Annotated in this window: 34 protein-coding genes, 1 tRNA gene and 2 pseudogenes; 8 read left to right on the top strand and 29 right to left on the bottom strand. The window is 64.4% G+C overall.

What is annotated here, in order from left to right:
- The 6 genes and pseudogenes from FJ960_RS28530 to FJ960_RS28555 form a co-directional block, all read right to left on the bottom strand.
- On the bottom strand, positions 1–954 hold a 954-nt coding region (locus FJ960_RS28530), incomplete at its 3' end, for an Ig-like domain-containing protein (protein ID WP_181174350.1).
- Positions 955–1376: 422 nt separating this feature from the next.
- Positions 1377–1943, bottom strand: a pseudogene (locus FJ960_RS28535) (nucleotide-binding domain containing protein); the annotation flags it as partial.
- Positions 1944–1995: 52 nt separating this feature from the next.
- The gene (locus FJ960_RS28540) at positions 1996–3258 is read right to left on the bottom strand and encodes a cysteine desulfurase-like protein (RefSeq protein ID WP_181174351.1); all 1263 of its coding nucleotides are present in this window, start codon (positions 3256–3258) and stop codon (positions 1996–1998) included.
- Between the two features lie 135 nt (positions 3259–3393).
- Complete coding sequence (locus tag FJ960_RS28545) at positions 3394–4068, bottom strand: amino acid ABC transporter permease (RefSeq protein ID WP_140718467.1); 675 nt, start codon at positions 4066–4068, stop codon at positions 3394–3396.
- Positions 4069–4232: 164 nt separating this feature from the next.
- The gene (locus FJ960_RS28550) at positions 4233–5030 is read right to left on the bottom strand and encodes an ABC transporter substrate-binding protein (protein WP_140510616.1); all 798 of its coding nucleotides are present in this window, start codon (positions 5028–5030) and stop codon (positions 4233–4235) included.
- A gap of 418 nt (positions 5031–5448) precedes the next feature.
- On the bottom strand, positions 5449–6225 hold the full coding sequence (locus FJ960_RS28555) for an HpcH/HpaI aldolase/citrate lyase family protein (RefSeq protein ID WP_140718468.1): 777 nt from the start codon (positions 6223–6225) through the stop codon (positions 5449–5451).
- A gap of 121 nt (positions 6226–6346) precedes the next feature.
- Between FJ960_RS28555 and FJ960_RS28560 the strand changes: the two genes are divergently transcribed.
- Positions 6347–7438, top strand: a complete 1092-nt coding sequence (locus tag FJ960_RS28560) for an LLM class flavin-dependent oxidoreductase (RefSeq protein WP_140718469.1) — start codon at positions 6347–6349, stop codon at positions 7436–7438.
- A gap of 23 nt (positions 7439–7461) precedes the next feature.
- Here the strand turns inward: FJ960_RS28560 and FJ960_RS28565 are convergent, their stop codons facing one another.
- The 13 genes and pseudogenes from FJ960_RS28565 to FJ960_RS28625 form a co-directional block, all read right to left on the bottom strand.
- Complete coding sequence (locus FJ960_RS28565) at positions 7462–7857, bottom strand: RidA family protein (RefSeq protein ID WP_027142129.1); 396 nt, start codon at positions 7855–7857, stop codon at positions 7462–7464.
- 72 nt (positions 7858–7929) lie between these two features.
- Positions 7930–9078 (bottom strand): acyl-CoA dehydrogenase family protein, encoded by a 1149-nt coding sequence (locus FJ960_RS28570; protein ID WP_140718470.1) that lies wholly within the window; start codon positions 9076–9078, stop codon positions 7930–7932.
- Positions 9079–9198: 120 nt separating this feature from the next.
- Positions 9199–10011, bottom strand: a complete 813-nt coding sequence (locus FJ960_RS28575) for an enoyl-CoA hydratase family protein (protein ID WP_140510608.1) — start codon at positions 10009–10011, stop codon at positions 9199–9201.
- Positions 10008–10478 carry a MarR family transcriptional regulator gene (locus FJ960_RS28580; RefSeq protein WP_027142126.1) on the bottom strand — a complete coding sequence of 157 codons (471 nt, stop codon included), beginning with the start codon at positions 10476–10478 and terminating at the stop codon, positions 10008–10010. The genes FJ960_RS28575 and FJ960_RS28580 overlap by 4 nt, the downstream gene beginning before the upstream one ends.
- Entirely contained in the window at positions 10472–11245 is a 774-nt protein-coding gene (locus FJ960_RS28585) for an SDR family NAD(P)-dependent oxidoreductase (RefSeq protein ID WP_140718471.1), read from the bottom strand. The genes FJ960_RS28580 and FJ960_RS28585 overlap by 7 nt, the downstream gene beginning before the upstream one ends.
- Positions 11242–13536, bottom strand: a complete 2295-nt coding sequence (locus tag FJ960_RS28590; protein WP_140718472.1) for a bifunctional salicylyl-CoA 5-hydroxylase/oxidoreductase — start codon at positions 13534–13536, stop codon at positions 11242–11244. Before FJ960_RS28590 ends, FJ960_RS28585 begins: the two co-directional genes overlap by 4 nt.
- Positions 13537–13678: 142 nt before the next feature.
- Positions 13679–14274: pseudogene (locus FJ960_RS28595) on the bottom strand (VOC family protein).
- An 80-nt stretch (positions 14275–14354) separates the two neighbouring features.
- Entirely contained in the window at positions 14355–15191 is an 837-nt protein-coding gene (locus FJ960_RS28600; protein ID WP_140718473.1) for an ATP-binding cassette domain-containing protein, read from the bottom strand.
- Positions 15184–16062: an ABC transporter ATP-binding protein gene (locus tag FJ960_RS28605; RefSeq protein ID WP_140718474.1), complete on the bottom strand. Its 879-nt coding sequence runs from the start codon at positions 16060–16062 to the stop codon at positions 15184–15186. The genes FJ960_RS28600 and FJ960_RS28605 overlap by 8 nt, the downstream gene beginning before the upstream one ends.
- Entirely contained in the window at positions 16059–16907 is an 849-nt protein-coding gene (locus tag FJ960_RS28610) for an ABC transporter permease (protein ID WP_140718475.1), read from the bottom strand. Before FJ960_RS28610 ends, FJ960_RS28605 begins: the two co-directional genes overlap by 4 nt.
- Positions 16900–17907: an ABC transporter permease gene (locus FJ960_RS28615; RefSeq protein ID WP_140718476.1), complete on the bottom strand. Its 1008-nt coding sequence runs from the start codon at positions 17905–17907 to the stop codon at positions 16900–16902. The genes FJ960_RS28610 and FJ960_RS28615 overlap by 8 nt, the downstream gene beginning before the upstream one ends.
- An 88-nt stretch (positions 17908–17995) precedes the next feature.
- On the bottom strand, positions 17996–19525 hold the full coding sequence (locus FJ960_RS28620; protein ID WP_140718477.1) for an ABC transporter substrate-binding protein: 1530 nt from the start codon (positions 19523–19525) through the stop codon (positions 17996–17998).
- Between the two features lie 109 nt (positions 19526–19634).
- The gene (locus FJ960_RS28625; protein WP_140718478.1) at positions 19635–21209 is read right to left on the bottom strand and encodes an NAD(P)/FAD-dependent oxidoreductase; all 1575 of its coding nucleotides are present in this window, start codon (positions 21207–21209) and stop codon (positions 19635–19637) included.
- Positions 21210–21327: 118 nt separating this feature from the next.
- Between FJ960_RS28625 and FJ960_RS28630 the strand changes: the two genes are divergently transcribed.
- The 6 genes from FJ960_RS28630 to FJ960_RS28655 all read left to right on the top strand — a co-directional run bounded on the left by FJ960_RS28630 (position 21328) and on the right by FJ960_RS28655 (position 31950).
- Positions 21328–22119 (top strand): cyclase family protein, encoded by a 792-nt coding sequence (locus FJ960_RS28630; protein WP_140718479.1) that lies wholly within the window; start codon positions 21328–21330, stop codon positions 22117–22119.
- A 206-nt stretch (positions 22120–22325) separates the two neighbouring features.
- Positions 22326–23897: an NAD(P)/FAD-dependent oxidoreductase gene (locus FJ960_RS28635; RefSeq protein ID WP_140718480.1), complete on the top strand. Its 1572-nt coding sequence runs from the start codon at positions 22326–22328 to the stop codon at positions 23895–23897.
- Positions 23897–24379 (top strand): MarR family transcriptional regulator, encoded by a 483-nt coding sequence (locus FJ960_RS28640; protein ID WP_140718481.1) that lies wholly within the window; start codon positions 23897–23899, stop codon positions 24377–24379. Before FJ960_RS28635 ends, FJ960_RS28640 begins: the two co-directional genes overlap by 1 nt.
- A 44-nt stretch (positions 24380–24423) precedes the next feature.
- A complete protein-coding gene (locus tag FJ960_RS28645; RefSeq protein ID WP_140718482.1) occupies positions 24424–26577 on the top strand; it encodes an indolepyruvate ferredoxin oxidoreductase subunit alpha in 2154 nt (717 codons plus the stop codon).
- Positions 26570–28150, top strand: a complete 1581-nt coding sequence (locus tag FJ960_RS28650; protein WP_140718483.1) for an indolepyruvate oxidoreductase subunit beta family protein — start codon at positions 26570–26572, stop codon at positions 28148–28150. The genes FJ960_RS28645 and FJ960_RS28650 overlap by 8 nt, the downstream gene beginning before the upstream one ends.
- A 392-nt stretch (positions 28151–28542) precedes the next feature.
- Positions 28543–31950 carry an acyl-[ACP]--phospholipid O-acyltransferase gene (locus FJ960_RS28655; RefSeq protein WP_140718484.1) on the top strand — a complete coding sequence of 1136 codons (3408 nt, stop codon included), beginning with the start codon at positions 28543–28545 and terminating at the stop codon, positions 31948–31950.
- A gap of 155 nt (positions 31951–32105) precedes the next feature.
- Here FJ960_RS28655 and FJ960_RS28660 read toward each other — a convergent pair whose 3' ends face one another.
- From FJ960_RS28660 to FJ960_RS28700, 9 genes are all read right to left on the bottom strand, one after another.
- Positions 32106–33344: a DUF1501 domain-containing protein gene (locus FJ960_RS28660; protein ID WP_140718485.1), complete on the bottom strand. Its 1239-nt coding sequence runs from the start codon at positions 33342–33344 to the stop codon at positions 32106–32108.
- Positions 33345–33390: 46 nt separating this feature from the next.
- Complete coding sequence (locus tag FJ960_RS28665) at positions 33391–34884, bottom strand: DUF1800 family protein (protein ID WP_140718486.1); 1494 nt, start codon at positions 34882–34884, stop codon at positions 33391–33393.
- 120 nt (positions 34885–35004) lie between these two features.
- Positions 35005–35286, bottom strand: coding sequence for a hypothetical protein (locus FJ960_RS28670; RefSeq protein WP_140718487.1), 282 nt, complete (start codon positions 35284–35286; stop codon positions 35005–35007).
- A gap of 110 nt (positions 35287–35396) precedes the next feature.
- Entirely contained in the window at positions 35397–35852 is a 456-nt protein-coding gene (locus FJ960_RS28675) for a periplasmic heavy metal sensor (protein ID WP_140718488.1), read from the bottom strand.
- On the bottom strand, positions 35849–36301 hold the full coding sequence (locus tag FJ960_RS28680) for a hypothetical protein (protein WP_140718489.1): 453 nt from the start codon (positions 36299–36301) through the stop codon (positions 35849–35851). Before FJ960_RS28680 ends, FJ960_RS28675 begins: the two co-directional genes overlap by 4 nt.
- A gap of 113 nt (positions 36302–36414) precedes the next feature.
- Positions 36415–36957, bottom strand: coding sequence for an RNA polymerase sigma factor (locus FJ960_RS28685; RefSeq protein ID WP_140718490.1), 543 nt, complete (start codon positions 36955–36957; stop codon positions 36415–36417).
- Positions 36958–37002: 45 nt separating this feature from the next.
- Positions 37003–37455: an acid-shock protein gene (locus FJ960_RS28690; RefSeq protein ID WP_140510567.1), complete on the bottom strand. Its 453-nt coding sequence runs from the start codon at positions 37453–37455 to the stop codon at positions 37003–37005.
- Between the two features lie 213 nt (positions 37456–37668).
- Entirely contained in the window at positions 37669–37857 is a 189-nt protein-coding gene (locus FJ960_RS28695) for a DUF2158 domain-containing protein (RefSeq protein WP_027142105.1), read from the bottom strand.
- A 141-nt stretch (positions 37858–37998) separates the two neighbouring features.
- Positions 37999–38074: transfer RNA gene (locus FJ960_RS28700), tRNA-Thr, on the bottom strand.
- A 288-nt stretch (positions 38075–38362) separates the two neighbouring features.
- Between FJ960_RS28700 and FJ960_RS28705 the strand changes: the two genes are divergently transcribed.
- On the top strand, positions 38363–39508 hold the full coding sequence (locus FJ960_RS28705; RefSeq protein ID WP_140718491.1) for a hypothetical protein: 1146 nt from the start codon (positions 38363–38365) through the stop codon (positions 39506–39508).
- A gap of 28 nt (positions 39509–39536) precedes the next feature.
- On the opposite strand, the gene FJ960_RS28710 is transcribed toward FJ960_RS28705, so the two are convergent.
- Complete coding sequence (locus FJ960_RS28710) at positions 39537–41138, bottom strand: cisplatin damage response ATP-dependent DNA ligase (RefSeq protein WP_140718492.1); 1602 nt, start codon at positions 41136–41138, stop codon at positions 39537–39539.
- Positions 41139–41292 lie beyond the last annotated feature (154 nt).

Genomic DNA, 41292 nt, shown 5'->3' on the forward strand with positions numbered 1-41292 from the left:
GGCAAAGCCGGTGCCGGTGTCGCGCTGCCACTGGTAGCTGATGGTGCCGAGCCCGTCTGCATCGGCCAGCGTGTTGGAAGCCGTCAGCACCTGGTCTTCCGTCGCCACGCCGGCGACCGACACCGCACCAGTCGGGGCGTGATTGCCCGCGCCGACGTTGATCGTGGCCGTTGCAAGTCCGGTGTCGGTCCCGCCATTGGCGGTCCCTCCGCCGTCCATCAGGGTGAATGTGACGGTGCGCGGGGACGCTGGGGGGCTGCCCAACGAGTTCGAATAGGAAATGTGCTCGAGAAGCACGGAGACTGAACTCGGCGTCGCGCCGCTGACCAGGCTGACGACGAGATCGGAACCGTTGCTGCCGCCGGAGACCGTTCCGACCTTGATGCCGGCGACGAACACAGAACCATTCGATATCGTCACCGACGCGTCTGTGGAGATAGTGATCTGGTCCGACACCGCCTTATTCTGGGTAATCGAGACCCGCAGCGAGCCGCCGCCGAACTTGGAGGAGTCAATGTCGGCAACCGTTGCAGAAGGGGCGATCCGCGCGGCCGAGCCGCCTGGCGAATAGGAAAGGGTTGTGGAAGTCCCACCAGCAGCGCCATTGAGATCTAAAACCGGTGCGTCATTTACCGCCGCTACGTTGATCGTGACAGACGCCGAACTTGAGGAAATACCGCCTTTGTTATCGACGACATTGTAGTTGAAAGAGGCAGCACCGTTGAAATTCAATCCGGGCAAAAAATAAAACGTCTTGCTCGCGTAAACCGTGTTGATGGCTGCGAGGGTCGTGTATGCGGCATCGAGGTAGAGTGTGCCGTTCGACGGCAATGAACTTACGGAATATCCCGTGACCGACCCGTCCGGGTCCGACCCGCTCAACACGATCGTGGAAAGGTGATCCTCCAAACCATTAACGGTGATTTTGTCGGCCTTCGGTAATTTGTTCGCCATAACACACCCCTGGTGATAGCCGTGGGGCTTACCCGGCGCTGCCGCTAGCTCGGAGTTTGCGTGTACGAAGGGAATTCATGGTTCAGGCCATGGCGATGCGTTCACGCAGTTGGGCGGCGCAAACCACCCAAGCATTCACGTCTCCGGAGCTACCGTGTTTGAGTAGCGTCCCCTGTTTTTTATTCATATTAGCAATATCTGATTTATCGCGTTGAGTCCAATATTCAGTTCAGAAATCTACCCCGAGCCGAAACGTTAATATTATCTTGTACTTGCTTGGGTGTTTACGGCGGAGTGCCCTTGCTCGAAAAACCGGACGTGAGTTCGCGCTTGGGAGGAGGAGGAGGAGGAGGCGATGATTGACTCCAGAACTGAGTACGGCACACATTCTATTCGCCGCACGAGAGCATCGATCGCCATGGTCAACTGTGAAGGCCGTCACGGATGGACGAGAAATAGCGGTCGGTTCCTACCTGCCCGCCCTTCAACGCGATCTCCAGTCCGTCGATCGCATCGATGCTGGAATGGGCTACGCAAAGCGGGGAACCGGGCGAGGCGGGCAGGGGCATCCTGACGGTCAGCGCGTCTACACCCATCTGTCCCAGCGCATGGCTTGATGTGTCACCGCCTGCGATGATCACGCGCCGCAAGCTCTGCTCCTCCGTCAATTGGCGCAGCAGCGCACCAAGGCCGCGGCCAAGCTTGTGGCGGGCACCATCCTCCCGGTCGATTTCGGCGCCCCTGTCGGCGGTGGGACCAAGTGCCGTATAGAGGATGACGCTGCGCCCGGCTTGCAGACTGGCGCGGCCCTTTGCCGCCGCACGCGCAATCGCCTGCACCGACCCCTGCGAAACCAATTCGACAGGGTCGACCTCAATGCCGTCGAAACCGTCGGACAGGGCATGCCGGATCTGTCGTTCGGTGGTCGGCGAGCAACTGCCCGACACGACGGCCACCCGGTCGACGGCACCCGGCGGCGCAAAGCGTGGCCCAGCGTTGGCGATGCCCCTCGACGTGGCGCGTTCCTTGACAGGGCGCCAATCACGACAGCTTGGCGATGATGCCTCGCAAAGCCTCGCCGAACTTGTGCACCTCCTCGACCGTATTGTAGTGCACCAGCGAGGCGCGGATGGCGCCGCTGTCCATGCTGAGGTTAAGCCGCTTCATCAGCCGTGGTGCGTACATGTGGCCATCGCGGATGCCGATCTGCATCTCGGCCATTTCCTCGACTATCCGCTGTGGCGACAGCTTGCCGATGTTGAAGCAGAAGGTCGGCACGCGCTCATGGATGCGGGCTTCGTCGGCGACGCCGTAGATGGTCGCGCCGCAACCCTTCAGCACGCCCATCATCTCGCTCGCCAGCACCAGCTCATAGTCGCGGATGGCGCCCATGCCGGCGACGATGTTCTCGCGCCGCGAGCGGTTGTTGGAGGGCGCGAGATTGCGGCCGATCAGTTCCAGATACTGTACGGCGGCATCCATGCCCGACACGTTCTCATAGATGAAGGTGCCGGCCTCAACCTTGTAGGGCGGCTCGTCCGGAATGAAATCCTCGCGGAAGGTCGGCAAGCGTTTCAGCGTTTCGAAGCGGCCCCACAGGAAGCCCATATGCGGCGAAAAGTTCTTGTAGCCGGAGCAGACGAGATAGTCGCAGTCCCAGGCTTGCACGTCGATCAGTCCGTGCGGTCCGTAATGCACGCAGTCGAGAAACACTTCGCCGCCGGCGGCATGCGCGACTTTCGCGACGGATGCGACGTCCACGATCGAACCGATCGAGTGTGCGGTGACCGTGCAGGCGACAAGACGGGTGCGGTCGGAGACCAGCGGACGCAAATCGTCGACATGCAGATTTCCGTCCTCGCGCATGCGCCACCACTTGAACTTGGCGCCCGCGGATTCCAGCGCCAGCCAGGTGGCGATGTTGGCATCATGGTCCATGTCGGTGATGACGATCTCATCGCGCTCTTGCAGCATCTGGCCGATGCCGAGGCTGACCAGACGGATGAAGGAGGTGGCGTTCATGCCGAAGCAGATTTCCGCCGGGCTGTAGGCATTGATCAGCAAGGCGACGCTTGTCCGAGCGTCGGCGACCGACTGGTCGACGGTGACGCTGCGGCCATAGCGGCCGCCGCGCTGGACATTGTGCGAGACCAGGTGGTTGGTCACCGCGTCGAGCACGCTCTGCGGGATCTGCGCGCCGGCGGCATTGTCCATGAAAATGAAATCGCCGGCCCGCTGCAGGGCAGGAAACATGGCGCGGATGGTGTCGACGGGGAAGCCGCCGGTGGCCTGGGGATTGCTCAAGAATATCTCCTGCGAAGTGCTTGTGGTGAGTGGCTAGAGCAATTCCAGGAAAAGTGCGTAGCGGTTTTCCGTCCGGAATTGCGTGAAAACAAAGAGTTGGAGCGGTTCGGGGATTCCAACAAACACTGAACCGCTCTAGCGGGCTTTCTCGTCCTTGAAGCGGACTTCAAGGAGGCTGACGAGACGAACCATCGGCCAAAGGAAGATGAGGTAGACAAGGGCCGCGCCGATCAGCGGCGAGGGATTGGCGTAGAGCGACTGTGCGTTGGTCGCTTCCTTCAGCAGTTCCGGCAGGGCCACCGTGGATGCCAGCGAAGTGTCCTTGAACATCGAGACGCAGTTGCTGGTCATCGGCGGGATGACGACGCGCACCGCCTGCGGCAGCACCACCTTGCGCAAGGTCAAAAGGAACGGCAGGCCAAGCGCCTGCGACGCCTCGAACTGACCGCGCGGAATGCTCTCTATGCCGGACCGGAACACTTCGGCCGAATAGGCCGACATGATGATGGCGAACGCGGTCACCGCCGACGCCCAGGACGACAGGCGAATGCCGAGGAAAGGCAGCGCATAGTAGATCAGGATCAGCACGACGAGAACCGGCAAGGCGCGAAAGACGTCGGTGTAGCCGACCGCCAGCCAGCGCAGCGGTTTCGGCGCATAGAGCCGCAAAAGGCTGATCACCAGGCCGATGGGAATGCCGATGCCGATGCTGAGCAGGCCGAGCAGCAGCGTGTTCAGGAAGCCGCGCAGCAGCGCCGGCAGGCTCGACGCGATGACGTCGGCGTTGAAGAAAGTGTCGATCAGCGACATCAGGGCATTCCCGAACGGTGTTGCGTCATCTGACGCCAGGGCCCGCCCCGGAATATCAAGATCGGCTTTGCCGAACGGATGCTGGTCCCGGGAAGGCTATGCGTGAAAACGGGACGTGCCGACCCCTTTGTAGCCGGCACGCCTTTCGTCCTGTCGGCCGGCGCTCAGGCCTTGGGCAGCGGCATTTCCTTGACGGTCGAGGAATCGGCGGGGGCGTCGCTGCCAAACCACTTCTTGTGGATCGCGGCCAGCGTGCCGTCCTTCTTCATCGCCGTCAGCGCGTCGTTGAGCTTGCCGAGCAACGGATGATCCTTGGTCATCATCAGGCCGTACTGCTCGCCGGTCTTGATGCGCTGCTTGACCTTCAGGTCCTTCATCTTGGTGAAGGAATATTCCATGCCGGGAATGTCGCTGACGGCGGCGTCGACACGGCCGGCGCTGAGGTCGAGCAGCAGGTTCTGCTGCGTGTCATAGCCCTTCACATCGCTGAAGCCGTCGGCTTCCTGATGCGCCTTGACCCAGGTCTCGCCGGTCGAGCCCGAGAGCACGCCGACGATCTTGCCCTTGAGGTCCGCCTCGGTGTTGACCGCGCTGTCGGTCTTGGTGGCGATACCCATGTCGGAATCATAGTAGGGCTGGGTGAACGACTGCGACTTCAGCCGCTCCGGCGTGATCGTGATCGAGGAGATGGCGACGTCGATGCGCTTGGAGGTGGTCGCGGCGAACAGCGCCTGGAAGCCGAGATCGGCGATGTCGGTGGTCATGCCGACGCGCTTGGCCGCCTCGTTGACGATGTCGACCTCAAAACCCTCGAACGTGCCGCTCTCGTTCTTGTATTCGAAGGGCGGGTTGGTCGGGTAGGCGCCGACATTGAGCACATCGGCGGCATAGGCGGTTGCCGGTCCGGCGGCGATGCCGATTGCCGCGGCGAAAAGGATGAGATTGCGACGGTTGAGCTTCATTGGTGGTCCCTCTGGGGTGTTCCCTCTGGTTGTTGATCGGGCGGGCTGCCCCGCACGGTTTGTTGCCGTCCCGCCTCCCAGCGGGGCGTCAATTCATGGTGGCGACCATGCGCTCGAGCGCGGACGCGATCTGGTCGCGATCGCATGCGTGTTCACGCGCGCGGCAAGGTTGGCGATGGTTTCGGTGTGCGGGTTCCTGGGCGCACGCATCGCAAGCGTAGCGCGCGCTGGACGATGACTGGGGCAGCACAAACGACAAGGACTGAAACCCTCCTACCCGGAGCAGAATGACGAATTGCCCGGAAACCCTCCAGCCCTACGGCCGCCATTGATCTTGAATGCTTATCCAAAGTGCCGCGCTTTTCAAGGCAAAAGTTTTAAGCTTAAAAAAGTTGCTCGGCTGCTGCTCGGCCAGGCGCTAGCGCGGGTCTTCCCGCGCCAGTTCGGCCCGGGCGGCGGCATGATTGGCCGCGGCGCCCGCACCGAGAAACATCGTGTCGCTGGCCAGCACGAAAAAGCTGGCGCCGACGGCTGCCCATTGGCCGACGGTCTGTGGGCTGGCGCAAAATATGCCGGAGGTCTTGTCATGCGCGATCGTCACGCCAATGATCCTGCGGATCGCATCCGCGAGCTTCTCGGCGCCCTTCGGTCCGATTGCATCGATCGACACGGAGAGATCGCCGGGTCCGACGAAGACCACGTCGACGCCCTCCACCGCGGCGATCGCGTCGATGTTGGCCAACCCTTCGACCGTTTCGACCTGGATCGCGACGACGGCCCGCTCATTGGCGCCAGCCAGGTATTCGGGAATGCGATAACCATAGCCGGCCGCGCGGCCGGGTCCGACACCGCGCTCGCCTCGTGGCGGATAGCGCGACGCTTTCACCGCCATTGCCGCCTGTGCCGGTGTCGAGACGCGTGGCACCAGCACACCTTGCGCGCCGCTGTCCAATGCCGCCTGGATGGCTTCGGGCGCATGGCCGGGAACGCGCACCATCGCCGGCACGCGATGCACATCGGCGGCACGCACCATGCTCTCGATCATGTCGCGCGAGATTTGGGCATGCTCCCAGTCAATGCAGAGGAAGTCGAGGCCGGACAACGCCATCACCTCGACTGCGACGGGGTGAGGAATGGCGGCGAAGGAGCCGACGAGACTGCTCTTGCCGATGCATTTCTGGCGGAACTCGCTCATGCCTATCCCTTTTCTCATCCCGCCAAATTCATATCGGCAAACCAGTGCCAGGCGAAGCTATTTCATGCTTGAAATATTTTCGCGGAGCCGTAGCGTGCGATCTTCGCCGGGAGGTCGCGACATGAACAAAGCACATCCGTTGCACGGCTCCAACAAACTGAAGCTTGGCGTCTTCTCGACCAACGCCGATGGCGGCCTTGCCATATCGGACGTGCCGGAACGCTGGACGGCTAGCTGGCAGGACAATCTGACCGCAGCACAGATCGCCGACCGCGCCGGGCTGGAGTTCCTGCTGCCGATCGCCCGCTGGCGCGGCTTTGGCGGCCGCAACAAGGTGCGCGAGCGGTCGTTCGAGACCTTCACCTGGGCGGCGGCGCTCAGCATGGCCACCGACCGCATCGGCCTGTTCATGACCGTGCATGTGCCGCTGGTGCACCCGCTCTATGCCGCCAAGGCGCTGGCGACGGTCGACCACATCAGCCAGGGCCGTGCCGGCCTCAACATCGTCTGCGGCTGGAACCCGAAGGAATTCGGCATGTTCGGCACGCCGCTGGTCGAGAAGGGTTACGACCAGGCGGCCGAATGGATCGAGATTCTGGAGAAGCTCTACGCATCGGCGGAGCCGCTCGATTATGAAGGGTCCTATTATCACCTCAAGGAGGCGGTCAGCCGGCCGGCCAGCCTGCAGGTTCCGCGCCCGGTGACCATGAACGCCGCTTTCGGCGGCCCGGGCCGCGATTTCGCCGCCGCCAGATGCGATTATCTGTTCACGACCTTTTCCGAGATGGGCGATGCCGGCAAGCATGTCGCCGACATCGGCGAACGGGCCGACAAGGTTGGCCGGGAGGTCGGCGTCTACACCGTGGCCCATGTCGTCTGCCGCCCGACCATGGAAGAGGCGCAGGCCTACTACACACGCTATGCAGTCGATCTGGCTGACCACGAGGCGGTCGATGCGCATATGGCCGGCAAGAAGGAATTCTCGCAATCGCACGACCCGCATGCCTATGAGCGCTATCGCCAGCGTTTCGCCGGCGGCGCCGGCACCTATCCGCTGGTTGGAACGCCGCAGACGATTGCCGCCGAGATGGCCGCCATTGCCGCGCACGGCTATCAGGGCATTGCGCTATCCTTCGTCAACTACACCAGGGAATTGCCCTATTTTTGCGACCACGTGCTGCCGTTGCTGAGGCAGGCTGGGCTTCGCGAATAAAATATTCCGGAGAGACGAATTCTTTATTCCGGAACGACGGCGGTCGCCTGGATCTCCACCTTGGCGCGGTCCTCCACCAGCGCCACCACCTGCATGGCGGCCATCGCCGGAAAATGCCGGCCGATCACCTCGCGATAAGCCTCGCCGATCCCCTTGAGGTTACCGAGATATTCGGCCTTGTCGGTGAAATACCAGGTCATCGAGGTGATGTGCCGTGGCTCCGCGCCGGCCTCGGCCAGCACCGCGACGATGTTCTGGAGCGTCTGCCGCACCTGGCCGGCGAAATCGTCGGTCTCGAACTGGCATTGCCCGTTCCAGCCGACCTGTCCGCCGACGAAGACGAGCCTGCCGCGCGCCGCCACGCCGTTGGCGTAGCCGACCGGTTTTGCCCAGCCTTCCGGCTGCAGGATCTCGTGCATGTCGTCTCTCCGCCTGTCCAATATCGGGTCCGCAATATCCGCGTCTCAAAACAATCCATCAACGCGACCTGTTCAGGCCGCGCCCATCACTTGCCGCGCGATCACCACCTTCTGCACGTCCGATGCGCCCTCATAGATGCGCAGCGCGCGGATTTCGCGGTACAGGCTCTCGACGATGTGGCCTTTGCGGACACCGTCGCCGCCATGCAGTTGCACCGCTTTGTCGATCACCTCCTGCGCCTTGTCGGTGGCGAACAGCTTGGCCATCGCCGCCTCGCGCGTCACCCGCGCCGCACCCATGTCCTTGGTCCAGGCGGCGCGATAGACCAGAAGGGCCGCCGCATCGACGTCGAGCGCCATGTCGGCGATATGGCCCTGCACCATCTGCAACTCGGCCATCGGTGCGCCAAACAATTTGCGCTCGGCCACGCGCTTGATGCTTTCATCGAGCGCGCGGCGGGCAAAGCCGAGCGCTGCCGCGCCGACCGTCGAGCGGAACACGTCGAGCACCGACATGGCGATGCGGAAGCCGTCGCCCGGCTTGCCGATCAGCGCCGAGGCAGGCAGCCGGACCTGGTCGAACGAAAGCCGCGCCAGCGGATGCGGCGCGATCACTTCCAGCCGTTCGGCAATACCGAGGCCCATGGCGTCGCCCGGCACCAGGAAGGCGGAAAGCCCCTTGGCACCCGGTGCCTCTCCGGTGCGGGCAAAGACGACATAGAGGTCGGCGATGCCGCCATTGGAGATCCAGGTCTTCTCGCCGGTGAGAACGTAGCTGTCGCCGTCGCGTGTCGCCGTCATTTCGGTGTTGGCGACATCCGAGCCGGAGCGCGGCTCCGACAGCGCGAAGGCGGAGATCGCCTTGCCGGCGCGGGTCTTCGAAAGCCATTGCTGCTGGTCCGGCGTCCCGAACAGGCTGAGTGCACCGGTGCCCAGCCCCTGCATGGCAAAGGCGAAGTCGGCCAACCCATCGTGGCGAGCCAGCGTCTCGCGCGTGATGCACAAGGTGCGTACGTCGAGCGGTCCAGGATTGTCGGTATCGAGCGCCGTCGGCTTCAGCCAGCCATCCTTGCCGAGCTTCGCCACCAGCTCGCGGCAGGCGGCGTCGACGTCATGATGATCGACGGGAAGGTTTTTGGCGCACCAGGCGTCGAGTTGTTCGGCCAGTTGGCGATGGCGGCCTTCGAAGAAGGGCCAGTTGAGGAAAGAGCGGTCAGGCATTTGTGCCTCCGCTGTTCTGCAAGCTAGGTGCTCTACGGTGCCCCCCTCTGTCCTGCCGGACTGTCCGGCAGGACAGAGGGGGGCGCTGTCCCGCCAACGTCTCCAACAATCCACCCATCCTCAATTCCCCTCGAACACCGGCTTTTCCTTGGCCACGAAAGCCAGGTACGCCCGTTCGAAATCGCGCGTCTGCATGCAGATCGCCTGCGCCTGCGCTTCCGCCTCGATCGCCTGGTCGAGGCCCATCGACCATTCCTGGTTGAGCTGCGTCTTGGTGATGCCGTGGGCGAAGGTCGGGCCGGAGACGATGCGGGCCGCCATCTCCAGCGCGTCGGCCTCCAGAGCCGCGGCATCGACCAGCCTGTTGTAGAACCCCCAGCGCTCGCCTTCCGTAGCCGTCATGGTTCGGCCGGTGTAAAGCAGTTCGGCGGCGCGGCCCTGGCCGATGATGCGCGGCAGGATCGCGCAGGCGCCCATGTCGCAGCCGGCAAGGCCGACACGTGTGAACAGGAAGGCGGTCTTGGCTTCCGGCGTGGCGATGCGGATGTCGGCGCTCATGGCGATGATGGCGCCGGCGCCGACCGCCACGCCGTCGACAGCCGCGATGATCGGCTTGCCGCAGTTGAGCATTGCCTTGACGAAATCGCCGGTCATGCGGGTAAAGGCCAAGAGCTGCTTCATGTCCATCTTGACCAGCGGACCGATGATGTCGTGGACATCGCCGCCGGAGCAGAAATTGCCGCCATTGGAGAGGAACACCACGGCGTCGACGTCCTCGGCATAGACGAGATCGCGGAACGTGTCGCGCAGCTCGGCATAGCTATCGAAGGTCAGCGGGTTCTTGCGCTCCGGCCGGTCGAGCCGGACCCTGGCGATCCGGCCCTCGACTTCCCACAGGAAATGCTTCGGCTTGAGGCCGGCCATTGCAGTCATTCGCGTCCCTCCCAGTTGCTGCGGAACGAGGTCAGCATGCCGGTCAGCCGGTGCGCATCCTCCTCGCTGACCTTGCCCAGCAATTCGCCGATCCAGCCCTCATGCGCCGCGGCGATGGTGGCAAAGGACTTTGTGCCTTCCTCGGTCAACCGCACCATCGAGGTACGGCGGTCGCCATTGCGGCGGGCCCGGGCGACAAGTCCTTCCGACACCAGCCGGTCGACAATGCCGGTGACATTGCCGTTGGACACCAGCAGGAAGCGCGACAGGTCGCTCATCAGCATGCCTTCCGGCGCCCGGTAAAGCGCTGCCATCACGTCGAAACGCGGCAGTGTCGTGTCGAATTCCTTCTTCAGGCGCTCGCGCAATTCGGCCTCAATCGTGCGCGAAGCCCGCAGCAGCCTTATCCAAAGACGCAACCGGTCCTTGCCGGGACCCGATGGCACGGGCAGGGGGCCGGCTACCATGTTTCACCTCCCGAGATCGAAATCGCCTGTCCGGTGATCGACGCCGCCGCGTCGCCGCACAACCACAGCACTGCTTCGGCAATCTCTTGCGGCTGGATGAAGCGGCCTTGCGGGTTGGTCGAGACGAGGCTGGCTCGCCCCTCGCCAGCCGAGCGGCCGGTCTTTTCGATGATGCGCTGGATGGACTCCTCCAACATGTCGGTCTCGACGAAGCCCGGACACACCGCATTGACGGCGACGCCGGATTTCGCCGTCTCGGCGGCCAGCGCCCGCATCAGCCCGACGACGCCATGTTTGGCCGCCACATAAGGCGCGACATAGGAGTAGCCTTTCAATCCAGCGGTCGAGGCGATGAAGACGATGCGACCTGTCTTGCGCGCGGCCATGCCGGCCAGCGCCGGCCTCACCGTCAGGAACGCCCCGGTCAGATTGACGTCGAGCGTTCGCTGCCAGTCGGCCAGGGCGATCTTGTGCGCCGGCGTGCTGCCGGCCATGCCGGCATTGGCAACGACGATGTCGAACGGTCCGCGCGCGGCCTCCGCCATCTCGTAAAGCGCCGCCATCGCCGCCTCACTGGTGACATCTGCGACGATGCCATGGATGCGGCCGTTTTCGCCGGCAACCTTGGTGAGCTCAGCTTCGCGGCGCCCACAAATGGTCACGTCGATACCAGCCGCGGCCAAAGTGAGCGCGATGGCTCGGCCGACGCCGGATCCGCCGCCGGTGACCAGCGCGTGCTTGCCGGGAATCGTTGTCGCGGCCGTCATACTTTCAGCCCCGCAGCGGCGTCACGCTCGGCCAGCCGGTAGAGCTGATCGCGCCCGGGCAGATAGGGATCCGGCCATTTGACGCCACGGTCGCCGAGCGTCACCGCCGCATGCAGCATCCAGTAGGGATCGGCGAGATGCGGCCGTGCCAGCGCCACCAGATCAGCGCGGCCGGCCATCAGGATCGAATTGACATGGTCGGGCTCGTAGATGTTGCCGACCGCCATCGTCGCCATGCCGACTTCGTTGCGGATACGGTCGGAAAACGGCGTCTGGAACATGCGTCCATAGACCGGCTTGGCGGCAACCGACGTCTGGCCGGCCGAGACGTCGCATATATCGACGCCGGCCTCATGCAGCATCCGCGCGATCTCGACGGCGTCTGCCGGCGTCACGCCTTCGATGCCGACCCAGTCATTGGCCGAAATGCGCATCGAGATCGGTTTTTCCGCCGGCCAGGCGGCGCGCACCGCGTGGAAGATTTCCAGGGGATAGCGCATGCGGTTCTCCAGTGAGCCGCCATAGGCGTCAGTGCGCTGGTTGGTGACCGGCGTAATGAACGACGACAGGAGATAGCCATGCGCGGCGTGGATCTCGAGCATGTCGAAGCCGCAGCGATCGGCCATTTCGGCCGAGGCCACGAATTGATCGCGCACCAAATCCATGTCGGCGCGGTCCATCGCCTTCGGCACCTGATTCTCAGGCGACCACGCAACGGCCGATGCCGCCATGATAGGCCAGTTGCCCGAGGCCAGCGGCACGTCGGTGCCTTCCCAGCCGACACGGGTCGAACCCTTGGCGCCGGAATGGCCGATCTGGGCGCATATTCTCGCTTCGGTTTCGGTATGGACGAAGTCGACCAGTCGCCTCCACGCCACCTCATGTTCGGGCGCATAGAAGCCAGGACAGCCGGGCGTGATGCGTCCTTCCGGGCTGACACAGGTCATCTCGATATAGACGAGTCCCGCACCGCCCTTGGCGCGTTCGGCATAGTGGGTGAAATGCCAGTCGGTCGGGCGGCCGTCGACGGCCTTGTACTGCGCCATCGGCGAGACGACGACGCGGTTGTTGAGGACCATGTCGCGCAGCTTGAAGGGCGCGAACATCGGCGCCCGGCGCAGCCTGTTGCCGCCGGCACCGGCCTGCCGCTGGAACCATTCTTCCGCGCCGCCTAGCCACTCGGCATCGCGCAACCGCAGATTCTCGTGGCTGATGCGTTGCGAACGGGTCAAAAGCGAATAGTTGAACTGCACCGGATCGAGGCCGAGATAGCGCTCGACCTCTTCGAACCATTCCAGAGAATTGCGCGCCGCCGACTGCAGCTTCAGCACTTCGGTGCGGCGGGCGTCCTCATATTTGCGGAAGGCGGCCTCGAGGTCCGGCTCGGTCTCGACATAGTCGGCCAGCGCCACCGCACTCTCCAAGGCGAGTTTGGTGCCGGAGCCGATCGAGAAATGCGCCGAGGCCGCGGCGTCGCCCATCAGCGCCAGATTCTTGTAGGACCAGCGCTCGCAAAGCACGCGCGGGAAATTGATCCAGGCCGAGCCCCTGATGTGGTTGGCGTTGGTCATCAGCGCGTGCCCGCCAAGATGTTTGGCAAAGATGCGCTCGCACACCGCGATGGACTCCTGCTGCGACATCGCGCCGAAGCCGAAGGCGGCCCAGGTCTGCTCGCTGCACTCGACGATGAAGGTCGCGGTATCGCTGTCGAACTGGTAGGCGTGCGCCCACACCCAGCCATGCTCGGTCTTCTCGAAGATGAAGGTGAAGGCGTCGTCGAATTTCTGGTTGGTGCCGAGCCAGACGAACTTGCATTTGCGCGTGTCGATGTCGGGCTTGAAGATATCGATGAAGCTGTTGCGCGCCCTGGAGTTCAACCCGTCGGCGGCGACGACCAGGTCATGCGTCTCCATATAGGGTTTTGGGTCGGCGATGTCGGTTTCGAACATCAGCTTGACGCCGAGTTCGCGGGCGCGGCGCTGCAGCAGGATCAACAGCCGCTTGCGGCCGATGCCGCAGAAGCCGTGGCCCGACGAGACCGTGCGCACGCCGTCATGAATGACGGCGATGTCATCCCAATAGGCAAAATGCTTCTTGATCCAGACGGCGCTGACAGGATCGTTCTTGGCAAGATTATCGAGCGTCTCGGCCGACAGCACGACGCCCCAGCCGAACGTGTCGTCGGCCCGATTGCGCTCGAAAACCGTCACGTCGTGCGCGGCGTCCCTCAGCTTCATCGAAATGGCAAAGTAGAGGCCGGCCGGTCCGCCGCCGAGAACCGCAACCTTCATACGTGCGATCTCCTCTTCGCTTGCTGTGCCTCAGTATCGCGCCGGAGGTAAGATATTTCAAGCTTAAAGTTTTTATGTCGAAATGATTATGCGGCCTGGGTGGCGCGCTTGCCGTGACGTCCTGCAAGCGCGCCGCGAGAGATCATTTCTCCGGATTCTTCGGACTCCACAGCACGGTCTCAGCCGTCTTCTCATAAGCCATGTCAGAGGATAAGTGACCGCTTCCAATTGCAGGCCCAAGGTGCCTGGAAATAGAGGATGGTCTGGCCAGCGGCGGGCCCTTCCTTGCCCGGCAGCGGCCCCATCCTTGTCTTGACGCCCTTGCCATCGAGATAGGCTTTGGCGGCGGCGACATCATCGACATAGAAAGCAATGTGGAAGCCGCCAATGTCGCTGTTCTTCGGTGTCAGGTCCTTCTGGTCGGGCGCGGTGTATTTGAACAGCTCGATGTTTGATCCATAGCCGCAGCGGACCATGTGACCTGCTCTATGACAGCTTTCGGATCAACGCCGAGCAGGTCTTGCATGAAGGTGCCCTTGTTGTCGGCGAACGGTCCGAACGACATCGCCTTCTTGCAGCCGACGACCTCGGTGAAGAAGTCGACCGCCTGCTTCATGTCGGGAACCGTGGCGCCGGTATGGTCGTGGCCGCGCATGCCAGGGATCGAATCGCCGAGACCATGCCGGCAGTGCCCGAGATAGCAGCAGCAAGCGTTGCAATTGCGATTGTGGTCTTCATGTCAGTCCTCCTCCATTTGGCGGGATTTGATCCTTTTCCAGTCGCACGTCCGAGGCCCGCTTCTCGGCATGCGTTCGCCTTCATGTCGGCGCCTTGCCTGTGGAAGGGATGTCCAGCCAGCCCGCATCGATTTCCGGCAGCGGAATGGCTGCGATGAGATCGCGCGTGTAGGCCTGCCGCGGCTTGTCGAACAAGGCGTCGGTGGCGCTCGCCTCGACGATGCTGCCCTCGCGCATGACGATCACCTGTTGGCAAAGCCGCCGGATTACCGACAGATCGTGGCTGATGAAGGCGACCGTCAGGCCCATCTCCGCGGCAAGCTTCTCCAGCAAGGTGAGGATCTGGGCCTGCGTCGAGACGTCGAGCCCGGAGACGATCTCGTCGGCGAGCACGAATTTCGGCGACAGCGCCAGCGCGCGCGCAATGCCGACGCGCTGGCGCTGGCCGCCTGACAGTTCGTGGCGATAGCGGCTGGCGAAGCTTTGCGGCAGGCCGACGCGTTGCAGTGCCTCCGCGACGCGCGCTTTCAGATTGTCGCCAAGCCCGTTCTGACGGAGCGGTGCGGCGATGATGCTGGCGATGGTGCGGCGCGGGTTGAGCGACGACATCGGATCCTGGAAGATCATCTGCAGGTCGCGGCGCAGTGGCCGCAGTGCCGCTTCCGGCAGATGGGTGATGTCACGGCCCTCGAAAAGGATGCTGCCGGCGCTCGGTTCCAGCAGCCGCACCAGCGCGCGGCCGAGCGTCGATTTGCCGGACCCGGATTCGCCGACTATGCCGGTCACCGAGCCGCTGGGCAGGTCGAAATCCAGGCCTTTCAGAATCTCGGCCAAAGGTGCGCGGCCGATCAGCGGCTTGCGCGTCATGTCGGGCAGCGCGACCTTCAGCCCGCGCACGGAAAACAGCGGCTCAGCCATGCGGGCGCCTCCAGGCCTGATCGGCGGAAGCGATTTCGGCGGCGAGACCGGCCAGCACCGTCTCGTCCACGGGTTTCAGTGAAGCGAAGGGATCGGTGTAGCGCGGCGTCGCGGCCATCAGCGCGCGCGTGTAGGGATGCCGAGGTGCCGCGAAGAGATCAGTGGTTTCGGCTTCCTCCACCACCTTGCCGCCATAAAGAACCGACACTTTCTGGCTGATCTTGGCGACGACGCCGAGATCATGGGTGACGAACAGGATCGCGGTGCCGTGCTCGCGCTGCAACGCGACGATCAGCCGAAGGATCTGCTTCTGCACGGTGACGTCGAGCGCCGTGGTCGGCTCGTCGGCGACGATCAGCCGTGGCTCGGCGGCGAAGGCGGCGGCAATCAGCACACGTTGACGCATGCCGCCGGAGAGTTCATGCGGATAAGTCTTCAGCACGCGGTCGGGGTCGCGGATCTGCACCTCGTCCAGCAATTGCCGGATACGCCGATCGGCCTTGTCGCCGCTCCAGCCGAGGATGCGCACCAGCCGGTCGGTCATCTGCGGGCCGATGCGGCGCGAGGGGTTGAGCGCGGTCAGCGGATCCTGCGGGATCAGCGCCGTGCGCGCGCCGATCAGCGTGCGCCGCGCCTTGGGCTGGAGTTTGCCGAGGTCATCGCCCTCGAGCCGCATATCGCCTTCGACGATGCGCACGCTCGATGGCAAGACGCCGAGCACCGCCTTGCCGATCATCGTTTTGCCGGCGCCGCTTTCGCCGACGAGCGCGCGCACCTCGCCGGGTTGCACGGAAAGCGAAACAGAACGCAGCACGCGCTGGCCGTTGGCCAGCACGGCGCTCAGATTGGCGATATCGAGACAGGCGCTCATCGCAGCACCGGATCGAAACGGGTCTTCAGAGCTTCGCCAAACTGGCTGAAGGACAACACGGTGAGGATCAGCGTGATCAGCGGGAAAACCAGCACCCACCATGCCTGATGGATCGAGAGACGGCCCTCGGCGATGATGCCGCCCCAGGTCGGATCGTCGGTCGAGATCGACAGATTGACGAAGGACAGGATCGCCTCGACGATGACGGCGATACCCATTTCAAGCGACAGCAGCGCCACGATCGACGGCACCACATTGGGCAACACCTCGCGCAGCATGATGCCGATGCGGCCGTAGCCGGCGATGCGGGCATTCTCGACATAGTCCATGCGCGACTGGCCCATGGCTTCGGCGCGGATCACGCGGCAGAAGCGCGTCCAGTCGATGATCGCGATGGCGAGAATGACGGAGCTTAAGCCGGTGCCGAGCACGGCAACCAGCAGAATGGCGAACAGCACCGGCGGGAAGGCCATCCAGACGTCGACGATGCGCGAGATGATACGATCCGCCCAGCCGCCGAAATAGCCAGCGATCAGCCCAAGCATTGAGCCGACGACGCAGGCGGCGATGGCTGCCGCGAAAGCAACGATGAAGGCGATGCGGCCACCAAAAATCAGGCGCGAGAGCAGGTCGCGGCCGAGGCTGTCGGTGCCGAGCCAATAGCCGGGCTCGGCACCATCGAGCCAGAACGGCGGCAACCGCTCCAGCATCAGGTCCTGCGCCAGCGGATCCTGCGGCGCGATCAGCGGGGCGAAGACCGCTGCCAGCAGCGCCAGCAGCAGCCAGCCTCCCGCCAGCCATAGCTTTACGCCTGCGCCATGTCGCGAGATGCGTGCCTCATCCATGGCGCAGCCTCGGATTGAGCAGCGCATACATCATGTCGACGGCAAGGTTGATCAGCACGAACAGCAGCGCGAAGACCAGCACGATGCCCTGGATCAGCGGCAGGTCGCGGTTGATGACGGCATCGATGGCCATGTTGCCGAGCCCCTCATAGGAGAACAGCCGTTCGACGATGATGGTGCCGCCGATGAGGAAGGTGAATTGCACACCGACCAGGGTCAGCGTCGGCAGGGCGGCGTTCTTCAGCGCCTCGCGCAGGATGACCTGCGTTTCCGAAAACCCTTTGACCCGCGCCAGCACCACATAGTCGAGGTCGAGCACTTCCTTCAGCGACTGTTTCAACAGCTGCGAGATGATTGCCGCCAGCGGCAGCGCCAGGGCAATCGCCGGCATCAGCATGTGCTTCAAGAGATCCCAGGTGAGGTCGAAGCGCAGCCGCAGCAGGCTCTCGAACAAATAGAACTGGGAGACGAAGGGCAGGTCGAGTTGCGGCGACACGCGGCCCGAAATGTCGAAGATCGGCACCAGCACGCCGAACAGCAAGATCAGCACCAGGCCCCAGAGGAAATCGGGAATGGAAAGCGCTGCACCGCTGGCGATGTCGATGCCGGCTTCGACCGCCCTACCGCGTTCGCGGGCGCCGAGTATCGCCGTCGTGCCGCCGATCGCCACCGCCATGACAAGCGCGACGATGGCAAGCTCAAGCGTCGCCGGCAGCCGGTTGAAGACGAGGCCGAGCACATCTTGCCGCAGCGAGATCGAGGTGCCGAAATCGCCCCTGGCGACACCGGACAGCCAGATGAAGAATTGTTGCACGATCGTCTTGTCGAGCCCGTACAGCGCCCGCAGCCGGGCGATGTCGTCATTGGTGGCGCCGGGCGGTAGCATCATGGCAATCGGATCGCCGGGTGCCACGCGGATGACCACGAATACGACGACGGCCACGCCGAACAGCGTGATCAGCATCGTCAGCAGACGGATCAGGAATCGTTGCAGGAGCATGTAAATCTTTGCAGGAGCCCGCGGGCTCATATGCCTGTAGAAATGCGCACCGCCGCTATGGACGGCGCGCGGTAAGCCCAGGCTGATATCAGGCCGGCGTCATCAGCGCCGGCAGCAGCGCGCCTGAAATATGCTGCACCACGTTGACGCCCTTGGCATGCACGATCGGCTGCGCGTACTGCATCAGCGGCAGCACATAAGCCTGCTCGGCGATGTATTTGTCGACCGCCTTCCACCCGGCGATGCGCTTGGCTTCGTCCTTCTCTCCCCACAGCGGGTTGATCATGTCGATCAGGTCCTGGCTGTCCCAGACCGAATGCGGGCTCGGTCCATACATGGCAAAGCCGGTCGAGGTGGTCGGATCGCCGATGGCGTTGCCCCAGTTGTAGAAGGCCGCGGGCGCGAGCTTGTCGGCGGCGCGCAGCTCGTAATGCTTGGCGATCTCGTAGACCTCGATCGTCGCCTCGATGCCGACTTTGCGCCACATGCCGACGATCGCCTGGATCATCTCATAATCCTTGGGCTTGAAGCCCTTGGTCGTCTGGATGGTGAACTTGACCGGCTTTTCCGGCGAATAGCCTGAGGCGGCCAGCAGTTCCTTGGCCTTTTCCGGATTGTGCTCCACCTTGATCGAGGCATCGAAGGCCGCGTATTCCGGCGTTTCCAGCGTAGCGATCGGCTGGCCATAGCCGCGCAGCAACCGCTTGACCAGAAGCTCCTTGTCCACCGCCATGACGGCTGCCTGGCGCACGTTCTTGTCGAGCATGGCTTCGATGTCGTTGAAGAAGATCATGCCGATATCGGAAACATTCTTGATCGAGCCGGCGAGCCCCTCCTTGGCGATCAGCCGGTCATACTCCTCGTAGGGGATTTCGAGCGTCACCTGCGAGGAGCCGGATTCAATCTCTGCCACGCGGCTCGCCGCATCGGTGACGAACTTGATCGTCACATTCTCGAAGGCCGGCTTGCCGCCCCAGTAGTTGGGATTGGCTTTCAACCGCAGGAAGGCGTTGCGCTCGAATTTTTCGACCATGTAGGGGCCGGTACCGATCGGCGCCTTCTCGAAACCTTCGGCGCCGACCTTCTCGAAATAGGCCTTCGGCATGATGTAGCCGGTCAGGAACGACATCCATTTGAAATAGACCGGGTCGAACTGGACGACGTCGCCTGATATCTTGTTGCCGTCGATCTTGAAATTGCTGACGTTCTTCCAGACGAACTGGATCGGGTTCCCGGTCTTCTCGTCGCCCGCCCGCTGCAGCGACCAGACCACGTCTTCCGGTGTGAACGGCGAGCCGTCATGCCATTTCACGCCTTCGCGCACTGTCATCATGATCTTGGTGCGGTCCTCGTTCCAGCCCCATTCCGTCAAAAGGCCAGGCGCGAAGGATAGGTCAGGCTTCTGCGGGATGAACTGGTCGAACACCGACTGGTAGAGGCCCTGGATGGTCGGGTTGACGGCCGACGGTCCGGTGGTCGGATCCCAGGACGGCAGGTTGACGTTGTAGGCGATGGTCAGTTCGCCGGCGGCAGCCCGGGCGATCTTCGGCAGGCCGACGGCGGCCACGCCAAGTGCCGCGGCACTGTATCCCAGCAATTCGCGTCTGTTGATTGTCATGGTCGTTCCCCTTGTTGGTTATTGTCGTTGCGCAGCTTCGTCCGGTCATTGGTTCGGCTTCGTCGGCAGCAGCGCCTTGCCTCTCGTCGCCTTCATGAAATCGTCTGGCCTACCTCCCGCCAAGCTGTTGCGCGAGCATGAAGCCCGAGGCGGCACCCGTGCCGGCACCGGGCCATGTCGCGGCGCCGGTGAGATGCAGATTGGTCACCGGCGTGTTCCAGCCGGCATGGCCGCGCGCCGGACGGAACAGGAAATTCTGCGCCAGATGGTGGCTGCCGCAGAGCTGGTCTCCACCGACGAGGTTCGGGTTCTCGCGCTCGAGATCGATGGGCGAAAACACCGCGCGATCGAGGATTTTTGCGCGCAGGCCGGGCGCGTAGGTTTCGATGATGTCGAGCACGCGGTCAGCGTAGGCCTCCTTGACCTCGTCCCAATGTGCCGGCGCGATCTTGGCCGAGGCGTCGCCCGCGATTTCGGCGGGCAGCATGCGCACCTGCACCCACAGAACATGTTTGCCTTCAGGTGCCCGGGAAGGGTCGACCGCCGTCGGCTGGCCGACGACCAGCACCGGTTCGTCAGGCAACATGCCTGCCACCGCCTGTTGATAGGTGCGCGACATCTGGTCGAGCGACGGCGCCAGATGCACATAGGCGAACTGGCGCAACTCTGCCCCGGCGCGCCAGTCCGGCAGATCGTCCAGCGCCAGGTGGATCATCATCGTGCCCGGCGCATGCCGAAACTTCTGCATCGCCATGTCGAAGCCGGTGTCGCCGGAACCGCCGGGCAGCAGCTTGCCGGACAGCGCCTTGGGCGCCACGCCTGCAATCACCGCCCTGGTGGCCGTATGCGTCTCGCCGGAAGCAAGCCGCACACCTGTCGCCTTGCCGCCGGAGACCGTGATCTCGGCCACCTCGGCGCTGGCAATGATCCTGCCGCCGGCGGATGTCACCATGCCGGCCAGCGCCCGGATGATCGTATCGGCGCCGCCCTTGCCCAGCACCATGCCAAAACTCTGGTTGGCCATCGATTCCAGATAGGGAAACACGGCACCGCCGGCGATGTCGGGCGCGAAGTCGAGATGCATGCCCCAGGTGGCGAGCGTCGCCCTGATGTGTGGAGACTCGAAATTTTCCTCCAGCCAGGCACGCGGCGAAGACAACAGCAGCCGGCCGGTGTCGAGCGCGCCCGAAACACCCTTCTTGCGCCACAGGTTCCATGCGGTGCCCGCAAGCGCCCGGGCGCTCATTGGCGATCCCAGCAGCTTGAACAAATGCTCGGCTTCGGCCGGGAAGGCGGCAACCAGCCTGCGCCATGTCGCGGCATCGGCGGCCGAAAAGGCAGCCATGCGGCCGGCGGTCTTTTCCAGATCGTTGCTGACGCCGAACCAGCGCCCATCCGGAAAGGTGCTGGCGAAACAGTCGGCGACCGGGGCGAATTCCAGCCCCTGCGCTTTCAATTCATTTGCATATTTCCGGTGGAACGCCGAGCCGGCGAACAGGCTCAGATTCATCGCGCCGAAATCGTGGCGGAAGCCTGGGAGGGTGAACTCGCGAGTCTGGACGGCGCCGCCGATTGTTGCGCCGCGTTCGAAAACCCCGGTTTTCCAGCCCTTGAGCGCCAGATGCGCGGCGCATGCCAGAGTGTTATGGCCCGCCCCGACAAAGATGGCGTCGAACTCGCTCACGCCCCGTTCCCATTTCCTTTATGCTTAAAGATAATTGCAGATGCATATGTTTTCGTCTAGTAGGATATTAAGGGCCGAGACGAGCCTTGATCATGTCAGCCAAGAGGGAACAGAGACCATGGACAGCCAAAAACTCCTCGGCGAAGTCGCCGCCCAGCTTCTTTCCGGCGCCATCAAGGTGGTCGACCTGACGGCGCCGCTCGGGCCGGACACACCGCTGATTAAGCTGCCGCCGGAACTTGCCGTCGACACGCCGAAGGTCGAGATTCATTCGATCTCCCGCTATGACAAGAACGGTCCATGGTGGGCGTGGAACTGGCTGAAGCTTGGCGAGCATTCCGGCACGCATTTCGACGCCCCGCAGCATTGGATCTCCGGCAAGGATTATCCGGACGGCGCCACCGACACCATTCCGGCGCAGAATTTCATCGGTCCGGTCAATGTCATCGACTGTTCGAAGGAGGCCGCCGCCGACCACGATTTCCTGCTCACCGTCGACCACATCAAGGCCTGGGAAGCCAGGCATGGCGCGATCAACGCCGGCGAGTGGGTGGTGATGCGCACCGACTGGTACAAGCGCAACGGCTCGGAAGCCGAATTCCTCAATGCCAACGAAACCGGCCCGCACACGCCCGGCCCGACGGCGGAAGCCATCCAGTTCCTGATCAGCAAGGACATCAAGGGCTGGGGCTCGGAGACCATCGGCACCGATGCCGGCAAGGCCGGCGGCATGGAGCCGCCATTCCCGGCGCATACGCTGATGCACAAGGCCAACCGCTACGGCCTCGCCAGCCTCTGCAATCTCGACCAACTGCCGCCGAAAGGCGCGATCCTGGTCGCGGCCCCGCTCAAGATCGAGCACGGCACCGGCAGCCCGATCCGCGCACTGGCGCTGGTGGCGGGCAAATAGGGCGAGGGCGGTCTTCGGGAGAAGATCATGGTTGCAGGTGATGGTGTAGTGACAAAGGGAACAAAGGGAGAGCGCCGGCCGCGTGGCGCTGGCGCTCTACGGCGCCCCCCTCTGTCCTGCCGGACAGTCCGGCAGGACAGAGGGGGGCGCGAAGGAAAGCAACCTCGCGCACTTGAACTCCGCCTCCCGGCGGGGAGCGACCTTCAATGAATGCCCCCGATCACATCGTCGTCGGCAGCGGCATCAATGCGCTGGTCTGCGCGGCGATGCTCGGCGGCAAGGGCGCCAAGGTGCTCGTGCTGGAGCGCAACGACCGCATCGGCGGCTGCATGCGCACCGAGGAGATCACCGCGCCCGGCTTCATTCACGACGTGATGGCGACGACTTTTGTTCTGTTAATCACCTCTCCGGCATTCGCGGCACTGGGCGCCGATCTCGCCCGGCACGGGCTGGAGTTCTGCCATACCGGCACGCCGACCGGAGTGCTGCGGCCGGATGGTAGCCACGCGGTGCTCACCACCGACCGTGCCGCCAACATCGCCGCGCTTAACAGGATCGCTGCTGGCGACGGCGACCGCCACGCGGAAGATGTCGGCGGCATCGAGCGCAATGCCGGCCTGCTGTTCGGCCTACTCGGCGGCGCGCTCTGGTCCTATCCGACCGCGAAGCTGCTGGCCGGAGACGCCTGGCGGCGTGGTCCCCGCGGGCTTGCCGCCTTTCTCGGCGACGCGCTGGTGCCGGCGCGTAGCTGGCTGGAAAGTACTTATCAGTCGGAGATAGTCCGTGCGCTCTGGGCGCCGTGGGTGCTGCATGCCGGGCTTGGTCCCGAAGACGCCTTTTCCAGCCAGATCGCCAAGGTGATCGCCTTCGCGCTGGAGGCGGCCGGCGCGCCGATCGTCAAGGGCGGGGCGCAGAACCTGCTGTCGGCTTTCGAGGCGCTCATCAAGGAACGCGGCGGCGTCATTTCCACCGAAGCGGACGTTGCCTCCATCCTCATGGCCGGAGGTCGCGCCACGGGTGTGCGGCTGGCCTCGGGCGAAATGGTTCACGCCACCAAGAGCGTCATCTGCTCGGTCACGCCGACGCAGCTTTACGGTCGCCTGCTCGGCAAGGACGCTCCGAAGGGCGACGTCGAAGCGACGCGGAAGTACCGCTATGGAAAAGGCAATTTCCAGATCCACTACGCCCTCGACAAGCCGCCGTCCTGGCGCGGCGAGGGCCTCGACAAGGTGGCGCTGCTGCATCTGACGCCTGGACTGGACGGCGTGTCGAAGGCTTGCAACGAGGCGGCGTGCGGCATGCTGCCCGAAGTGCCGACCATCTGTGTCGGCCAGCCGCATGCGCTCGACCCGTCGCGCTGCCCGCAAGGCAAGGCGATCCTGTGGCTGCAACTGCCCGAGGCGCCGCGCCACATCAAGGGCGACGCCGCCGGCAAGCTGCAGGCACCGGCTGACGGGCAATGGACCGAGGCGCTGCGCGAGGCCTATGCCGATCGCGTCGAAGCGATCCTCGCCAGCCATATCGACGGCTTCAAGGACAGCATCATCGCGCGCCGCGCCTATTCGCCGGCCGATCTCGAAACGATGAACATCAACCTGGTCGGCGGCGACCCTTATGGCGGCTCCTCTGCTATCGACCAGTCGTTCCTGTGGCGGCCGTTCAAGACCAGCCGCAACCACCAGACCGGCATCAAGAACCTCTACCATATCGGGGCCTCGACCCATCCCGGTGCCGGTCTCGGCGGCGGCTCCGGTTTCCTGCTGGCGGGGAAGCTGTGATGGAACAGAAGGTCGCCGAAAAACGCCAGCGCATTTCGACCCTCGGCCAGATCGGCCTGCAGCAATTCGCGCCCTATCTGATGAACCGCATCATGGGCCGCTACAACGCCACCCTGCGTGATGATTTCCGCAAGCAGGGCCTGACGATTTCGCAGGTGCGCACGCTCGCCGTGCTGTCGGTCGCCGACGGCGTCACCGTCAACGACCTCTCGGTCTATACTGTCATCGAGCAGTCGACCTTGAGCCGCACGCTGGACACGCTGGAGGGGCAAGGGTTCGTGCGGCGCGAGCAGGGCGTCACCGACAGCCGCATCCGCCACGTGTTCCTGACCGACGAGGGCCGAGCCGAGTTCACCCGCGCCTGGCCGGCCATGCATGACGCCTTCGAGGCCACGTTCGACGATATCGACGACGCCGAATATGCAGCACTTATCGCCACGCTTTTGAAGATGCTGAAGAACATTCGCAAGCACGACATCTAGATGTACGCGCCGCCGGCTGTCGGCGGCAACGGAAGGAGGCAGAGATGGCTGAACGGTCTTTTGCCAAGGAAGTCGAAAAGCTGAGGCTCGGCGCCGGCGAGGAATTTGCCGGCGAGGGCATTCTCGCCATCACCAAGGCGCTGCTGCAATGCGGCGTCGGCTATGTCGGAGGCTACCAGGGCGCGCCGATCAGCCATCTGATGGATGTGTTGGCCGATGCGCAGGACATTCTGGGCGAGCTCGGCGTGCATTTCGAGGCGAGCGCCTCAGAAGCCACCGCCACAGCCATGCTGGCGGCCTCGGTGCACTATCCGATCCGTGGTGCCGCGACCTTCAAGTCGACGGTCGGTACGAACGTTGCTTCCGACGCGTTGGCCAATCTCGCGTCCGGCGGCGTCACCGGCGGCGCGCTGATCATCGTCGGCGAGGATTATGGCGAGGGCTCCTCCATCATGCAGGAGCGCAGCCATGCCTTCGCCATGAAGAGCCAGGTCTGGCTGCTCGACCCGCGCCCCAATTTGCCATCCATCGTCAAAGCGGTGGAGGATGGTTTCGAGCTGTCGGAAATCTCCAACACGCCTGTCATGCTGCAGGTGCGCATTCGCTGCTGCCACGTGCATGGCCATTTCATCGCCAAGGACAACAAGCGTCCGTCGATGACGGTTGCCGATGCACTCGATGCGCCGCGCCGCGACACCGGACGCATCGTGCTGCCGCCCGCCTCCTTCCTGCACGAAAAGGAGAAGGTGCAAAAGCGCTGGCCGGCGGCGGTGGATTTCATCACCAGGAACAAGATCAACGAGTTCTTCGGCTCGGACCACGGCTCGGTCGGCATCGTCATGCAGGGTGGCATGTACAATTCGGTCATCCGTGCGCTGCAGCGGCTCGGCCTTGCCGACACCTATGGCGACACGGATGTGCCGCTCTACGTGCTCAACGCCGTCTATCCGCTGATCGACGACGAGTTCCTCGCCTTTTGCGAGGGCAAGCAGGCGGTGCTGGTGGTCGAGGAAGGCCAGCCCAACTATATCGAGCAGGCCTTTGCCGCGATGCTGCACAAGGCGGGGCGCGGCACCAGGCTGGTCGGCAAGGAGCATCTGCCGATGGCCGGCGAATATACCGGCCAGGTCATGCTCGACGGCATCGGCGCCTTCCTGCGCGCAGAAGCCCCGCATCTTTTGCCGGGCGAGGTGCGCGCGCCCAACAAGGTTGGCGACGGCGTCGACACGGCTGATCTGATCAACGTCGTGCCAGGCCGTCCGCCCGGCTTCTGCATCGGTTGCCCCGAACGGCCGATCTTCGCGGCGACCAAACTGGTCGAGCAGGAACTCGGCAAGCACCACATCGCTTCCGATATCGGTTGCCATTTGTTCTCGATCATGCCGCCTTTCGAGCTCGGCTCCACCACGATGGGCTACGGGCTGGGGCCCGCCTCGGCCTCGGCGTTCAATTCGCCCGACGCAAAGCGCCGCTCGATCTCCTTCGTCGGCGACGGCGGCTTCTGGCACAATGGCCTGACCTCCTCGATCGGCAATGCGGTGTTCAACAAGAATGACGGCGTCATCGTCATCGTCGATAATTTTTATTCGGCAGCCACCGGCGGGCAGGACATCCTGTCGTCGCGTGCCGGCAATAGGACCAAGTCGACCAAGCATCCGATCACCGAGGCGGTGAAAGGCATGGGCGTCAAATGGTTACGCCATGTCGACCGCACCTATGATGTCGGCAAGATGCAGGACACGTTGCGCGAGGCGCTGACGACGGACGAGAAGGGGCCAAAAGTCATCGTCGCTTCGTCGGAGTGCATGCTCAATCGCCAGCGCCGCGAAAGGCCGCTGGTCGACAAGGCGATCAAGGGTGGGACGAGGGTCGTCAAGCCGAAGTTCGGCGTCGACGAGGACATCTGCACCGGCGATCACGCCTGCATGCGGCTCTCCGGCTGCCCGTCGCTGTCGGTGAAATCGCTCGACGATCCGCTGCGCGACGATCCGGTCGCATCGATCGACCAGAACTGCGTCGGCTGCGGCAATTGCGGCGAGGTGGCGGACGCCGCCGTGCTCTGCCCGTCCTTCTACCGTGCCGATGTCGTGCACAATCCAAGCCGCTGGGACCGTTTCCTGGAAGCGACGCGCCGCGCGACGATCGGCTTGCTGCAGAGGCGGCGCGAAAGCCGGCGCCTGATATTCGCCGATGCTTGAGCCTGTTCCTTCCTTGCATCCCAGGTCCGGTGCTGCCGATGAGCCGGTGATCAAGCTCGCCGTGCTGGCCGTTGGCGGCCAGGGCGGCGGCGTGCTGGCCGACTGGATCACCGATGTCGCCGAGCGCAATGGCTATGTCGCGCAATCGACCTCGGTCGCCGGCGTCGCCCAGCGCACCGGCGCCACCATCTACTATATCGAAATGGCCCGCGACACCGGCCGCCTGCCGGTCTTCGCGCTGTCGCCCTCGCAGGGCGATGTCGACATCTTGATCGCCGCCGAACTGATGGAAGCCGGCCGTGCGATCATCAGGGGGTTCGTCACCCCCAACCGCACGACGTTGATCGCTTCCTCGCATCGCATCGCCGCCGTGTCGGAAAAGATCGAACCGGGCGACGGCCGCGCCTCGTCGTCCAAGGTTCACGCCACGGCGGAAACCGCGTCGAAGCGCTTCATCGCTTTCGACATGGAAAAGATCGCCGCCGACAACGGCTCGATGATCTCGGCCAGCCTGCTCGGCGCGCTGGCCGGCTCCGACGCACTGCCGTTTACCCGTGAAAGTTATGAACAGGCGATCGGCACCGGCGGCCGTGGCGTCAAGGCCAGCCTCGCCGCCTTTAGCGCGGCGTTCGATCGCGCGCGGGGCTTGGCGGCAGCACCTTCGTCAAAGCCGGCGGAGCCAGCGATTGTCGAATCCGCCCAGGGTACTGGGCGCGTGAGCGGTCCGCAAAATCTGCTGCAGGGATGGCAGGCCCTGGTTGCTCGCATCGACCTGATGCCCCTGGCCGTGCGCGACATGGCGCTTCGCGGCCTGAGAAAGGTCGTCGACTATCAGGACATCGCCTATGGCCGCGAATATCTCGATCGGCTGGACAAGGCCGTCGCGCTGGACAGCTCCGGCCACGCTCATGTTCTGTCCATAGCCGCGGCCAAGCATCTGGCCAATGCCATGTGCTATGACGACATGATCCGCGTCGCCGATCTGAAAACGCGCTCGACCCGCGACAGGCGGGTGCGCAAGGAGGTTGGCATCAAGGACGGTTCGGTCCTGCAAGTGACCGAGTATTTCCATCCGCGCATCGAGGAGTTCTGCGGCACGCTGCCGGCGGGGCTCGGCGGCTACATCGAGAACCGGCCCAAGCTCGCCGGCTTTCTCGACCGCCGCATCAACCGTGGCCGCCGCATCCGCACCGACAGCTTTGCCGGCTTTGCCGCCCTGTGGCTCATCGGCGGCCTGCGGCGATGGCGCCGCGGCCTGCTGCGCCATAAGGTCGAGCTTGCCCATCTCGATCGCTGGTACACACTGGCGCTTGGCTACGTGCCGGCAGAGTACGCGCTTGCCATCGAAATCCTCAACTGCCGCCGGCTGATCAAAGGCTACAGCGACACCCATGTGCGCGCCCAGTCGAAATTCGACCGCGTACTCTCTGCTCTCGACCTGCTCAAGGGCCGCGACGATGCCGCCGACTGGATACGCCGCCTGCGCGAGGCGGCGCTGAAGGACGAGAATGGCGACATGCTCGACGGCGCGCTGAAGACCGTGGCGACGCTGGGGTCATCTCCAGTCACCTGAGTTTCAGCGGGTGACCTCCGCCGATCGCGCCGACCAACCGCCTTCGTGACTCTGGCCACGGCAACACGGCTGGCCGCCACCGCTGCATCTCCTCGCTCATCAATCCGCTCTCTTGTGAACGGCGTTCATTTTTAACTTGAACATTGTTCACGTTGTGGTAAGTTGAGGCTATGAACATTGTTCATAGGGAGAAGCGGAAATGTTGAACGGCTCCACAAAAGGCACCGGGCGGGGCCGCTGGCCGAAACGAGCCTAGACTTGCGATCGCCGGGAAGATCAGACGCGGCAAGAAGTTTAACCAGCTCACATTATTACAACGATTGAAACAGCGCATGAAACCGCGGGGATCACCGGAGCATCGCCGCGTGGTTCCGCCCAAATGGGAAATCGCCATGAACACGCACCTCATGCTTTCGCGGCGCTTCGCGCCGCTTTTCTGGACGCAGTTCCTGTCCGCCTTCAACGACAATTTCCTCAAGAACACTCTGGTGTTCCTGATCCTCTTCACACTGGCCGCCGATCAGGCGGCTTCGCTGGTCACCTTGGCCGGCGCCGTGTTCATGGCTCCGTTCCTGCTCCTGTGGGCGCTGGGCGGCGAGATTGCCGACCGCTTCGACAAGGCGCTCATCGCCCGCCGGCTGAAATTTGCCGAGATCGGCGCCGCCGCCGTCGCGGTCGTCGGCATCGCGCTTTCGTCGATCCCGTTGATGACGGCGTTGCTGATGTTCGGCGTCATCTCGGCGCTGTTTGGGCCGATTAAATACGGCATCCTGCCCGATCATCTCGAGCGCAGGGAATTGCCCCGCGCCAACGCCTGGATCGAGTCGGCGACCTTCGCCGCCATTCTTGGCGGCACGATTGTTGGCGGCGTGGTCTCCGCCGACGGCATTGGCGTCGCCGTCTTCGGCCCGATGATGATGATCCTGGCGGTCGGCTGCTGGGCCGTCAGCCGCTCTATCCCTTCGACCGGCTCCGCCGCGCCGAACCTTGTCATCGACTGGAACATCTTCCGCTCGACATGGCGGCAGGTCAGCGAATTGCGCACCGACACGCGCATCTGGCGCGCCGGATTGATGACCTCGTGGTTCTGGCTGATCGGCGCCATCGTGCTTTCGATCCTGCCCACGCTGATCAAGGATCAGCTCGGCGGCAACGAGATCGCGGTCACCGCCTATCTAGCGGTGTTCGCCGTCTCCATCGCCATCGGCTCGGCGATCGCCGCCTGGATGTCGCAGGGCCGCATGGTGCTGCTCCCGGCGCCGGTCGGAACGGCGCTGCTGGCGGTGTTCGGCTTGCACCTTGCCTGGACGATCTGGAGCATGCAGCCCTCGCCAAAAGCCGAAACCCTTGGCCTCTTCTTCGCAGGGCCAAACACGATCCGTGTTGCGATCGACCTCGCCGGCATGGCGATCTCCAGCGCCTTCCTGGTGGTGCCGACCTTTGCCGCCGTGCAGGCCTGGTCGCCCGAGGCGCGCCGCGCCCGGGTCGTCGCCGCGGTCAGCATCGTCAACGCCGGCTTCATGACAATGGGCGGCGTCCTCGTCGCCGCCATTCAGGCCGCGGGCGTCTCTATTGCCAGCGTGCTGTTCGGGCTTGCCGCCTTCAATGCCGTGGCCGCCTGGCTGATGTTGAAATATCTGCCGACCAACGCTTTCTGCGACTTCGTCTCCATTCTCTTCCGTGCCTTCCATCGTCTGGAAGTGGAGGGCCTGGAAAACCTCAAGGCCGCGGGGCCGGCACCCATCCTGGCGCTCAACCATGTCAGCTTCCTCGACGGACCGCTGGCTCTGACTCTGACCGATGAAGAGCCGGTCTTCGCCATCGACTACACCATTGCGCAGGCCTGGTGGATGAAGCCGTTCCTGAAACTGACCCGCGCGCTGCCGCTCAATCCATCCAAGCCGATGTCGACACGCACGCTGATCAAGATCGTGCAGAACGGCGATCCGCTGGTCATCTTCCCCGAGGGCCGCATTACCGTCACCGGCGGGCTGATGAAGGTCTATGACGGCGCCGCCATGGTGGCCGACAAGACCGGCTCGATGGTGGTGCCGATCCGTATCGAGGGGCTGGAGAAAAGCCCCTTCTCGCGGCTGACGGCGCAGCACGTGCGCCGCCGCCTGTTCCCGAAGGTCAGGGTGACCATACTGCCGCCGGTCAAGCTCAAGGTCGACGACGAGCTGAAGGGACGCAAGCGGCGCGCCGCCGCCGGCGCCGCGCTCTACCAGGTGATGTCAGATCTCGTCTTCCGCACCCAGCATATCGACAAGACCGTGCTCGAAAGGATCATCGAGACGGCGACCGAGCGCGGCATGAAGCAACTTGCCGTGCAGGATCCGGTCGCCGGCTCGCTGAGTTACGGCAAGCTGCTCACTGGCGTCGCGGTGCTCGGCGAGAAGTTCGAGACGCTTTATGCCGGACAGGACACGCTCGGTATCATGCTGCCCAACGCCAATGGCGCCTGTGCCGCTCTGCTCGGCGTCATGTCCGCCGGCAAGGTCCCGGCGATGATCAACTTCACCGCCGGTGCCACCAACATCCTGTCCGCCTGCCAGGCGGCGCAGGTAACCACCATCCTGACCTCTCGGGCTTTTGTCGAGCAGGCCAAGCTTGGCGCAATCGTCGAGGAGGTCGGCCGGTCGGTCAACGTCGTCTGGCTCGATGATCTGCGTGCGACCATCGGCCTCAAGGACAAGCTGCTTGGCCTGTTGCGCAAGACTACGCCCAGGGTTGCCCGCAAGGCCACCGACCCGGCCGTGATCCTGTTCACCTCGGGCTCCGAAGGCACGCCGAAGGGCGTGGTGCTCACCCATCGCAACATCCTGGCCAATGCCGCGCAGGCCGCCTCGCGCATCGATTTTCATTCGGGCGACAAAGTGTTCAACGTACTGCCGATCTTCCATTCGTTCGGCCTGACGGCGGGCACGGTGCTGCCGCTGGTGTCCGGCGTTCCCGTCTATTTCTACCCGTCGCCGCTGCACTACCGCATCGTGCCGGAACTGGTCTATGCCTCGAACGCGACGATCATCTTCGGCACCGACACCTTCCTCAGCGGTTATGCGCGCACCGCCCGTCCCTATGATTTCCGCTCGGTGCGCTATTGCTTTTCCGGTGCCGAGCCGGTCAAGGCCTCGACCCGTGAAACCTATATGGAGAAGTTCGGCCTGCGCATTCTCGAAGGCTATGGCGTTACCGAGACGGCGCCGGTGATCTCCATCAACACGCCGATGTACAACAAATCAGGCACGGTCGGAAAAATCATGCCCGGCATGGAATACCGCCTGGAACCGGTGATCGGCGTCGAAGGTGGCGGACGGCTGTTCGTGCGCGGCCCCAATGTCATGGCGGGCTATCTCAGGGCCGAAAAGCCTGGTGTGCTCGAGCCGCTGCAGGACGGCTGGCACGACACCGGCGACATCGTCAGCATCGACGATGCCGGCTTCGTCAGCATTCGCGGCCGCGCCAAGCGCTTTGCCAAGATCGGCGGCGAGATGATTTCGCTGGCTGCCGTCGAAGCATTGGCGGGCGAGCTGTGGAAAGGATCGCTCTCGGCGGTCGCGACAGTGCCGGACTTGCGCAAGGGCGAAAAGCTGGTGCTCATCACCGAAGCCGAAAAGGCGACGCGCGCCGAGTTTCTGGCCTTCGCCAAGGCAAACGGCGCCATGGACCTGATGGTGCCGGCCGAGGTGCGCGTCGTGGCGCATGTGCCGGTGCTTGGCTCGGGCAAGATCGATTTCGTCGGCGTGACCAGGCTGGTGCGCGGCGAAGACTTCGCGCCCGCCAAGGTCGAGGCCGCCTGATCACCGGCAAGAGCGAGACGGCGCCGCGGCAGAAAACGCGGCGTCGCTAGAGCAATTCCAGGAAAAGTGCGTAGCGGTTTTCCATCCGGAATTGCGTGAAAACAAAGAGTTAGAGCGGTTCGGCGATTCCAACAAACACTGAACCGCTCTAGACGTCAGACAATCAGGTTCATCATCGGCTTCACCGCACCTGAGTCCGGAAACACCTTCTCGCCGAGCACTGCGGCCGAAAGTCCGAACTGGTCGGCGAGCAGGCCTTTCAGCACCGCCCTGACATCGCTGGTCGGCGCAAGGTCGCGTTGCTGGTAGAGTTGCGCGGGCTTTAGCCCCGGCCAGTCGGCGATGACGCGCCCGCCCTTGATCGCGCCGCCGGCGAGCAGCACGACGGTGCCGGTGCCGTGGTCGGTGCCGACCGTGCCGTTGATCCGCGCCGTACGGCCGAATTCGGTGATCGCGACGATCGCCGTATCCTTCCAGCGCTCGCCGAGACCTTTTTCGAATTCCTCGAACGCACCATCGAGGCCGCCGAGCAAGGTGGCGAGCCGGCCGGTCGCGCCACCCTCGTTGACATGCGTGTCCCAGCCGTCGAAGGCGAGTGCCGCGACGCGCGGTCCGTCATCGGCCGCGATCAGCCTGGCGGTACCTTGCGCGGCCTGCCGCATGCCGGTGGCGCTGTCGAGACCGCCTCCAGGCTTCATCGCCTTAGCGCCGATCTGGTCGTCGAGCGCCATGCGATCGGCGTCGAGGCCCTTTCGCAGCGCCACCGCCAGCACCGGATCGCGGTGCTGATAGAGATCGAGAACCCGCGTCGCAAGGTCGCCTGCTGGCGCTGGCAGCGATTGCGGCGCCCAGCCGAGCACGGGGGCTGCGCCACGGATCACCAGCGGCGTCGATGGTCCGACGGCCAGGGCGCCAAGCGTCGCCACGCGGTCGCCTGCCGGCAGGTTCTCCAGCGCCCGGTTGAGCCAGCCGGTGGCGACATGGCCGGGGCCGGCAAAACCGCTTTCCAGCACATCCTGCCCATCGAAATGCGAGCGCTCGCGATAGCCGGTCGCCGCCGCGTGCACGACCGCCGCCTGGCTTGCCTTGAACAGGCGCGCAAACACCGGCATCGCCGGATTGACCGCGAAGAAAGCATCGAGCGGCAGCGCCGCATGCGGACCGGAAAGCGACAGGGCGATGTCGCCATGCAGGCCGGCATAGTCGGGGTCGCCGACCGGACCGACCGCCGACAGGCCGTCCAGCGCGCCGCGCAGCACGATGACGACCAGGCGCGGGTCGCGGTTGTCGGCGGCGCGGGCGAAGCGGGGCAGATGAGCCCAGCCAAACAGCGCGCCGCCGGTCACCAAGACGGCGCGGCGGGAAGGGTGAGGGGTTTCACACAGCAGGCTCATGACTTCGTCTCCATGGGAGTTGTCGGCGCCGGACCTATCGCTCGAGCTATCGGCGCTGGAATTCGGGCGCCATCAGCAGCAACGCCAGACCTTGCTGCTTGGACTCGGCGCGGGCGACCGCCTGCCGCGTCTCCGGCGAGGCGGAGGGCCCGATCACCGCGTCGAGCATGTCGTTGGGATTGCCGATATCTTTCACTTGCCTGGCGGCCTGCCATGCGATGTCGAGGCGGATCTTCATGCCTTCGGCCGATGCCCAGCTGTCCGCTCGGTCGGAAAAGCCGTTCGGTCCCGGCGGCTGCCAGAGCGGCTCGCCCAATGCGTTGAGCCAGTTGAGCGACTGGCCGGGATCGTTCGGTCCCGGGCCGGCCGCCCGCCTGATGGCAGCGACATAATCGAAGGGCGAGCGCATTTTGGCCAGGGGCGTCGACCACGCCTCCGGCAGGTCGATGAGCGCCGCCGCCAGTGCCCTGAGATGGCCGTCGCTCTTGACGAACACCTTTGCGAGACGGGCGACCGCCGCCGGCGGCGGGTCATCGGCTATGAAATGCCGGGCAAGTTGCGTGGCGATGTGTTGCGCGGTCGCCGGATGACGGGCGATGTCATTGAGCGCGGTCTCGGCCTGGCCCATGCCGCCGGCCGGATAGGTCTTGCCGAGCAGCACCGCGTCGCCCGGCTCGTGCGCATTGGCGTTGAAGACGGAACTGCCGGGTTCGCCCAGCCGTCCTTCCCGCCCGGCCATCGTCCAGCCGGTCAGGATGCGCGCGAAGCTGGTGACGTCGGCCTGGCTATAGCCGCTGCCGACACCGAGCGTGTGCAGTTCCAGGATCTCGCGGGCGAGGTTCTCGTTGAGGCCGCGCTGCCGGTTCTTGCCGGCGCGGGAGTCCGGGCCGATCGACTGCTGGTTGTCGAGATAGAACAGCATCGCCGGATGCCGCTCCACCGCCACGAGCATGTCGGCGAAGCGGCCGAGCACGAAGGGCCGGATCGCTTCCCGTTCGAAGGCCCCGGCGCTGGCGCGCACGATGTTGGCCTTGGCCACGGAGACGCAGAAATGGTTCGACCAGAAATAGACGAGGCGCTCGACGAAGCCGGCCCCGGCCTGCATTGCCATGTCGAAGCGCGCCTGTGCCTCGGCCCGAAACAAAGTGACTTCGACAGGCGGCACGGCGGGTTTGATCTTGGCAGCGGCCGGGGCAGCGGCCGGCGACATGCCCGGAGCGGCGGGTGGTGGCATGGCCGAAGCCGAGGCTGGCGTGCCCGTTGCCGGCTGCCCTGTCGCCGTTCGCTCCCGGTCCAGCTTGCGTTGGAGATTCGCCGCCATGCTGGCCTGGATGGCAGGCGTGCTTCCCTTGAGATCGGCATAGGTGGGGTCGTCGAGCGATATCATGGCGGCGTCGAGCCGCCGCAGTTCCGCCTTGAGATAGCCGCGTGGGTCGTTCGCCAGCCTGTCGCGGTCGCCGGGTCGGGCTCCGAGGCCGAAGCGGTTGAAGGCGATCAGGGCGGGATCCGGCGGCGCGGAATCTTTAGCCTGAGCTGCCATGTCAGCGCTCCATGGTTGGATCTCATGCGAGGTGCGCGACGCCCGATTGGGCTGTTTCCCCAGCTTCAACCGGGGATAGGCGGCCGGGCGGGCGGGTGCCGCCCGGCCCTTCCCACGCGCTTACCAGCGGCTCCAGCGGTGCCAGTGGCGGTGCGGATGCCAGCCGTAATAAGCCGGGCCGTGCCAATAGCCGTAGCGCGGATACACCACGACACGGTTGGGAACGCAGCGCCCCCAGGGATTGGGATGCCAGCCGGGCCCGCAACCCCAGGCCACATGCTCGATCAGTGCCGGGGCGGCCGGTTGCGCCACCATCGGCATGGCGGCGGAGGTCGCAACGGTTGCTGCGGTTCCGGTCAAGGCGAGGACGGCTGCTGCCGCATACTGTGTCAGGCGGTTCATGACGTTACTCCGAATGTTCTCCGAGAAATGAAGACCTGTTCGCACCGATTGGTCTGGCAGGTCTGCCCTTCTCCCGGTTAAACGGCCTTGCAGGCGTTTTCCGTCGGTCGTCATGGTTGTTTTTTTGGCTCTGCCTTCGGCTGCGGCCCGGCCCGCCTGGCCAGCCCTTCCGCCAGCACGGCGCGATCCGCGGCCGAACCCGCCGCCGCGAATTCGATGATGCGCTGCTCAAGCCGCGTGCGCACGGCGATGTCGGCGTTGCGGGCCCGCTCCAGCGCGGCCGATAGGGCCGCCGTGTCGACAACCGGCTGGCGCAGCAGGTCGGCTGCCTCGCGCCTGGCCTGCTGACCCTCGAGGATGGCCTGGCGGGATTCGCGCCGCACTTCGCGCAGTGCCTTGCGGAACAGCATGCGCTCCTGGTCTGGAAGCCGGCCGCCGGCGGCCTCCAGCGAATAGCCCTGGCCGGACTTGCCGCTTCTTATCCAGATGGCCCCGCCGGCAAGCGCCCCGGCCAGGAAGACATTCAGCACCACCGATGCGATGATGAGATTGCGGCCCGTGCTCATAGGCTCTCCTCGCCGTTTTCGGCATCGGGCCCGGCATCGCCGAACGCCGTTATATTGGCATCCAGCACATAGTGATCCGATCCGGCTTCCGGCGTGACAATGCTCACCAGGGCCAATCCGGCGACGGCGCCCGCCAGACCAATGCCGGCGAGTCCCAGACCCAGCCACCAGAACCGATGGCGCCGGCGCTGGACGAGGTGCCGGCCGGCTGCGCGCAGGATGTTGCCGTGCAGCGCCTTGCCGGGATGCTGGACGCTATAGCTGTCGAGCAGGGCGTCAAGTGTGCCGGCCTGTCGCGAAATGGCCTGGCCCGCTTCGCTTGAAGCAAAAGCTGCGGCGGCTTCGCGTTCCGCTTCCGGCCAGCGGCGCACATCGCCGCCATAGGCATCCGCCAGCGCCGCGAAACGCTTGGCATCCATTGCCAGCCCGTCTTCGATGTCTTCAGCCATTTGTTTTCCCCTTGCACCTCGGTGCCGCGTGCCCACGCGGGTCGGAAACAACGCAGACCAACCGGACGCCCGCAAGGCGGGTTGAACGTACAGTATACGGGCGCGCGCGTTTCTCAGTCATGGCCGCCATCCCCAGCCAGCATCGTCTGCAGTGACCGCCGGCCGCGCGACAGCAGGCTCTCCAGGGCATCGACACTGATCTCCAGGGTCGCGGCCGCCTCGATGTTGGACATCTCCTGATAGTAGACCAGGATGATCGCCTCGCGCTGGCGTGGCGCGATTGCCTGTAAGGCCCGCTCGACCCGATGCCCCTCTTCGCCAGGATGGGAATCGGGAAGCGGAGCGGGGTCGACAATGTCCGGCATCTCGTCGGTCACCAATTCGCGGCGCCGGCGCAGCCGGTCGTAGCAAAGGTTGAGCGTGACTCGGTGAACCCAGGTGTCGAAGCGTGCATTGCCACGCCGCCACTTCGAGGCATGACGCCAGATGCGCACGAAGGTTTCCTGCGCGACATCCTCGGCCTCCGCCGCATCGCCCAGCATGCGCACGGCAAGCGAAAGGATGCGCGGCAGCTTGCGCGCGACGAGCGCCTGCACCGCTGCGGGATCGCCAGCACCGACCCGACGAACCAGCTCCTCGTCCGGATCGGCGCTCATCGGCTGGCGCACTCCCGATATGCATCACACGTCATAGCCTCTTGGTCACTGCTCCGGTTTGGGAGCGGATTTGTGGCTCGGCCTCTCGTCGGCCGTCAGAATGCCGTCGCCATTCTTGTCGAGCCTGGCAAAGCGCTTGGCGAAGAACGCATCGAGCTCGGCCCGGTCGATGAAGCCGTCATGATTGGAATCGATGCGCGCGAAGGATTTGGCCCGGTCGCGCCTGACGTTGCGCTTGGCCTGGAAGGCCTCCCATTCCAGCAGGCTGATCTTGCCGTCGCCGTCCGTGTCGGCGGCCATGATCGCCTTCTCCCGCCGTTTCTGGAACTTGGCCAGTGTGATGTCGGACTTGGCGGCCGACGATGTGCCGGCCGACGATGTGCCAGCCGACGGTGTGGCAGCGGGCGACGCGGCGGCCGGTGGCTGTATCGCTGTCTGGGCCAGAGCCGCGGTGGTCAGCACGCTCAAGGCAGTGGCAAGGATCGAACGGCGTATCATGCTTCACGTCTCCGGTTGGCGCATTGCCATGGCCCAATGCCACGGTCACGCTTCAGCCGTTAAACGTCGTGATCATAAAAATCCGTCGGTCACCAATGTCGATCACGCCGCTTGCCGGCCATGACGGACCGTGGCGGTCCCGGAAGCGGAAGAACACTTCGTCCGGTGCGTCTGGAGTCGCGCCGGCCCGGCCATCCCTTGGCGAAGCGGGAATTACGTCGATTGGTCGGCGGCTACCAGCTGCTCCTGCTTGAATCCCGCATGTTGCGGGGTCCACACATCGCCCTCGCGGTTGAACCAGTGGCAGAGATACATGCCGGAAGCGGCGCCGTCGCTGACCGTCATCCTCGGGCCTCCCGACCTCAGCTTGACGACGTCTCCGGTCTTGAAAGTGTTGGGCATTTGGACCTCCCATGCTGACACCGCGAGTTTCACATCAAACCCAGGTCTCGACAATGGCGGATATGCTTCGCCGGTGTCGCGATCCACTGCACGGGCAGTGACGCAGGTGCTGATTGCAGCATGCAGGTGGACAAGAGGAACTGGTGCCGCTTAGGTGACTCGAACACCTGACCCCATCATTACGAATGATGTGCTCTACCAACTGAGCTAAAGCGGCCCGGGAGGCCAAGGCCTCCAAGATGGGCTGGGTGATAGACTCAACCGGCCGCGAATTCAAGATGCGACTTGGCAAATCATGCAAGAGGCCCGCCGCGATCGAACCCGGGGTTCTGGCGTCCCTGCATGCTGGAATCGCCGACAGATTCCGATTTTGTTTGCCGGAACATCGCGGAGATGGACTTTGAACGGCCCATCGAGGCAGAATGCGGCTGCCCGCCCGTTGATTGATTGGTCGCCTGCCGCTAACCATCATGAAAGCTTGTGGCAATTTGCAGAGGGACCTCGCTTGGACGCGATCGAAAAAGCGATCCGGAACGCCTTGGAAAAGGGCAACGCCGAGGACCGCGCGTTCCGCGAGAGGGTCTATCGTGCGGCCTTCGCCGCGCTCGACCGTGCGCTCCAGGCCAATCCCGGCGTGACCGTGGAAGTCGCCATCAAGCGCCGCAAGGCTATCCAGGCGAAAATCACCGAAATCGAATCCGAGTATCTGCCGGCGGTGCCCGGCGTTGCGCCGCAGATCGACACGCCGGCGGGCGAGGCCGAGGGCGGCGCAGCGCCGGCGATCGAGGCCGGCCCGAGGGTGCCATCGCCCGCCGTCGCCGTCGACGGCCCCGTGCAGCCCGGATCCGACGCGCCGCGCTCGCGCGTGCTGCCGGTGGTTCCCGACATAATGCCGGACGCCAGTCTTCCCGGCGCGCCAGCCATCGACATGTCGGCTCCCGCCGCGCCGGGAGCCGCGACGGAAGTGGCGCCCGACCGCGATGAGCGGCGCATACGCGGCCGGCGCCTGCCGTTGACCGCCATTTTCTTCACGGTCACGCTGCTCGCGGCGATTGGTATCGGACTGTACTTCGCCATGCAGACCGGTGTGTTCAAAACGGCCGCGCAGCTCAATACCGCGCCGCCGGAAGCGCCGCCGACGGTCGAGGACGACGATTTTACCCCGGCCGACGGCGCCAATGCACCGGCAAAGCCCGGTGCCGCGGATCAGTCGCGCGATTGGATCAATGTGTTTTCGCCGACCGACCCGACCCATGTCGCCGCCCCGTCGGACGCCAAGGCCGAGGTGATGAAGGACGACAGCGGGCCGTTCCTGCGCATCCAGTCCGGCGCCTCCGGCTCGGCGATCGCCTTCGACGTCGGGCAGGGCGTGCTGGAAAAGCTCGCCGGCAAGCACGCCGTGTTCGACATCATCGCCCGCGCCGAGGACGGCAAGGACACGCAGATCTCCGTCGACTGCAATTTCGGCGAACTCGGCGACTGCGGCCGCAAGCGCTACGCGGTCGGCCAGCAGAAAAACGAATATCTGTTCGACGTGAAGTTCCCCGACAAGCATCCCGGCTCAGCCGGAACCATCGCCATCAATTCCGATTTCGACAAACAGGGCAAGGCGGTCAACGTCTACGAGATCCGCGTCTCGATCGAACCCTGAACCGTTGCGACCGACATATCGGCCGCTCCTAGCGGTCGAGCAGCGCCTGCAGGGTTTCTATGCGGTCGGCCTCGTTGGCCGGCTTGTCCCAGCGCAGCCGTGAAATCCTGGGGAAACGCATGGCGACGCCCGATTTGTGCCGGGTCGAGCGGTTGAGCCCCTCGAAGGCGACTTCCAGCACCAGGCCGTTGTCGCGGTCGGCGCGCACCGAGCGCACCGGCCCAAAGCGCTCGACCGTGTTGTCGCGGACATATTTGTCGATCTGCCTCAGTTCCTCGTCGGTAAAGCCGAAATAGGCCTTACCGACCGGCACCAGTTCCTCCGCGCCCTCGGCTCCGGACCAGACGCCGAATGTATAGTCGGAATAGAAGCTCGAGCGCTTGCCGTGGCCGCGCTGGGCATACATCAGCACGGCGTCCACCGTGTGCGGATCGCGCTTCCATTTGAACCACGGACCCTTCGGCCGGCCCGCGACATAGGGCGAATCCCAGCGCTTCAGCATCACGCCTTCGATGATCGGATGCGGCGGCGTACGACGCAGGTCCTCGAGCGCCTGCCAGTCCGTGAACTCGACGAAGGGGGAGAGATCGAAGCGGCTGGGATCGAGCGTCCCGATGAAGGCTTCGAGACGGCCGCGCCGCTCGCGGAAGGACAGTCCGCGCAGGTCCTCCGCGCCGATCTGCAGCAGATCGTAACAGCGCATGAAGGCCGGATACTGCTGCTGCATCTTCGGCGTCACCGTCTTGCGGTTCAGCCGCTGCTGCAGGTCCGAGAAGGTTCCCGTCGCCTCTCGCGGATCGCCGACCAGCAACTCGCCATCGAGCGTCGCGGAAAAATGCATGGCGTCGGCGAGATCTGGAAAGGCGCCCGAGACATCGTCGCCGGTGCGCGAATAGAGCCTGCGGATGCCGCCTTCGGCCACCGCCTGGACGCGGATCCCGTCCCATTTCCACTCGGCCGCATAGTCCACCGGATCGAGCTTTTCGAGGTCGCCGTCACCGATCGGATTCGACAGCATGACCGGGCGGAACAGCGCCATCGCCGTGTTGCGCGGTTTTTCGGCCTTGCCTTCCAGCCAGGCGAACAGCGCCGTGTAGGGCAGCGACAGCCCATGCCAGAGCTCCTCGATCTCGGCGACGTCGACTTTGCCGAAATCGGCCAGCGCCTGTTTGGCCAGCCGCGCCGAGACGCCGATGCGCAGGCCGCCGGTCACCAGCTTGATGATGGCAAAGCGCGCCGAGATGCCGGCGCTGTCGAGCAGCCTTGTCAGCACCTTCGGTCCGTCGGAGCGGCTTGCCGCCTGCAGCTTCGCCACCACCTCGCCAAGCGTCGGCTCGCGGTTCGCGATCCTGCCAGGCGTTTGCGGCCAGACCAGCGACACCGTCTCGGCGAGATCGCCGACATAGTCGTAGGAATAGCCGAACAGCACCGGGTCCATGCGTTCGATGACCAGCGTGCGCAGCATGGCCGGCTTGACCGCGGCGATCCTGAGATCGCCGGTGATGGCCGCCAGCGCCAGGCCGCGATCGGGATCCTCGACGCTGCGGAAATAATCGGTCAAAAGCGTCAGCTTGCCGTTGCGCGACGGCGTCAGCACCAGGCGGTCGAGAAGTTCGGCGAAGCGGTTCATGGCGATGAAGACCGCACGAAGGGGAGAGGTCTGCGCGAGGCGCCCCCCTCTGTCCTGCCGGACATCTCCCCCTCCAAGGGCCCGTTGCGCAATATTGCGGGAGGCTTGTTGTGAGGATTGAGGGCGGCCATTTTCGTTGCTTTGGAGGCTTTTC

Source organism: Mesorhizobium sp. B2-3-11, from assembly GCF_006442215.1.
Classification (GTDB): Bacteria; Pseudomonadota; Alphaproteobacteria; order Rhizobiales; family Rhizobiaceae; genus Mesorhizobium; species Mesorhizobium salmacidum.

What these genes read in the sequence shown, in the direction of transcription:
- FJ960_RS28545 (WP_140718467.1), bottom strand. Translation starts at nt 4,068, where the DNA reads ATGTCGCTGATCGACACTTTCTTCAACGCCGACGTCATCGCGTCGAGC.
- FJ960_RS28550 (WP_140510616.1), bottom strand. Translation starts at nt 5,030, where the DNA reads ATGAAGCTCAACCGTCGCAATCTCATCCTTTTCGCCGCGGCAATCGGC.
- FJ960_RS28555 (WP_140718468.1), bottom strand. Translation starts at nt 6,225, where the DNA reads ATGAGCGAGTTCCGCCAGAAATGCATCGGCAAGAGCAGTCTCGTCGGC.
- FJ960_RS28560 (WP_140718469.1), top strand. Translation starts at nt 6,347, where the DNA reads ATGAACAAAGCACATCCGTTGCACGGCTCCAACAAACTGAAGCTTGGC.
- FJ960_RS28565 (WP_027142129.1), bottom strand. Translation starts at nt 7,857, where the DNA reads ATGCACGAGATCCTGCAGCCGGAAGGCTGGGCAAAACCGGTCGGCTAC.
- FJ960_RS28570 (WP_140718470.1), bottom strand. Translation starts at nt 9,078, where the DNA reads ATGCCTGACCGCTCTTTCCTCAACTGGCCCTTCTTCGAAGGCCGCCAT.
- FJ960_RS28575 (WP_140510608.1), bottom strand. Translation starts at nt 10,011, where the DNA reads ATGACTGCAATGGCCGGCCTCAAGCCGAAGCATTTCCTGTGGGAAGTC.
- FJ960_RS28580 (WP_027142126.1), bottom strand. Translation starts at nt 10,478, where the DNA reads ATGGTAGCCGGCCCCCTGCCCGTGCCATCGGGTCCCGGCAAGGACCGG.
- FJ960_RS28585 (WP_140718471.1), bottom strand. Translation starts at nt 11,245, where the DNA reads ATGACGGCCGCGACAACGATTCCCGGCAAGCACGCGCTGGTCACCGGC.
- FJ960_RS28590 (WP_140718472.1), bottom strand. Translation starts at nt 13,536, where the DNA reads ATGAAGGTTGCGGTTCTCGGCGGCGGACCGGCCGGCCTCTACTTTGCC.
- FJ960_RS28600 (WP_140718473.1), bottom strand. Translation starts at nt 15,191, where the DNA reads ATGGCTGAGCCGCTGTTTTCCGTGCGCGGGCTGAAGGTCGCGCTGCCC.
- FJ960_RS28605 (WP_140718474.1), bottom strand. Translation starts at nt 16,062, where the DNA reads ATGAGCGCCTGTCTCGATATCGCCAATCTGAGCGCCGTGCTGGCCAAC.
- FJ960_RS28610 (WP_140718475.1), bottom strand. Translation starts at nt 16,907, where the DNA reads ATGGATGAGGCACGCATCTCGCGACATGGCGCAGGCGTAAAGCTATGG.
- FJ960_RS28615 (WP_140718476.1), bottom strand. Translation starts at nt 17,907, where the DNA reads ATGCTCCTGCAACGATTCCTGATCCGTCTGCTGACGATGCTGATCACG.
- FJ960_RS28620 (WP_140718477.1), bottom strand. Translation starts at nt 19,525, where the DNA reads ATGACAATCAACAGACGCGAATTGCTGGGATACAGTGCCGCGGCACTT.
- FJ960_RS28630 (WP_140718479.1), top strand. Translation starts at nt 21,328, where the DNA reads ATGGACAGCCAAAAACTCCTCGGCGAAGTCGCCGCCCAGCTTCTTTCC.
- FJ960_RS28635 (WP_140718480.1), top strand. Translation starts at nt 22,326, where the DNA reads ATGAATGCCCCCGATCACATCGTCGTCGGCAGCGGCATCAATGCGCTG.
- FJ960_RS28640 (WP_140718481.1), top strand. Translation starts at nt 23,897, where the DNA reads ATGGAACAGAAGGTCGCCGAAAAACGCCAGCGCATTTCGACCCTCGGC.
- FJ960_RS28645 (WP_140718482.1), top strand. Translation starts at nt 24,424, where the DNA reads ATGGCTGAACGGTCTTTTGCCAAGGAAGTCGAAAAGCTGAGGCTCGGC.
- FJ960_RS28650 (WP_140718483.1), top strand. Translation starts at nt 26,570, where the DNA reads ATGCTTGAGCCTGTTCCTTCCTTGCATCCCAGGTCCGGTGCTGCCGAT.
- FJ960_RS28655 (WP_140718484.1), top strand. Translation starts at nt 28,543, where the DNA reads ATGAACACGCACCTCATGCTTTCGCGGCGCTTCGCGCCGCTTTTCTGG.
- FJ960_RS28660 (WP_140718485.1), bottom strand. Translation starts at nt 33,344, where the DNA reads ATGAGCCTGCTGTGTGAAACCCCTCACCCTTCCCGCCGCGCCGTCTTG.
- FJ960_RS28665 (WP_140718486.1), bottom strand. Translation starts at nt 34,884, where the DNA reads ATGGCAGCTCAGGCTAAAGATTCCGCGCCGCCGGATCCCGCCCTGATC.
- FJ960_RS28670 (WP_140718487.1), bottom strand. Translation starts at nt 35,286, where the DNA reads ATGAACCGCCTGACACAGTATGCGGCAGCAGCCGTCCTCGCCTTGACC.
- FJ960_RS28675 (WP_140718488.1), bottom strand. Translation starts at nt 35,852, where the DNA reads ATGAGCACGGGCCGCAATCTCATCATCGCATCGGTGGTGCTGAATGTC.
- FJ960_RS28680 (WP_140718489.1), bottom strand. Translation starts at nt 36,301, where the DNA reads ATGGCTGAAGACATCGAAGACGGGCTGGCAATGGATGCCAAGCGTTTC.
- FJ960_RS28685 (WP_140718490.1), bottom strand. Translation starts at nt 36,957, where the DNA reads ATGAGCGCCGATCCGGACGAGGAGCTGGTTCGTCGGGTCGGTGCTGGC.
- FJ960_RS28690 (WP_140510567.1), bottom strand. Translation starts at nt 37,455, where the DNA reads ATGATACGCCGTTCGATCCTTGCCACTGCCTTGAGCGTGCTGACCACC.
- FJ960_RS28695 (WP_027142105.1), bottom strand. Translation starts at nt 37,857, where the DNA reads ATGCCCAACACTTTCAAGACCGGAGACGTCGTCAAGCTGAGGTCGGGA.
- FJ960_RS28710 (WP_140718492.1), bottom strand. Translation starts at nt 41,138, where the DNA reads ATGAACCGCTTCGCCGAACTTCTCGACCGCCTGGTGCTGACGCCGTCG.